We start from the raw sequence: 57,671 nt of genomic DNA, 5'->3' as shown, positions 1-57,671 counted from the left end.
CAAGATTATCCTTTAGTAATTGGAGGCGAGCGTGTTACGACTGATGAAAAAATCGTATCCGTGAACCCAGCGAATAAAGAAGAGGTTATTGGTCGTGTATCAAAAGCGAACCAAGAGCTAGCTGAAAAAGCAATGCAAATTGCGGATGAAACATTTAACACTTGGCGTAAAACAAAGCCGGAAATGAGAGCTGATATCTTATTCCGCGCAGCAGCGATCATTCGTCGTCGTAAGGATGAATTCTCTGCTCTTTTAACAAAAGAAGCAGGTAAACCTTGGAATGAAGCAGATGCAGATACTGCAGAAGCTATCGATTTCTTAGAGTTTTATGCTCGTCAAATGTTAAAAATTAAAGATGGTGTTCCAGTAGAAAGCCGTCCTGGTGAATACAACCGTTACGGATATGTTCCACTAGGTGTTGGCGTAATCATTTCTCCTTGGAACTTCCCATTCGCGATCATGGCTGGTACAGCAGTAGCAGCAATCGTAACAGGTAACACTGTATTATTAAAACCAGCTTCTACAACTCCAATTGTAGCAGCTAAATTCGTAGAAGTGATGGAAGAAGCAGGATTACCTGCAGGTGTACTAAACTTCATCCCAGGTAGTGGAGCAGAAGTTGGGGACTACTTAGTAGACCACCCACGTACTCGTTTTATCTCTTTCACAGGATCTCGTGATGTTGGATTACGTATTTATGAGCGTGCTTCTAAAGTAAACCCTGGCCAAATTTGGTTAAAGCGTGTAATCGCTGAAATGGGCGGAAAAGACACTATCGTAGTAGATAAAGAGGGCGATTTAGAATTAGCTGCTCAATCTATCGTAAAATCTGCGTTCGGTTTCTCTGGACAAAAATGTTCTGCATGTTCTCGTGCGGTAATCGTAGAAGATGTATATGATCAAGTATTAGCTCGTGCTGTTGAGTTAACAAAAGAATTAGTAGTTGGCGATCCAACAGACCCTACGAACTACATGGGCCCTGTAATTGACCAAGCTGCATTCGATAAAATTATGAGCTATGTAGAAATCGGAAAAGAAGAAGGCCGCTTAATGGCTGGTGGAGAAGGAGATAGCTCTAAAGGCTTCTTCGTTCAACCAACTATCATTGCGGATGTAGAGCCGAAAGCTCGCTTAATGCAAGAAGAAATCTTCGGACCTGTTGTAGCATTCTCTAAAGCAAAAGACTTTGATCATGCTTTAGAAATCGCAAACAACACTGAGTATGGATTAACTGGTGCTGTTATCACGAACAACCGTGACCATATTGAACAAGCTCGCGAAGACTTCCACGTAGGTAACCTTTACTTCAACCGTGGTTGTACAGGTGCAATCGTTGGATACCAACCATTTGGTGGATTCAACATGTCTGGTACTGACTCTAAAGCTGGTGGCCCGGACTACCTATTATTACACATGCAAGCTAAAACAACTTCAGAGACGTTATAATATAATGAAGCCCATTACCTTATTTGGAGGTAGTGGGCTTTTATTATGGTCGGAGAGTGAAATTGAAACACAAGTCAGCAGGATTGAAACACAACCAGTAGAAATTGAAACAGAAAGTGATCAAATTGAAACACAAACAAGTGTCAGATGAAGGATTGAAACAAAAGGAGCAAAGATTGAAACACAACCACTTAAAATTGAAACACAAAGCCAGTGGATTGAAACATAAAGTCCAAAATAACAAAAAAGGTTATGCCAAGGCACTGCTCAGCATAACCTTTTTTACTTATTTTGTTTCCTCTTCTAACGTATCTTCCATCTCTTTAAAGCCTTCACGTACTTTTTTACGTGGGAAGTTTGTTAAATAAGACACAACAATTACTGCAATGGTTGCAAGGACAAAACCGGGAACCATTTCGTACATCCAACCACTTAATGATTGTCCATCTATTTCAATTGGAGCGTAAATCCAGAATAGTACCGTTAACGCACCTGTTAACATACCAGCTAAAGCACCCCAGCGATTCATTCGCTTCCAGTACAAGCTTAAAATGATAACTGGTCCAAATGCAGCACCAAATCCAGCCCACGCATTACCAACAAGGTTTAAGATAGTGTCGTTTGGTGTATAAGATAACATAATCGCAACTAAAGCGACGATCAATACCGAAATACGACCTGCTAAAACTAACTCTTTATCCGTTGCTTCTTTTCTTAAAAATGTTTTATAAAAATCTTCTGTAAGGGCACTTGATGTAACTAGTAATTGAGAAGAAATTGTACTCATGATTGCTGCTAAAATGGCTGCAAGTAAAAACCCTCCAATTATGGGATCAAACAAGATTTGCGATAACACAATAAAGATTGTTTCCGCATCATCATTGGAAAAGCTTACCCCAGTTTGGGATACATAAGCAATACCGACAAGACCAGTAGCCATCGCACCAATGATAGAAACCGTCATCCAGCTAATACCGATACGTCGTGCAGCTTTTAAGTCTTTCACATTTTTTATTGCCATAAATCGAACAATAATATGTGGCTGACCGAAGTAACCTAAGCCCCATGCTAATAAAGAAATAATTCCTAAAACAGTCATTCCCGAAAATAAATTCAGGTACGAAGGATCAATTGCACGGATTTCATCAAATGTTTGTGCAGGACCACCAAGGTGTGTAAAAGCTACGATTGGGACTAGTACGAGTGCTAAGAACATAATACACCCTTGAACAAAGTCTGTTAAACTAACAGCTAAAAATCCACCAAATAAAGTATAGGCAACAACTACACCTGCAGTTACAAATAAGCCTACTTTATAGTCCATATTAAATGCACTATTAAACAATGTCCCGCCTGCTACTAAACCCGAAGATGTGTATAAAGTAAAGAAAATAATAATAACGACCGCAGATACGAAACGTAGTAATCGAGTACCGTCAAAGAAACGGTTTTCAAAGAAATCTGGGATTGTAATGGAATCGTTCGCTACTTCTGTGTAAGTACGAAGACGTGGGGCAACGATAATATAGTTCAAATACGCACCGATTGTTAAACCGATTGCAATCCAAATGCTTGATATACCAGAAACATACATCGCACCTGGAAGACCCATTAACATCCAACCACTCATGTCAGATGCTCCAGCCGATAATGCTGTAACCCCTGGACCAAGACGGCGTCCACCAAGCATATAACCGGACAGGTCACTTGTAGATTTTTTATACGCGTATAATCCAATCCCTAACATGGCAATGAAGTATAACGCTAATGAAATAAAGGTACCAGTATCCATAAAACCAACTCCCTATTATCTATCTATTTTGCGACATTTCCTTGCGTTCGAAATATCGCTAACTGGCTACGGTTATATAACCTAACAAAGTTTTCCCTTTTATTCAAGTGATTAAACCGTTTCCTTCGTTCAAGATTTCCCAGTTCATCCGTTGCTACTATAGGCATAAAGCACTCTTGAAAAATAATAAAAGTAAAACTATTCTGAATATTATAACGAACTTTTTCGTTCAAATATTCTACTATTTATATAGAAGAAATACGAATCTTTTTTGAGTGGAATTCCGTCTGCGTTGCTAGTTGCATGAAAAGTTTAGTATTATTAGTATATTATTCATATCTGAACATACCGAGGTGAAAAGGATGTCCCGTATTTCTAAAGATCAAGTAAATCATGTTGCTAATTTAGCGCGACTTGCCATCTCAGAAGAAGAGGCAGAAATGTTTACAAAGCAATTAGATGCCATCATTACTTTCGCTGAAAAGTTGAATGAATTAGATACAGAAGATGTACAACCAACATCACACGTATTACATATGAAAAATGTAATGAGAGAAGATGTTGTAAGTAGCGGCTTACAAATTAAAGAAGTGTTAAAAAATGCCCCTGACCATAAAGATGGGCAAATTCGCGTTCCAACAATCATTGAGCAGTAAGGAGGGGTAGTAGTGTCATTATTTGATAAAAAAATATCTGAACTACATAGTTTAATTCATAAAAAAGAAATCTCTATTACAGACTTAGTAGACGAGTCTTATAAAAGAATTCAGGAAGTCGATGGTAAAGTACAAGCATTCCTATCATTAGATGAAGAGAATGCTAGAAGTTATGCGAAAGCTTTAGATGAAACGATTGGTCTAGATAAAGAACATGGCTTACTGTTCGGACTACCAATCGGTATTAAGGACAATATTGTTACAAAAGGAATTCGTACTACTTGTGCGAGTAAAATATTAGCAGACTTCGATCCAGTCTACGATGCGACAGTTGTAGAGAAATTAAAAGCAGCCCAAACCATTACAATCGGGAAAATCAATATGGATGAATTTGGTATGGGGTCTTCGAATGAAAATTCTGCATTTGCTACAACGCGCAACCCATGGGATTTAGACAGAGTTCCAGGGGGATCTAGTGGTGGTTCTGCTGCCGCAGTTGCAGCTGGGGAAGTGTTTTTCTCACTTGGAACTGATACGGGTGGCTCTATCCGTCAGCCAGCGGCATTTTGTGGGGTGGTTGGTTTAAAACCTACTTATGGACGTGTATCTCGCTATGGCTTAGTAGCTTTTGCGTCAAGTTTAGACCAAATTGGCCCAATAACAAGAACTGTGGAAGATAATGCATACTTGCTTCAAGCGATATCTGGAATAGACCCGATGGATTCGACGTCTGCTAATGCAGATGTGCCGGATTTTCTATCAGGCTTAACTGGTGATGTGAGTGGGTTGAAAATCGCCGTTCCGAAAGAGTATTTAGGAGAAGGTGTAACAGAAGAGGTTCGTCAGTCTGTATTAGATGCGTTAAAAGTGTTAGAAGGTCTTGGAGCAACGTGGGAAGAGGTTTCGTTGCCACATTCCAAATATGCTTTAGCGACGTATTATTTATTGTCATCTTCGGAGGCTTCTGCGAACTTAGCTCGCTTTGACGGTGTTCGATACGGATACCGAACCGACAATGCGAAAAACTTACTAGAAATGTATAAGAACACTCGTAGCGAAGGCTTTGGACCGGAAGTAAAGCGTCGTATTATGTTAGGTACATACGCTTTAAGTGCTGGGCACTATGATGCTTACTATATAAAAGCGCAAAAAGTGCGTACGTTAATAAAGCAAGACTTTGAAGAAGTTTTTGAGAAATACGATGTGATTGTTGGACCTACTACGCCTACACCTGCTTTTAAGGTTGGAGAGAAGATGGACGATCCAATGACAATGTATGCAAACGATATTTTAACCATTCCAGTGAACTTAGCAGGAGTGCCAGGAATTTCAGTACCGGCTGGATTCGTGGATGGGATGCCTGTTGGTCTACAAATTATCGGAAAGCATTTTGATGAGGCAATCATTTATCAGGTAGCACATGCTTTTGAGCAAGCAACAGATTATCATAAACAAAAGCCAAACTTGTAAGGGGTGAGAAATGTGGGTTTTGAAACAATTATTGGATTGGAAGTTCATGTAGAGCTTAAAACACGTTCGAAAATATTTTCAGCAAGTCCAAATGAATTCGGGGCTGAGCCAAACACGAATACAAGTGTTGTAGAATTAGGATATCCAGGTGTTTTACCTGTTTTAAATAAGCAAGCGGTGGAATTTGCGATGAAAGCCGCAATGGCACTAAACTGTGAAGTTGCAACAGATACGAAGTTTGACCGTAAAAATTACTTTTATCCAGATAACCCGAAAGCATACCAAATATCTCAGTTTGATAAGCCAATCGGAGAAAATGGCTGGATTGATATTGAAGTAAATGGAGAGAAAAAACGAATTGGCATTACTCGTCTTCATTTAGAAGAAGATGCAGGAAAATTAACACATACAAATGAAGGATATTCATTAGTCGATTTTAACCGTCAAGGTACGCCGTTAGTGGAAATTGTATCAGAGCCGGATATTCGTACACCTGAAGAAGCATATGCTTATTTAGAAAAATTAAAGTCCATTATCCAATATACAGGTGTATCAGATTGTAAGATGGAAGAAGGATCATTACGCTGTGATGCGAACATCTCACTACGTCCTGTTGGGCAAAAAGAGTTTGGGACGAAAACGGAATTGAAGAATTTAAACAGCTTTGCATTCGTTCAAAAAGGATTAGAGTTCGAAGAAAAGCGTCAAGCAGAAGTATTGAATGCAGGTCGAGAAATTCGCCAAGAAACTCGCCGTTATGACGAGGCAACGAAAACGACTATTTTAATGCGTGTAAAAGAAGGTTCGGACGACTATCGTTATTTCCCAGAACCGGATTTATTAGCGTTACATATTGATGATGAGTGGAAAGAAAGAGTGCGAAAGTCGATTCCCGTATTACCTGATGCTCGTAAAAAGAGATATATCGACGAGCTCGGCTTGCCAGCTTATGATGCCCAAGTATTAACGGTAACGAAAGAAATGGCAGATTTCTTTGAGGAAACGGTTGACAGTGGGGCAGATCCAAAACTTTCATCTAACTGGTTAATGGGAGAGGTTTCTGCGTATTTGAACTCCGAGGGCAAAGATCTTGAAGATACTTCGCTAACTCCTAGTGGATTAGCTGGTATGATTAAGCTGCTAGAAAAAGGTACTATTTCGTCTAAAATAGCGAAAAAGGTATTTAAAGAGTTAATTGAAAATGGTGGAGAGGCTGAAGAGATTGTAAAAGCAAAAGGCTTAGTCCAGATCTCGGATGAAGGTGCACTTCGTCAAATGGTTACGGACGCCCTTGATGCGAATCCGCAATCTGTGGAAGATTTTAAGGCGGGTAAAGAGAGAGCAATCGGCTTTTTAGTTGGTCAAATTATGAAAGCTTCAAAAGGTCAAGCGAACCCGCAGATGGTAAATGGGATTTTGTTAGAGGAAATGAAGAAGAGGTAAAAATATATACTAAGTTAGTTCGGTGTCCCTGCTCTCGATTGGAGCGGGGATTTTTAGTTTTAAGGAAATTATAGAATTTTTTCGGACGAGAAAAAAAGAGGAAGATGACCTTCATAAGTCGTATGAAGTTCACTTTGGCCAAGAAAACAATAGAAAATAAACTTGATAAGGCTGATGAAGTTCACTTTGGCAAATACCTGACCACTTTTAGCCAAGCATCTAACAACCCCTAATCCCTAAAACTAAATCTCCCCAATCCCATTCATATACTCTTCCAAAGTAAGTCCACTATTAAACACTTCTGTTGCTAATTCCACACCAATATATCGAAAATGCCATGGTTCAAAAGCGTAGCCTGTTATATCGGTTTTTCCTTTAGGATAACGTAAAATAAAACCATATTCGTGTGCATGGCTAGCCAACCATTTACCTTCCTCAGTCTTCTCAAATTTTTCGGTTAACTGCAAGTTAACACTCTTAGCTGTTATATCCATTGCTAGTCCAGTCTGATGTTCGCTTGTACCAGGCCTAGCGACATATAACACCGCTTTTTCATAACCATAATTCTTAATTTCTTGATCAAATAACCATGATTGTGTTTCGTAAGATCTATAACCTGACCTAGCATAAAAAATAATATTCTCTGCTTCAGCACTATGGAACATTTTTTCTAATGCCTTAGATGCTTCTTTACGAAGTAGTGCATTTTCTACTTTTTTATCGCCGAAAGAAAACCGCACATTCGGACGTACAAGGTCATTAGGACGGTGATTTTTAGGTAATGCTCGTTGTTTATTTACGACAACTGCTACTGCAGTAGGATTAGATACTACAGGGATCGCTTCTTCCTTTGGTACGTCTTTCTTTTTAGGTTTTTCCTCTTGCTTCGGTTTCTCTTCTTCCTTAGGCTTATCTGCTGGAGTTGGCTTTACTTCGACAACTGGAGGAGATTCTACTATTTCACTCTCTAATTCCTCTTCCACTTTTACAACGAGAAATCCGTTCAGGTCATATCTTTTTGCATTTAACTCAATCGTTTTTTGTACGTGTTTCTCTACTAATAATTGCTCCTTTATTTCTACAGAATATAAATTTGAACATCCAGTTACAATTAGACATATTACAATAGATAAACCGAAATGATGAATTTTCAAAATGGCTCTCCTTTAAACTTATTCTTCCTTGTAATTTCATTATAAAATAATTTCCTAAATTTGAAACTTTTAAATTAATATTTCGTAATAAAGTAGAAAGGTTTTTACAATACTTTGTATAATTAGTAAAGGTAGGGAAATTTTTTTGAGTTTCGTTTAGTGAAAAACGAAATTATTACTTTCCAATTAAGTAGCATGTTTGTAATTTTGTTACTTACTGATTGATAAAAATTAGTTTCAACTCGTTTTTCGTAAAGTAATAGTACATTATGAAACTCTCTCAGGTAGGGAAAAATGCAATGAAAACATAAGTAGGAGAAGATGCGTATGACGTTGTTTGGCATGGACATGGTGAGCATTTATTTATGGTCATTAGTTATATTTGGGTGTTTTACATTGCTTTACATTTTACTAGGAGATATTCTTGATGGAATTTTTGGTGCAGTGGAGGCTGGTCCTTTTAATCCATCCGTTATTTTATCATTTTTTACGATCTTTTCTGCATCAGGATACATTTTAGAAAAGTTTATAGGAGTAAGTAGTGGTGTCACACTAATCATTTCTTCTATCATTTCACTATTTCTAGTAACGTTACTCTATCTTTTTGTTTTCATCCCACTTAAGTCAGCAGAAACGTCACTTGGATATTCAGATGAAGATTTAAAAGGGAAAGTAGGAAAAGTAATCATATCTATACCGGAAGATGGTTTTGGGGAAGTAGTTATGTCCATTGGTGGTAGTACGGTGAATCGATCGGCGCAAAGTTTTAACAATGTAGCGATTCCTTACGATACAGAAGTATTAATCATCGATGTTCAAAAAGGGGTAATTTTCGTTACTCCATATAATGAGTTTTTAGAGACAAATCAATAGGAGGGAAACACAATGGAAGCAGAAATTTTAATCATTATTGGTATTGTAGTCTTTTTACTTCTTGCACTAATTGGTGTATTTGTAGCAAGGTATAAGACAGTTGGTCCAGACGAAGCGTTAATCATAACAGGTAGCTACTTAGGTGGGAAAAATGTTCATGTAGACGAATCGGGAAATAAAATTAAAATCGTCCGAGGTGGCGGTGCATTTATCGTTCCAGTATTCCAACAAGCAGAACCACTAAGCTTACTATCTATTAAATTAGACGTAAGAACACCAGAGGTATATACAGAACAAGGTGTTCCAGTAATGGCAGACGGTACAGCGATTATTAAAATCGGTAACTCCATCGGTGACATTGCTACAGCTGCGGAGCAATTTTTAGGAAAAAGAAAAGAAGATTTAGAGAATGAAGCACGTGAAGTATTAGAAGGTCACTTACGTTCTATTCTTGGATCGATGACAGTAGAAGAAATCTACAAAAATCGTGAAAAATTCTCTCAAGAAGTTCAACGTGTTGCTTCACAAGACTTAGCAAAAATGGGTCTAATTATTGTATCTTTTACCATCCGTGATATTCGCGATAACAATGGATACTTAGAATCTCTTGGACGTCCACGTATTGCCCAAGTAAAACGTGACGCAGATATTGCAACAGCTGAAGCGGATAAAGAAACACGTATTAAACGTGCGGAAGCATCAAAGGATGCGCAACGTGCTGAGTTAGAACGTGCAACTGAAATTGCAGAAGCAGAGAAAATTAATCAGCTAAAAGTAGCAGAATATAGAAGAGAGCAAGACAGTGCCAAAGCACGTGCTGACCAAGCGTACCATTTAGAAGAAGCGCGTTCGAAGCAAGAAGTTACAGAGCAACAAATGCAAGTTCAAATTATTGAGCGACAAAAACAAATTGAACTAGAAGAAAAAGAGATTCTTCGCCGTGAGCGTCAATATGATTCTGAAGTAAAGAAGAAAGCAGATGCGGATCGTTACGCTGTAGAGCAAGCAGCTGCGGCAGATAAAGCTCGTCAAATGGCAGAAGCCGATGCTCAAAAATACCGTATTGAAGCAATGGCAAAAGCAGAAGCAGAAAAAGTACGTATCGACGGTATCGCAAAAGCAGATGCAGAACGTGCGCAAGGGGAAACGCAAGCGGAGATTATCCGACTAAAAGGTTTAGCAGAAGCAGAAGCGAAAGAAAAGATTGCAGAAGCATTCGAGCAGTTCGGTCAAGCCGCAATTCTAGATATGATTTTAAAAATGCTTCCTGAATATGCAAAACAAGTTGCAAGCCCACTTAGCAACATCGACAAAATTACAGTTGTCGATACTGGTGGAAACGGTGAGAACAGCGGTGCTAACAAAATTACTGGTTACGCAACAAACTTAATGTCCACACTACAAGAATCATTAAAAGCTTCTTCTGGCATTGATGTAAAAGAGTTAATCGAAAACTTCTCTGGAAAAGCAAACGTGCGTGGCAGCATCGACTCGTTAACAAACGAAATCGCAGCCAAAAATGCAGTAAAACAAAACAGCACAGAGCCAACTGGCCAAGATAAGCAACAAGACTAATCAAATGCATAAGGCCACCAACGAACATCTTCTCGCTGGTGGCTTTAATTTTTAAATGGGAGATTTTCCCCCGACGAATTTCATCACTTTGCTACGAATACTATACTGTTTTCAGACATAATAATTGCTTTATACAGGCTATTTGAGCTAATATGTAATCTAGCGGATATTTATTCCCTTTATTTGGTATGAGGATGAGAAGACTGTATGATAAGCCGAAATTAAAAAATAGGATGATGAATACATGAAACGAGCACGAATTATATATAATCCTACATCTGGAAGAGAATTGTTTAAGAAGCATTTACCTGAAGTGTTGGCGATAATGGAACAAGCAGGCTACGAGACTTCTTGTCATGCGACAACGTGCTCAGGTGATGCGATTAGTGCAGCGAGAGTAGCAGTCGAGCGTAAGTATGACTTAGTAATCGCTGCAGGTGGAGACGGTACGATTAATGAAGTAATAAACGGTCTTGCAGAACAAGAATATCGACCAAAGATCGGAGTAATCCCTGTTGGTACGACTAACGACTTTGGACGTGCTCTTGGCTTGCCTCGTGAAGATATTTTAGAAGCTGCTAGATTGATTGCAAACGGGGTACCAATGCCCGTTGATATTGGAAAAGTGGTACAAGGTGATAGTCAGCAGTATTTTATTAACATTGCAGGTGGCGGAAAATTGACGGAACTAACATACGATGTACCAAGTAAGCTAAAAACAGCCATTGGTCAATTAGCATACTACTTAAAAGGTATCGAGATGTTACCTTCTATTAGGCCGTCAGATGTTTATATTGAATACGATGGAAAAGTGTACGAAGGGGAAATTATGTTATTTCTTGTATCACTAACCAATTCAGTAGGCGGTTTTGAAAAACTAGCACCAGATTCTTGTTTGAACGATGGAATGTTTGACCTTATTATCTTAAAAAAGGCGAACATCGCCGACTTTATTAAAGTAGCAACATTAGCTCTTCGTGGAGAGCATATTAAAGATTCACATATCATCTACACAAAAGCAAACCGTATCAAAATACAAACAAAAGAAAAAATGCAACTTAACTTAGATGGCGAATTCGGTGGCTTATTGCCAGGAGAATTCGAAAACCTATACAGACATGTAGAATTTATCGTATCGAAAGAAAGAGCAGAAAAATAAGAAATTGGGGACGGGGTTAGATTTCACATTCCAATGTGAAATCTAACCCCGTCCCCAATTTTCATCTTAGATTAGTCCTCACTCACATACGTTCCTCCAATAAAATCATGAATTGCTCTTTTATCATCGCGGAATATAACCATGAAGATACTAATGATAATACTTATGCCGAATGTAAGAAAAGTAAGGAGAAATCGGCCGACAAATTCACGTAAAATCATATTTGGAAATGTAACAAATTCATTGTCCTTATATCTACGTATTCTAATTTTGCAAATCCTTTTACCAATATCATAACCATGCCATAAAGAGGGCACAAGCGTTGAGTATGCGGTGTAAAGTAGTTGTACCATTAACCCTCTTAATAAATCACTTAACTGGTCGCTTGCCACAAAAGTAATAAATGTCAAAACAACACCAGTAACAATAAGTGAATCAAGCAAACTTGCTAAAAACCTAGCAGAAAAACGAGCGGGTCTTCTAATCTCCAAAAAGCTCACCTCCATGATAATCCGGTACGGGGTTTATTTCTCATTTATAAAGGAATGTGAAATCAAACCCCGTCCCCAGTTTACATCTACACACATCATGATAACATAAAAAAAGAGACGGAATTGATTTCACATAGACGAAACCGACCGTCATAACATATCTCTCAACCCTTCATCCATTTCGCAACGTCTTTTGCTTGATCAGTACCGACCTTTTGCAACTCATTCACTACTCGACCTTGCCTTTCAACGGAATGATTTTGACTTAACTTTGCAGTGGCTTCCACTCTGCTAATAGGAAGTTTAAAACAAACCAGTCCGTTATATAAGCCATCTAAGTAACTCGCAGATACATTTTCGAGCTTATAAGAGCTGTCCACTCCTTCATACTTATCAACCATTTTAGAAAGCAGTGCTTTAACCTCTTCAGCATCTTCTACTATCTCTACTTTTCCATAAACATGAACAGCTACGTAATTCCAAGTAGGTACCGCATCGGTTGTTTCATACCAAGATGGAGAAATATAACTATGTGGTCCATGAAAAATAGCTAACACTTCTTGTCCATCCAATTCTCTCCACTGTTTATTAGCACGTGCAAAATGACCAGATAAATAATTCTCTTCCCTATGTACCAGCAATGGTATGTGAGTTGCGGTTGGCACGCCATCTTTATAAGAAACTACAGTAGCAAACGAATTTTCCTCTATAACTTGAAACACGTTATCCTCATTTTCCAACCTATAATACTTCGGTGTATACATAATAATCATCCGCCAATCTTTAAAGTGTGAAATGGGGACGGGGTTTATTTCACATTATCGAATAACCTTCGTTAACTAATGTGTTTAGTTAAATGTGAAACGAACCCCGTCCCCATTTCACACCGAATTTTATTTTTAATATAATACGAAATTTAGAAACTTTTACATTATTATAACGTAAATATGACATAAGGTATCTTACAAAATAAAAGGAAGTGGCCGCGATGGATATTGCGTTATTGGCACTTGTTTTTCCGATTGTTTGGCTGTTATGTTTAATCGCCTTTTTATGGGTGTTTTTTGATGCACAAAAGAAACAAGGTACCAATATTGGTTGTATATGGGCATTAGTTGTACTAATTTTAGGACCGATTGGGCTTTTAGCATATTTGATTGTTAGAAACTTAGATATATAGGGGGATTTCAAATGGAAATATTTTTTCTATTATGGTGGGTTATCGGAATTGTAGCTTTATTTTGGGTTTACAATGATGCTGCCGATAAACGTGGCACAAACATTGGATGTTTATGGGCACTAATCGTCTTTATCCTTGGCCCTTTAGGTTTTATTGCGTATTTATTTGTTCGAAACGCAGATTAAATCATTTAGTGAACTGGAATGAACAGAGTGGAATATGGTACAATCGGATAAGCATTTTAACGTGAAGGAAGATCTGATATGAATACAACCATACCTCCAGTTCAGAAAAACGAATACTATCATGTGACATTTGAAGATTTGACACATGACGGAGCTGGGGTAGCTAAGATAGATGGCTATCCTATTTTTGTGTCTGGTGCTTTACCTGAAGAGGAAGCAAACATTAAAGTTATAAAAGTGAAAAAAGGATATGCCATTGGCCGCCTGATAGAAACATATAAAGAGAGTCCGTACCGTGTCGAAGCACCATGTCCAATCTATAAACAATGTGGCGGATGTCAGCTTCAACACTTAAGCTATGAAGGTCAATTAATAGCGAAAAGAAAGCAAGTACAAGACGTACTTGAGCGAATTGGTGGATTAAAAGATGTCCCAGTTCACCCTGTACTTGGCATGAGCGAACCGTGGCGTTACCGTAACAAGGCGCAAGTGCCTATTGGCGAGCGGGAAGGTGGTCTCGTGGCAGGATTTTACCAACAGCGTACCCACGAAATCATTGAAATGAAAGAATGTTTAATCCAACAAGAAAAAAACGATGAAGTCGTCCAAACAGTTAAAGCAATTTGCGAAAAATATGGTGTGAGAGCGTATGACGAACCAAAGCACAAAGGTGTACTGCGTCATATTATGGCACGTTACGGTCTAGTAACAGGAGAAGTAATGGTTGTCCTGGTAACGAAAACGGCTGAATTACCTAATAAAAACCAGATTATTGCAGAAATCGCAGAGCAGGTACCTAACGTAAAATCTATCGTTCAAAACGTTAACTCCAAAAAGACGAACGTCATTTTTGGCGATGAAACAAACGTACTTTGGGGAGAAGAATATATTTATGACTTCATTGGTGATATAAAATTCGCCATTTCAGCACGCTCGTTCTATCAAGTCAACCCAGAGCAAACGAAAGTGTTATATGGGAAGGCTTTGGAATACGCTCAGCTTACGGGAGAAGAAAATGTCATTGATGCATATTGTGGCATTGGCACCATTTCGTTATTTTTAGCGCAAAAAGCAAAAAAAGTGTACGGAGTAGAAATAGTACCTGAGGCAATTGAAGATGCGAAGCGAAACGCTACTTTAAATGAAATAAACAACGTAGAATTTGCCGTTGGGGAAGCAGAAGTAGTCATTCCGAACTGGTATAAACAAGGTATAAAAGCAGACACCCTTGTCGTCGATCCACCAAGAAAAGGCTGTGACGACGCACTTTTACAAACCATTATTGAAATGAAGCCTAAGAGAGTAGTCTACGTTTCTTGTAATCCAGCGACATTAGCTCGTGACCTGAAAGTGCTAGAAGGCGGCGGATACAAGACGGTTGAAGTACAGCCAGTTGATATGTTCCCACAGACAACGCATTGTGAAGCCGTTGCGCTTATTGAGTTAAAATAGTGAGGAAGATTTAGTTCGTAGCATAACTTGAGTAAAGATTGTTTTACGTTTCCTCGGACTAATGGTCTGAGGTTTTTTTAGAACGCTACAGACTAAAGATACACGTATGTTCCGTAAGATGGTGAATGCAGTAGTTATACCGTATTGGCACAATGCTCTATTTTAATGAGAAATTATCCCCGTCCCGGTTTCTCACTATATTGAAAAAGTACATGATATGTAAGGTGATAAAATGATACATACTTATTCAGGAGAAACAATTCATTTTGAGGTAAAGTACAAAAATCGCACATCGATTGGGATACGTATAGACGGTTATGGAAATGTGGAGGTCCAAGCTCCTAAAGGTACGCCAGATGAAAAAGTGATTCAATTGTTAGAAGAAAAATGGGATCTGATTCAGCAAAAATCAAAGGAAATGAAGGATAGACTGCTTGGGCAGCAGGAGAAGGCCTATAATCAAGAGGAAAGTGTTCTTTTTTTAGGGAAAACGTTTCCTGTAAAAATTATTCAAGATACTACCATTCAACAAGACTATGCCATGTTTGACGAAAAACATATTAATGTATATGTGAAACAGGCGGAGGACGAAAAGATAAAACAAGCCTTGAAGCGGTTCTATTATCAAGAATGTAAGGCTTTAGTAGAGAAAAGTATAAAACACTATCAAAATAACTTTAAAGTAAAACCTCGCTCTATCCGTATTTCTGATAGTAAAACTACGTGGGGAACTTGTGATTCCCAATTAAAGTTAACGTTTAATTGGAGGCTGGCAATGGCCCCGATTAAAGTGATTGATTATGTAGTTGTCCATGAAATGTGTCATATGGTGCATCTGAATCACGACCGTTCCTTCTGGCGCCTTGTCGGAAAAATATCACCAGACTATAAAGAACAGGAAAGTTGGTTAGCGCAGTCAAGTTGGAAAATGACTGTTTAATGGGTTTTAGGGATCAGGAGTAGTTGCCCTGCCCCCTAAAATCCACCATATCCTCACTACATATTCTTACTTTGCTGAAGAAGTTTCGATTCTCCTGTTTGTTCCCAGCGTTCAACTGTTTCGTATGCTTCTTCTGGGGAGTAGCCCTTGCCTACTAGAACGCCCATTAGAATAAATTCTTGAAGAATGTGCGTAGCATTTATTCCTCTTTGCACATCCTCTAACCCTTCTTCTACCAAAAACTCTGTGTACTTCACCCATTCTTCTGGAGTTTTGCCAAAAACAACGGTATTCCCATTTGTATGGTCATGTTCTTCCGCAGCCTCGGCATCAGCTTTCGTTGCGTGAACCGTACCGAACGGGTGATTCGGCGGTGCGTAGATGGAATAAAGTTTCAGTGGCGTACTACCTGTATTCGTTAGATTGTGCCAAGCTCCGGCAGGGATAACGATGGAATAATCATCATAAACTTCTTGCTGTAGCGTTAAGTTATCTGCTCTATTCCCCATCCGAACAATTCCTTCTCCTTGTTCAATTCGTAAAAATTGATCAACATCTGGATGCATTTCTAATCCAATGTCTTCGCCAACATTAAGGCTCATCAATGTAATTTGAAATTGTGATCCTGTCCATAAAGCTGTACGGAAAGTATCATTTTGAAGCGTTGCTTTATTGATATCCACAACAAACGGATTTGGGCCGTAATCTTGTAATGCTATACCTCCATTTTCGTTCGAATAACGGTGGCAATAGTATTGGTGATAAGAGTTGTTTACATAAGGGTGAGTCCAGTGGCCTAACTGTCTTTCATAGTTAGGAACATTCACATAATAGGGATGTTGAGACGGTTGAGACGAGTAAAAACTTTGATACGGATACAAATAATGAGAGTGGTGCATTTTTCCTCCATCCTTTCACATTTCATAAAACTATCCTATGCGTTTGTGGAAGGAATGAGCATGGTCATCGGATTTCAGTGCCAGGCCCCAAGCTTTTGGTGGGAATTAAGAAAAATAAAAAGCAACTATTAGAGTAATAGTTGCTTCTGTAACGATTGTCTATTAAAGTGGTGGTTACTAATCTTTATGAGAATCAAACCCCGTCCCCGTTTCTCATCAAACTTCCGGAGTTACTACCTTAGGTTTCCTAACGAAACACATGATTCCTGCAATCAAGAAAAGTAAACCAGGTAAGAACCCAAATCCAACTGTTCCAACTGTTATGACAACTGCTGCAAGAATAAGAGCGATACCTGCAAGAATAGGTTTTTTATTACCTTTTATCGCCCAAGTACCAACTAATCCTAAAATAAGTGACACAATTCCAACAATAATAAGCGTAGGCCCTACAGACTCAATCATGCCGAAGAAACCTTCTAAATCTTCTGCTGCTAAAGCAGGATCAGCTGCTAGTTCATCCTTCATTGAATCTTGAAAGTCTGAGTTTGTTGCAAGGCTATTTACCAAAAATCCAATCATGGATAAAAGCCCACTCAAGACAATACCAATAACTGCCAAAATCATTTCTGTTGAACGCTTCAAAGTACTTTCCCACTATATGTATTGCTCCAATTTAAAATTAGAAGCTTATAACTATTATAGTTTCATATACAAAAAAATACATCCTAAAATTGTAAATAAAACAAATTTTTTACTCAATATATTTTATACTTTTATAAAGTACTTATTTACTACATAATAAAACATATATAGGGGGAAAAAGATGAAAAAGAAACTAATTATATACTCGTCTATTGTTCTAGTAATTTTACTCGTTGCATACGGTGCTATCGGAAACTATTTTTACAATTATGCTTTAAATGCCCAAGACGAAAAAGAGTTTATGGAAGACAATCCACATTTACAAGAAAGTGTGGCGGTTATGGCTGACGTTGCGGAGGTAGCAGAGCAAGCAGATAATCAATTTAAATTAGACCACCCACCAACAGAAACATCCATCATCTCTAACGACAAAAAACAGTTAAAACTTCAAGGTTACATCTACGAAAATGAAGAAGCCAACTCAAAATGGGCAATTGTTGCACATGGATATACGAGTAGAGCATCCAGCATGACAAGATACACCCGCAATTTCCATGAACAAGGCTATAATGTGTTAGCTCCAGATCTCAGAGGTCACGGCAACAGTGAAGGGAACTATATCGGAATGGGCTGGCATGACAGGTTGGACATGCTACAATGGATTGACGAAATCATTCAAAAAGACCCAAATGCCGAAATTGTGTTATTCGGAGTTTCAATGGGTGGAGCTACAGTCATGATGGCATCCGGAGAAGAGCTACCTTCCAACGTTAAAGTAATTGTACAAGACTGTGGTTACTCTTCTGTTAGCGATGTATTCACCTACCAACTCGATGACCTATTCGGACTACCGCCATTTCCGGTACTGAACGCAGCCAATACTGTAACAAATATACGTGCAGGATATGACCTTTTCGAAGCGTCTGCCGTCAACCAAGTGGCAAAAAGCAAAACACCAATCCTCTTCATCCACGGAGATGAAGACACGTTCGTTCCATATGAAATGTTATACGAAGTGTATGAAGCGGCAACAGTAGAAAAAGAAAAACTTATCATTAAAGGCGCAGGCCACGGGGATGCAGAAAAAGTAGACCCAGAAACATATTGGAACACAGTATGGAGCTTTATAGGGAAATTCATGTAATAACAAAGGAGTGAGACAGCCATCTCACTCCTTCTTCACTATCTCCAATACGTCCATGCTGAATTTTTTGTAAAGCGAAGGCGGTATCGACTTGAAATTCTCAACAGAATTTTCTGCTAATCTAACAGCCTCTAATGTTTCTCCAAATTCATACTTTATCAACGCCTTATAGCAATCAATCACATAAAAGAAGGATAAATCAATCGGATGATGAATATCTGGTGGCACGACTTTTTCAAAAGCTTCTAACGCCTCTTCATATCTACCTAGATAAAATAATGCTTTTCCACGCTCTAGTACAAAATAAGGTTCATACAAGACTGGAATAGCAGCTAATGAATTATCCGCGACTTGTAAAGCTTTTTCATACTCCTTCTTTTCTGAAATTAAAGTCATTATATTTAACAAATGATAAAACAGTATGCTAGAAGCATGGTCAGCAAATTCTCCATATTGTCTTAATTTTTTTAAATAATATTCTCGCTTCTCATGATTTTCTGCAACCATTGAATACGCTGCAGCTAATCTGTATAAATCATCCACTAAGTAAAAGATTCGCTTTTCTCTTGAGAATTGAATTGCTCGCTCCATCACTTCCGTAGCATTCTCTTCTTTTCCTACCGCAAAAAGTAGTCCAGCCTCATGATAATCGAGCTCTAACTTTGTTAATGGTTCCAAGTGTAAATGCTTCGCTTCCAGTTCTTCTCTTTCTTTTACAAAAATGTCCAATGCACCTTGGTAGTCATGCTCCACAAATTTTGTTGTCGCCCGGAAAATACCTATAGAAGCCCGGTTGGAAGAAATATTAAGCTCATCAAAGAGCTTTGCTGCTTGATCCAAATAAGGCTGCCACCCTTCTTTTTTTTCCCAATACATAGCGTAACTATATAATTCAAGCAACCGCGCCGCTTCATAACCTTGTGAGAGGTCTTCTACTGAAATAAGATCCAATAATTTTTTATACTTCACCTCTTTATCTTCACTACTAAACAGCTTTTCCGCCTGATCTAACATATCTTGTACATGTTCTGTATTGGCCCCACCGACTAACTCAGCTATATCCACTTCCAGCTGCTCCGCAATATAAGTCAAACTTTCCATCGATGGCTGTGCTTTATTATTTTCAATAAGGCTTAGCATACCTTTCGTTAATTTTTTTCCTGCTAGCCCCTCTAATGTAAGCTTTTTCTGCTTTCTCAATTTTCTTATCCGTTCACCAAGCATGTAACGACAACTCCTTATAATGCCTATTTGTTTAATTATATTAAACTTTTTGTTGAAATGGAAGTAAAGAGTATGGTATGATTTGTTTAATTAAATTAAACATTTAAATAACGGGGTGTTTTCATGAGTGAAGAAATGAAGATTAGAAGAGCCACGTATCACCTTTATACATTTATGATTAGTAAGTTAACATCAACTTTTGGTGCGCAAGTGTATACATTCGCGATTAGCTTCTACATCTTACAACTAACAGGATCAGCAGCGAGTTTTGCCATAAATTTAATTTGCGGTATTTTACCACGTACGATTGTTGGCCCATTCGCAGGGGCCATCATTGACCGCTACTCCAAAAAGATGATTGTCATCATCGCCCAAATAGCAACCACCTTAACAATTGCCGGACTTCTTATCGTGACCTTAACACAAGGTTTATCCTTAATATCAATCTATGTTACTACGAGTATTCTATCTCTTACGTCCACGTTTTCTGGAATTGCCTTTACATCTTCTATTACAGCTTTAATTGATAAAGGAAGAATTCAGAGAGCAATGTCTTTAAACCAAATGGCGGTATCATTTGCCTCAATAGGGAGTCCTGCAGTAGGTGGGATGTTATACGGTACGGTTTCTATCCCAGTTTTCCTAATCATTTATATTGTTGCCTCTACCATTGCAGTAATTCTCGAATCCACTATGGATTTCAAACTTTTTGCATCAGTGAAAGATAACATTCACGACAAAAAAGAAACAATGTGGCAAAGCATGAAGGCGGGGTTAGGATATTTGAAATTGCAACCAATCATTTTAGTTATCATGTGGCTAGGGCTAATGGTTAACTTCTTGTTTGGTGCATTTGAAGTAGGATACTCGTTCATTCTTATTGAAAAGTTAAAGATAGAAGCGCAACATTTCGGATTTACACAAGGAGCTTTTTCGTTAGGAATGATTCTAATGTCCATATACTTCTCGATTAGAAAAGAAATCCGTTTTCCGATGCTAGTATCAAAGTGGGGTATCGTCTCAATAGGATTCATTATCGCATCGGTATCCATCCCATTAGTTCTAGATTTAAGCTATGGTCTTATCGTTGGCTTTTATATGATTCTTATGTTTACTTTTGGCTCGTGCATAATGTTAATAAACACACCGTTGCAAGTGATGCTGCAAAAAACAATCGATGATGACTACAAAGGCCGTGTATTCTCCATCATTGAAACAATGTCAATGGCCTTAATGCCACTCGGAATGGTGTTATACGGATTCCTTTACGATATCCTCCCAGCTCAATGGGTACTTATCGTATCAGCAGTTCTTCTTATCACCCTTACACTTATCCTAGCAAGGCCATCTGTTGTACGCACTTTGCACCCTGAACTAGAGCAGGAAACTAAGCAAGTGTTGAAGAGTGTTGGATGAAGGTTCAAAAAACCAGTACCTCCTCCGTGTCAAGGAGTAGGTGCTGTTTTTTTTATGTGCAGATAAGCTTCATCTCCTATATGAAGACCACCTTGCACGAAATATTTGCCCGAGATGAACTTCAGTTCCTTTATATAATTCATTTTGCTTAATAATCTTCCCTACTAGTGTAAATACTAATACCAATGTTATTTACTAGGAAGGTGAAACAATGAACAAGAATGAGATCAACTTAACCGCAACGGAAATGAGTTATTTATGGTCAGCATATCAAAGTCAAAGTTTAAATAGATGCTTATTGAAGTATTTTGATGAAATAGTAGAAGACGAAGAAATAAAGAAAGTTAATACACAATCGTTACAACATTGTGTGTCCTATTTAGAAGAGATACGAACCATCTTTGATGCGGAAAACTTTCCAATCCCGATTGGTTTTTCAGTTGAAGAAGATGTTCATCTTAACGCGACAAGGCTTTATACCGACCCGTTTATTCTTTATTTTCAATGGTTCTTTGGTAAAGGCAACTTAACATTTGGTTCCGTTGCTCTAAACACATTAGCTCGGGAAGATGCTTTCACTTTCTTTGAAAGGTTTATTCGAGAAGGTGTACAAACGTTAAGGTCATCAAGAGAACTACTGTTAAATAAAGGCCTATGGATACGCTCACCATACATACCTGTTCCAGAAAACGTCGATACCGTGAAACGAGAAAGTTTTTTCGATGGCTGGATCGGGGAGCAACGACCACTTGTAGGTGTGGAAATAGCGAATCTTTTCTACAATATCCTTACAAACTCTATTGGAGTCGCATTAATGAATAGCTTTATCCAAACAACAAAAAACAAAGAGTTAAAAGCGTACTTACTTAGAGGAAAAGAGATTGCCTTAAAACATATTGACGTTCTATCAACTTCCCTACAAAAAGAAGAATTGCCTGTGCCGTCTGCTTGGAATGCAGGTATTACTGATTCTAACGAGGCGCCTTTTTCTGATAAACTTATTTTAAACTTAGTTTGTTTATTAAATGCCCAAGGTGTAGCAAATTACGGTGTTGCGATATCTACAACGATGAGACGGGATTTAGGTCTTAATTTTAATCGTTTGTCAGAAGAAGTATTGAAATATGCAGAAGACGGAACCGAGATACTAATTAAATATGAGTGGTTGGAAAGTCCCCCACAAGCCCCTAGATATAATGGAAAGTAAATGGGTGAGTCTTTCAGAAAGTTTTTAGCCTTTCTGAGAGACTTGCCCTTTGCTAATTCAATTAATGTTAAATATTAACAATTTCACCATTATTTTTCCCCGTATTTTTCCACGATAGATTGGCTTAAGTTTCCCTGATATGATACGTTTCTCTAGAAGTTTATTTTTTGTATTTATACTGGAGTGTTTTATATGTATGAAGCTATACAATCGATCCTGACCAACATAGCAATTATTTTTGTTATGCACCTATTTATTAATCTATTAATTGTAAATAGAGAGAATTTAACACGTCCTATTCTATTTCCTGTCGGTATGATTTCTATTACAAGCTTAGCCGTCATAAGCATTATGTACTTTCCCATTCATTTCGGAGAATTTCGCTTTGATTTGCGATTAATCCCCCTTGTTATTCTAGGTTTTAAATGGGGATGGAAATATGCTATATCAACGTTAATCATTACGGGCCTTTGGCGTTTAAATATAGGAGGAGAAGGTGCCATTCTTGGAGTGATTTTCGGGATGACGTTGCCTATTCTTGTTTCCTTACTATTTCATAGATGGAAGAAAGCTCAATTAAGTATAGCTACAGTTCTTTATATAGTTACATTCGCGTGGCTTGTGTCAGATGTGCCAATGATTTTTATTTTGCCGGATGGATTTACTTTTTTTACAGAATATGCATTTTATCGATATGTTTCCTTGTTATTAACAACACTTGCTCTTGCATTTTTTATTAAAAGCGCAGAAAAAGAAATAGATCTTAAGGAACAACTTAAATTCTACGCAGAACATGATTCTTTAACAGGATTATATAATGTTAGACGTTTTGAAAAAATGGTGCAATTGACACCTAAAAGTAAGAAAGAAGAAAGAGAATACATCGCAATGTTGGACATTGACCATTTCAAGAAAATAAATGACACGTTCGGGCATATTAGTGGAGATATAATATTAAGAAGATTTTCAGAAATTATTTTAGAGCATACGCTTGAAAAAAATAAACATTCAATTGTCGGAAGATATGGTGGAGAAGAATTCATTATCCATGTTAAAGGGGAAAATGAAGAAGAAATCCGAAATTTTGCCGAGTCATTAATAAAAAAAGTTGAAAATAGTGAATTTCTAACGAAGGACTCTACCGTCATACGAGTCACTGTTTCTATCGGATTGGCAGAGTTAGACAAAGAAGATAATTTATATAAAACAATTGCCCTAGCTGATAGAGCGTTATATGAAGCGAAAAATAAAGGGCGTAACCAATACATAATTTGGAATAATTAATTGATGGAAAAGTTAGAGGAACAGTACACTAAACACTGTTCCTCTTGTTTTTTATAAGTTTAGTTCAATTGATCCGCAGGACCAAAAAATTCAAAATGAACTTTCTCAGTCGGTATTCCTAAACTTCTCAATGACTGATTAACAGATTTCATAAACGGCACAGGGCCACAGAAGTAGAAAGTGCCATCGATGTTTTCACCAACTACCGATTTCAACCACTCTTTGTCTACAAAACTTTCTTTATCAAATTCACCTTTTAAACGGTCTTCTTCTGTCGGCTTTTCATAGCAAACAAAATAGTTAACATTTTCATTTGCACCAGCTACCTCTTTTACATGCTCATGCATCGCGTGCGTGTTACCGTTTATTGCTGCATGTATGAATGTAACTTTACGCTCAGGTTGTTTTTCCGCGATCATATTCAGCATACTAATCATCGGTGTTAATCCAACCCCGCCACTAATTAATACAACAGGCTCGTTACTATTAACGTCTAGCACAAAATCTCCAGCTGGTGCAGTTACCTCAATAACATCTCCAACCTGAATGTGTTCATGTAAGAAGTTAGACGCAACACCACCAGGAATGTGTTCCGCACCTTCTTCACGTTTTACACTAATGCGGTAGTAGTCTTTTCCAGGTGCATCCGATAAGCTGTATTGGCGGATATGTGTGTACTGTTCACCTTCGATTTTGCAACGAACGCTAATATATTGACCAGGTACGAAAGAGGAAATAGCTTCCCCATCTTTAGCTTTTAAGTAGAAAGAAGTAATAACATCGCTTTCTATTACTTTCTTATCAATAACAAATTCTCTAAAGCCATTCCAGCCACCATTTAGTGCTGCAGCTTCTTCATACATTTCTTTTTCCACTTGAATAAATACATCTGCAATCACTCCGTACGCTTTACCCCAAGCATCAATAATTTCATCAGTAGCAGCCTCACCTAATACATCTTTTATCGCTAAAAGAAGGTGTTTTCCCACAATCGGGTATTGTTCTGCTTTAATTTCTAAACTTCTATGTTTATGTGCAATCTGTTTTACAACAGGAATAATTGCTTCTAAGTTCTCAATGTATTGTGCAGCCGCATATACCGTATTCGCAAGTGCTCGTGGTTGCTTCCCTTGCTTTTGGTTCGCGTGGTTAAACACATTTAGTAATTCCGGGTGGTTCATAAACATCATTTCGTAAAAGCGTTTTGTAATTGCTTCCCCGTGTTCTGCTAAAACAGGTACAGTCGACTTTACAATTTCAATTGTTCTTGCATCTAAAGCTGTTGTAGAAGTTGTCATTCAATTACCCCTTTTCTAATAAATAAAATTCATATATGAAAACATTTATATTAAATACATCTTTAATTCTAATACTTAAACATTTAAAAGCAATATATAAAATACATCTTTCGAAAAGTGTTCACAATTGTAATTGGTAAATGTAGTTGAATATGTAGTGGAAAATGTTGCTATAATAAGGGTTTTTGATCTTCTATACCTCCTCTCCAATAAACAGAAAAGTGTGATTAAATTCACTTAATTGAAAGGGGTTCTCAGTTAAGATGAAGTTGACTAAGAGATTAGGAGGTTGATTAGGATGGAGATGCCAAAGGTTGACCGCGAAACGAAAATAGTCCAAGAAAATGAAAGAATAGGTACGTGGTTTTCAGTTGGGGTAGTGGCTACCGTTATTTTACTCACTTATGTTGGAATATTCTGGCTTTACATGGAAAGAGTTTAAGGGAGGTCAAAGTCATGAAAATGCGTCGCGATGAAGTAGTGTGGTTAGTGGTAAGTTTCGGAATTTTAATTGGAGCAATGTTCATAACTGGTTACCAAACGTTTGCATTAGGAATGGGGCCGCCGAGTGGAATGGAAACGATTGATCCACAAAAAGTGGACGAAACAGCACCGTTCGATAATCCTGGACTAAAGCAAATTGGTGACAACGAATATGAATTAGTCATGACATTACAAATTTTTAGTTTTACCCCTAATAACATTGAAATTCCAGCCGGTGCAACCGTTCATTTTATTATGACTTCTAAAGATGTTATTCACGGTATTCAAGTGGCAGGTACAAATATGAATGCGATGGTAACACCGGGACATATCCAAAGAATCACGCAAAAATTCGACACTCCTGGTGAATATTTAGTTTTATGCAATGAATATTGCGGTGTTGGTCATCAACTGATGGCAACAACCATCACGGTGAAATAGGAGGCGATCATCATGGAACCAGTCATATCTTCAAATATAAATACGAATTGGAAAACGACGTTACAAATACCTCTTGAAGATGCAAAGATAACCAAGTCGTTTTTGAGTGTAGCTTTTATTGCATTGTTAATCGGAGGTATTCTTGGATTAGTACAAGGACTGAATCGCGCGGGCCTTTTAGAAATGCCAACATGGTTTAGTTATTATCAAGTGTTAACCGCACACGGTGTTTTGCTAGTTTTAGTGTTAACCGCATTTTTTACAATCGGTTACTTTTATACAGCGATTTCTCACACATTAGGTGGACTTATTCCTAAAGTAAGAAAAATGGCTTGGATTGGTTTTTGGATGCAAATGGTCGGACTGGTCATGGCTGTTATACCAATTTTGTTAAACAAAGCAACCGTACTATTTACCTTTTATCCACCAATGGCGGCATCTCCATACTTTTATATAGGATTAGTGTTCATAGTACTCGGCATTTGGATGTGTGCTTTCGGTGTTTTTCTAAATGTTGCCCATTGGCGTAAACAAAATAAAGGCAAACACTTGCCGATTCTTTCTTACTTTGCAACAGGTGTTTTTGTCCTATTATTTTTCAGCAGTGTTCCAGTTGCGTTAGAAGTTTTCATGATCATCCCATGGGCTTTCGGTTGGGTCGAAACCATTAACGTTATGTTAAGTAGAACGCTATTTTGGGCGTTTGGTCATACACTCGTAAATATATGGTATTTAACAGCAGTTTCTGCTTGGTATGTAATCGTACCAAGAGTAATCGGTGGAAGAAGATTCAGTGACACACTAACTCGTGTTGTTATCATTCTATTAGTAGTAATGAATATTCCAGGTGGTTTCCACCATCAAATCATTGACCCTGGTATTACAGAATCAATTAAATTTATGCACGTATTCATGAGTTTAGCGATTGCCTTCCCATCGTTAATGACAGCATACGCAATGTTTTCTGTTTTTGAAAAAACAGCTCGAAGAAAAGGTGGTAGAGGAATCGTATCTTGGTATAAGAAGTTACCTTGGGGTGACGTCCGCTTCCTGGCTCCGATGATCGGTATGATCGCATTCATCCCAGGCGGCGCAGGTGGTATCGTCCAATCTACTAATCAATTAAACCAAGTAGTTCATAACACACTATGGGTAGTTGGACATTTTCACCTAACAGTAGGAACGACAGTCATATTAACTTTCTTCGGTATTAGCTACTGGTTAATTCCGTTCGTTTCAGGTCGTGTATTAACACCTAAGATTAATAGACTTGGAGTAATTCAAACGTGGATTTGGACAGTTGGTATGGTGTTCATGTCTGGGGCTATGCATTGGGTTGGTTTATTAGGGGCACCTAGAAGAACTTCCTATACAACTTACTTCGAAAATAGTACGGCATTGAGTTGGGATCCATATTTATTCTTCCTTGCAATCGGTGGAACGTTACTATTTATCGGGGTTGTGCTTCAAGTGTATAACGTATTCCATTTAATGTTCTTTGCTCCAAAAGGAAACACAGAATTCCCAATTGCAGAACCGGAAGAAAATAGTGCGAAAACGCCATATTGGACAGAGCGTTGGGGGAATTGGGTTATTATTCTATTATTCCTTGTGGCGATGGGCTACGTCATACCGTTAGTAGAGTTTATCCAAAATGCACCGCCTGGTTCTCCACCATTTAAAACGTGGTGATCCTCAAGATCGATTTGACCAGTTCGAGAAAGAAAAACGGTCATGAAAAGAGTCCTCAAGACCGATTAGACCAGTTCGAGAAAGAAAAACGGTCATGAGAAAGGTCCTCAAGACCGGTTTGACCAGTTCGAGAAAGAAAAACGGTCATGAGAAAGGTCCTCAAGACCGGTTTGACCAGTTCGAGAAAGAAAAACGGTCATGAGAAGGGTCCTCAAGACCGGTTTGACCAGTTCGAGAAAGAAAAACGGTCATGAAAAGAGTCCTCAAGACCGATTAGACCAGTTCGAGAAAGAAAAACGGTCATGAGAAAGGTCCTCAAGACCGGTTTGACCAGTTCGAGAAAGAAAAACGGTCATGAGAAGGGTCCTCAAGACCGATTAGACCAGTTTGAGAAAGAAAAACGGTCATGAAAAGAGTCCTCAAGACCGATTAGACCAGTTCGAGAAAGAAAAACGGTCATGAAAAGAGTCCTCAAGACCGATTAGACCAGTTCGAGAAAGAAAAACGGTCATGAGAAAGGTCCTCAAGACCGGTTTGACCAGTTCGAGAAAGAAAAACGGTCATGAGAAGGGTCCTCAAGACCGATTAGACCAGTTCGAGAAAGAAAAACGGTCATGACCAGGACTATAACTGTAAGTGTCATCATTACTAGCATTCCAATTAGCGATAATTTGCTTGTTATTAAAAGGAAGTGAAGTCATCATGTACAACGACAAATATACAAGAAAAGCTATTATTCTAATACTCTTATTTGGATTAGCCTTGTTTTATTTCGGCACAGACGGCTTCACGGCCTTTACGGCAGAAAAAGCGAGGGTCAATGGCTTGCTTTTGGATAAACCGAAGTTTCCGGAAGTAGTATTGGAGGACAGTAAAGCAAGGGTGTATCCATTTTCACACTTCGAAGGGAAATATGTGTTCATCACCTTTTTTTACACGTACTGCCAGACGGTTTGTGTGGAGCTTGAGATGAATATGGGAGAAGTGTATAGGCTGTTGCCAGAAGAGCTCCTTGGTGAAGATGTTGTATTTTTAAGTATTAGTTTTGATCCGATAAGGGATGAGCCTCCGATTCTTGCGAGATATAGCGGTTATGTGAAAAGTGACGAGGAAACGTGGAGAATGGCAAGGATTAACGATGAAGCTGAGTTGAATGAATTGTTGAAAAGGTTTGGTGTCATTGTCATACCTGATGATTACGGGAACTTTGCTCATAACTCGGCGTTTTATGTTGTAGATCGAAACGGATATTTAGTGGATGTATTAGATTATAAGAAGCCGGTGGAAGCAGCGAGCAGAGTGATGTCTCTTTTAGGCGAGGAGGGGACGAATAGATGATGGCTTTCTTTGGATTATTGTTATTCATCTTGCTTATCTTTCCTCCAGTCGCGGAATTAATGGAGTCCATCATGATTGTTCATATGCATATGCAGATGCCTTTGCTAGTAATTGCTGGTTTTTTAATGGGCTCGTTTTTTCAAAAGAGGTTTCCTTCTTTATTTGCAAAATGGAATGAGGATGGTACTCCAGGCATTTTGTTGTTTTCTATTGTGATGGCGTACTGGCTTTTACCACGGACGATGGATGATGCTTTAACGTCGTGGGCCGTTCAATGGTTTAAATATATTGGTCTTCCATTATTAGCTGGTGTGCCGTTACGAGATAGTTGGCTAAAGTTGAGTAGGAGAGTTAAAAACGTTGTGTGGACTGGGTTTTCCGTAACTTTCAGTGGGATGGGGATGTTATATACATTATCCCCTGTGCAGTTATGTAATAACTACTTATTGTCTGAACAAATAACCCTCGGTTGGGGCTTTATTACGATGGCAATTTGCATGGTTATTTATTTAGCATATGTGCTTTTTGTAGATGCGAGTGATTATGAGTAAGCCTTCCTTTTGCAGGGAGGTTTTTTTATATATAACAATAGAGTATAAGTTCTAATGACAGACTAGCTGTTGATTGGACCGCATATCGTAGACACCTGCGGGAGAAGCGGGGAGCGGGAGACCCCACAGACGCGAATGCGTCGAGGAGGCTCCCGGCCCGCCCGCGGAAAGCGAAGATATGCGCGGAAATCAAAAGCGGTGTTTAACAGAGTGTTTGTAAAAAAACTTTGTTAATTCTTCTCCTTTCCCGCTAGAAAATGGTAGAATGAATACAATTAGTTATGAAAAATGTACAAGAGAAAACTTCATATTTATGATTTCAAAAATAACGATGAAATTTATTCATATAAAGGAAGGTACTTATGTCTGAAGAAAATATCACTCGGTTACATGTAAATGGCAAAGAGATTATTTTAATCGGTACCGCACACGTTTCGAAAAAAAGTGCAGAGCAAGTAAAAGAGGTTATAGAAGCAGAACAGCCAGATTCCGTTTGTGTAGAGTTAGATGAGCAAAGATATCAATCTATTATGGACGGCAACAAATGGAAAGAGATGGATATATTTAAAGTTATAAAAGAAAAGAAGGCAACGTTATTACTAATGAACCTTGCTATATCTTCGTTTCAAAAGCGAATGGCGAAACAAGTTGGTATTAAACCTGGACAAGAAATGATACAAGGTATTGAGTCTGCCAAAGAAATTGGTGCAGAGCTTGTGTTAGCAGATCGAAATATTCAAGTGACGTTTTCTCGTATTTGGAATGGAATTGGCTTGTTCGGAAAAGCGAAGCTAATGTTACAAATTTTTTATAGCATTTTTAGTAATGAGACAGTTTCAGAAGAAGAACTGGAGAAGCTGAAATCGAAAGATATGCTAAATGCGATGCTAAATGAGTTTACGGTTGCTTTTCCAAGATTGAAAACACCTTTAATTGATGAGCGTGACCAATATTTAGCGGAGAAAATTAGAAATGCACCAGGAGAAAAAGTAGTAGCTGTTTTAGGTGCAGCGCACGTACCTGGTATTACGCAAGAGATACATAAAGAACATGATTTGAGAAAGTTAACAGCGGTACCACCGAAATCACCGGCACCGAAAATCATCGCGTGGATGATTCCAATCTTGATACTATCTGTTATTGCTTATACGTTTTACGCGAATCCTTCAGCAGGAATGCAACAAACGATTAGTTGGGTATTATGGAACGGTTCCTTTTCAGCATTAGGGGCGGCAATTGCGATGGGACATCCTCTTGCTGTATTAACGGCGTTTGTGGCAGCGCCAATTACATCGTTAAACCCGCTTCTAGCTGCCGGGTGGTTAGCAGGGCTAGTACAAGCATTTATTAGACGACCAAATGTAGCGGATTTTGAGACGTTGGCGGAAGATGTGTACAGTGTAAAAGGGTTTTGGAATAATAAAGTCACACGCATCTTGCTTATTGTTGTATTGGCGAACTTAGGAAGCACGCTAGGTACAATTATTGGTGGAGCGGATGTAATAAGGTTGTTTTTAGAGAATTTGTAGGTTTTGTTGAACTTTTAACCTAAGTGAACTACTTGTTTTATAAGGTGAGCCATTTCCTCTGCTGATGCAGTGAGGAGACTGGCTTATTTTTTGTGAGTAGAGTGATTAATCAGATTCGAATAAATTGGTGGGAAGTGGCTCGATTGACTTTTGAGAGGAGGGCAAAGTGACCGAAGCAGAGGCAAAGTGACCGAAGCGAGAGTGGAAGTGACCGATTCAAAAGCCAAAACACCAAACCACTCCCCATTTCACCCTTTTGTAACAACTGCCATTCCATAACTAGACACCTTTTATGGTATCATTTAGCTATCATTTAAAAGAAAACCTAAGCAGAGGTGTAAATATAATGAAGACAGTATTAGTTATAGGCGGAGGAATAACTGGTTTATCAGCACTTTATGAATTACAAAAATGGAAACTGGAAAAGAATGAAGACGTGGAGCTAATATTAGCAGAAGCGAGCGACACATTAGGTGGGAAAATTCGCACCGTCAAAACAGATGGATTTGCAATGGAAGTTGGAGCAGACTCTATCGTTGCGAGAAAAGCCATCTCCATGCCATTCATAAAAGAACTAGGCTTAGAAAGCGATATCGTTTACAACGCAACAGGCGTATCTTTCTTATATACGGAAGGTGAACTCAAACCCATCCCAGCAGACACCATCTTCGGAATCCCTATGAGTGTCGAATCTTTACGCAACTCTACCCTTATCTCAGCAGAAGGTAAGGAAGAAGCATTAAATGACCTCCACACAAAAAACGAAACGTTTACGAAAAATGATTCGGTTGGCGATTTTCTAGAGCACTTTTTCGGTAAAGAATTAGTTGAAAAACAAATCGGGCCAGTTTTATCAGGTGTGTACTCTGGCACACTAAAAGACCTAACCATCGCAGCGACTCTTCCGTTTTTAATTGATTACAAAAACGAATACGGCAGTATCATTAAAGGGTTAGAAGCCAACAAGGAAAAGTTCCAAAGTAAAAAAGGGAAGTTCATTTCCTTCCAAGACGGGATGAGTGCCCTCATTGATGCATACGAAAGAAAACTAGAAACAGTCAACATCCATAAAAACCATAAAGCGGTTCAAATAGAAAAGCAGTCTAACCAATATAAAGTGACTTTTGAAAACGACACCCACATAGTAGCGGATCATGTTGTCTTAAGTATCCCACATACAGCTGCTGTGCCATTACTAAAAAATCAAGATTTAAAAGAGGCATTCGCAAGCTTCAAAAACAGTTCGTTAATAAGTGTATATTTAGGCTTCAATGTTCCAGACAGTATTTTACCTGAAGATGGCACAGGTTTTATTTCAACAAACTCAGATAATGTCTTATGCAATGCTTGTACATGGACAAGTAGAAAGTGGGAGCATACATCAGACAAAGGAAATCTGCTTGTACGTTTATTCTATAAGAGCTCAATTCCATCCTTCCCAGCTTTAAAGCAAATGAACAAGTCAGAAATACTACAAGTTGCTTTAAAAGATATAGAGAAGAGCCTTGGAATAGAAGCACAACCAGTTGTAAGCGAAGTAACGGATTGGGTAGAAAATATGCCAACCTACCAAATTGCACATCCGAAAGATGTAGCAACGCTTGAAGAAAGACTAAACCAAGAATACCCAGGGGTAATACTAGCAGGCTGCTCCTACTACGGTGTAGGAATTGCTGACTGCATTGAAAACGGAGAACAAACAGCAAACAAGATCGTTTCTAAGTGGAGGGAAGAGTATAAAGAATGTATTTAACAATAAAAGAAACAGCCGAATACTTAAATTTCCCTGAATACTATATTGAAGAATTGATCCAACATAAAAAAATTCGAGCAGTCTTTGATGGAGAACAATACTTAATCAACAATTCTCAATTCAAACTGCATAAAGAACAAGTAGAAAAAGGCAAGCGAATATTAGAAGAATACATGAACGAACCAATTCCAGAAGATATAGATGTAAAAGACGAAGATTAAAATAAATAAAAACAGAAGCCACCAGTGAAGGATGCTACTCTACTCATTGGTGGCTTCTTTTCATTTTAGGTTAATATCATAATCTCGTTTCGTTTAGTGAAAAACGTGATTATGTATAGTTGATATTGTGGTATGTTCTAAAAAAAGATAAAAACCTTACAAATACTAGTCCTTACTCGTTTATCAGCTAGTATTCAGTATTCATACATTAAATAGATACTCTTAAAAAATATCGAAAATTGTAGCAATATGCCACAAGTATTAGGTACAATGAAACTAGTATATACAAACACTAGTAAGAGGAGTGGAAAGTCTATGCCTCAACAAAATAAACAACTTAGATGGATATCCATTTTTACATTCCTTATACTTTCAGCACTCATGCTATCAATCATCATAAAAGTGAACAATATATTGACCGATAAGACGGCAACGAAACCAACCACACATGTATCCATCCTTACGTCAGACGTAATAGCAGACCAAAGTTGGGGGAGCCTTGCCTACAAAGGTCAGTTAAAGATATTAGAACGCTTTCCAGTTACTATCAGCTTATATGCCGAATTAAATTCCACGGTGAAAATAGAAGAAAAAGTAAAAGAATCGATTGAGAACGATGTGAAATTGATCATAGGTCAAGGAAGAGAGTTTTCGCCTATTTTTGAAAGATTCGCTTCCTTGCACCCAGACACTCATTTCGTCACGATTCATGGAACAGCAACGCAACCTAACCAAACAGTATACACCTTTAATCATGGTCACTTAGAATATTTTGCTGGAACAACAGCAGCGATGAAAACATCGACCAATAAAGTTGCAATGCTCGATCCTATTGATCTAAGTAATATGCCGAACTATTTCGAACAGGGGGCAAAATCCATTAACGAAAATATAGAATTTCGTTATGAAGTCATTCATACACGAGATGATGGAAAAAAAGCAATTGCTTCCATGCAAAAATTAATAGAGGATGGCTATGATGTTTTCTTTTCAAAAGGAAATGCATTAAATCGTGATGTTATTGACTATGCAAAAGATAAAAATGTTTACGTAATCGGTTATATTGAAGACCAACGTCATTTAGGACCAGAAGTAGTTCTTACAAGTATCGTAAATGATATTCCGGGCGTGTACGAAAAAATAGTAGAGGACTTCTTAAGTGATGAAGGCATCCCGCAAGGTCGGGTCATGTTAACCGAAAATGACAACATCTTTTATTTGGCACCATTTGGACCAATGTTTTCAGAAGAAGAATTAGAAAAAATTGAGCATGAAATTCAGAAGTATTATGAAACAGGTTGGCAACTATAGAAGATGCAATAAGACGGGGGAAAAGGAATGATGAGAGGAATAACCAACGGAATATCGCTTAGAAGTAAAATATTAATAACTCTCCTAAGCATAACGCTTTTGCTTTCCACCTTCTCTTTAATTTTTGTTTATTTCATAGAAAAAATAAATGATATTACGAACGAAATGGATGAAAAAAGTATTCCCGAGTTGATTTGGATCAAACATTGGGAAGAAGAAATGTACGTAAAGAAGTTTTTAGCAGAAAGTTATGTGAACGGTGCCTATTGTTGTAATTTTATGGAATCGTATAAACTTATTGATGAAGATGTCGTGGACTCCATTAAAAAAGAATATGAATCCCCCCCATCCACTTTAACTCCATTACAAATGAGAGTTAATCTTATTAACTTCATGATTACTAATGAAGTGGAAAACCTACTATTATATGAGAACGAGGTCGGGGCAAAAGCATTTTTACAAAATACATATATTCCTGAAGTAATTTTACTAATGGATGAGTTACAAGAATCAAAAGTACACACATTCCAATCTTTACAAACGAAAACATCTAACATCCCAGTTATTATAAAAAACTCTTTATGGATATTAGTATTCATTACTATTATAAGTATTATTTTATCTGTATACGCTTCTTATCGTATAAGTGCTAGTTTGACAAGGCCTGTAGAAAAGCTGGTGGATAAAGTAGACCAAATTTCTAACGGTCAATACGGTTTAACCGTCCCAAGAGTAAAGCAAATTGAATTGCAAAATTTGTCTAACTCTATTAATCAAATGTCTTATAGTTTAAAAGAATCATTCCAAGCTATATTAGATGAAAAAATGTATCATGAGCAAGTTCTAAACTCTCTACCTGTAGGTATCGTCTCTATTGACAATAAGAATACAACGTACACATTAAATACGACAGCTAAATCTTTGTTAAATATAGACAAAACAAAAGTGGAGAAGCTTGTCCGTAAAGATGCTACGAAAAACGCAATGTTTTGGGAGATGATTGTTTCAGATCACGAATGTCAAAATAAAAAGGTAACGTATGAAACAGAAGATAAGACTTACAATTTATTAATGTCCCATTCCAAACTATTAAACCAATTTAATCAAGAGATTGGTAGAATTGCCTATTTCGTTGATATTACAGAGATAGAAAAGCTAGAAAGAAGAATACAGCAATCCGATAAACTTGCATTAGTTGGAGAGTTAGCAGCAGGGGCGGCTCATGAAATTCGTAATCCACTTGCTGTTATACATGGTTTTATTTCGTTAATGAATCAATCTTTCAAAGAAGAGGAAAATGCACAATACCATATCCCTTTATTGCTAGGCGAACTAAATCGAATTAATGCCATTATCGAGGAGATGTTAATGCTTTCCAAGCCAGGTGCACCAATAGTGAAAACGAAAAAATTGGCATCTATTTTAGAAGAGATTTTACCTCTAATAAATGAGTCTGCAGAAAACGAATTGAATATTACATTGCATTTAAGTGAAGAGCCATTTCAAGTGGATCCGAAACAGATGAAACAAGTATTATATAATCTCATTCGTAATAGTAGTGAAGCGATGGAAGGTAAAGGTATGATTACGATCGAATCCTATGCGCATGAAGATAATTATGAGATTCTGTTTACAGATGAGGGACCAGGTATTCCTGAGAAAATAAAAGCAAACATTTTCGATCCGTTTTTAAGTTCAAAAGAATCAGGTACTGGGTTAGGTTTAACAATTGTTCAAAGAATTATAGAAAATCATAACGGTAGCATTGAGTTGCTATCGTCGTCCGAGTCAGGGACGACTTTCCGGATTATATTGCCTCTAACATAACAAAGGACTTACCCTGAATGGATGGGTAAGTCCTTTGTAAGTTCAATAAAGAGTCTAAAAAAGATTGTATGTGATATACCATTTACTTCCTATCTTATAGGGGATAAATGGTGTGGATAAACCTAGCTGTGTCACCGAAGAAAAAGCGTTTATTATAGTTCTGAAAAGTAGCGATAGAACTCAAAAAAGTATCGATGGAAAATAAAAGTATAGATAGAGGCCTTAAAAAGTAGCGATAGAACATTAAAAAGTACATATAGAATTGCATAAAGTACCAAAAAGACAAGAAAGTCATACAAAAATGGCATCCAAAATTAATCTTCAACGCCAAACTTGCTAAACTCCCCAATGAAGCTTACCATTTTATTTATACGTAGAAAGGACTGATCGCCCTAATGAACCCATTAATCGGAAAATCAATCAGCCAACTAGACACTCCGTCATTACTAGTCGACCTAAAAAAGCTAAAAAAAAATATCCAAAATACAGCAACATTTGCCCAACATCATAACATCCAATTAAGACCTCACATTAAAACACATAAATCCATCGAAATCGCAAAGCTTCAACTAGAAGCAGGTGCAGTTGGCATCACAACAGCTAAAATTGCCGAAGCCGAAATTATGGCAAAAGCGGGGATAAAGGATATTCTCATCGCTTATCCGATCTCAAGTCCTACTAAAATAGAACGATTAATAAACCTCCTCGCAACAGTGTCACAACTCAAAGTTTCTGTAGATAGCTTGGAACAGATAAAATTATTACAAAAACATCTAGAGAAAACGCCAAATACAATAGAAGTTTGGATAAAAGTGAACAGTGGACTGAACCGTTGTGGTGTTAAGCCTGGTAAACAAGCACTTGAATTAGCTCAAGCGATACTTCTGCTATCAAAGCTAACTCTTGGCGGCATCTTTACACATGCGGGACATTCGTATGCTGCCACTTCCCAACAAGAAATAGAAAAAATTGCTCTAGCAGAAGCAGAGGCGGTGTTAACTAGCGCGGCTGTATGCGAAAAAGCGGGGATAAAAATCAAAACGAGGAGTGTTGGCTCCACCCCTACTTATAAAATGGCTGGGGCAGTAAATGGCATTACAGAGGTAAGACCAGGCAACAGCGTTTTTTTCGATGAAATTCAAGTAGGCTTAGGTGTGACCGAAAGAAAAAATTGTGCGCTGACGGTGCTTGCGTCTGTTGTCGGAACGTATAAAGAGGAAGGTAGAATCATATTAGATGCTGGAAGCAAAACACTGTGCCTTGATAAAGGTGCACATGGAAACGCTTCTGTAAAAGGGCATGGGCACATCAATGGTCACTCAAACATAACAATCGAGCGGCTTTCCGAAGAACATGGTGTAGCAACGTTCAAAGAAGATACGGCTTTAACTTTAAACGACAAAGTCCAAATTATTCCTAATCATGCTTGTACGGTTGTGAACCAATTCAATGAGTTTTACGTACATGAAGATGGAGTAATTAAAGACTGTTGGAAAGTAGATGCAAGAGGAGCATCACAATAACATCACAATAACATCATAATACTAGCTTAAATTCTTTAGAGTGATATAATAATACTGTTTCAAAAAGAGAATACTAAACATGTAGGGGGGCTAGGTAGGCTAGCTGAGATTGTGTCCGAAGGCACTGACCCTTGAACCTGATCTGGCTCATACCAGCGTAGGAAACATATAATCTACTCTAAATATGTTAAAACTATGCCTAGGTAAAGCAGTCCTAGGCTTTTTGTATGAGATGGAAAAGAAACGATACATACGTTTAGTACCTCAAACCAACATTGGAGGAATACAGAATGAAAAAATGGATCGCAATTTTAATGGCGTCAGTTTTGCTTGTAGGTTGTGGAAACGTGAACAACAACACAGCGCCTGCAGATAAGAACCGAGCGGAAGGGTTAAAGGAAGTTTCCGTTGTGTTAGATTGGACTCCGAACACGAACCATACGGGTCTTTATGTAGCAAAAGAAAAAGGTTATTTTGAAGAAGAAGGTTTGCAAGTGGAAATATTACTTCCTGGAGAAGCAGGGGCTGACCAATTAGTTGCAGCGGGCCGTGCGGACTTTGGTGTAAGCTATCAGGAAGCCATTACAGAAGCTAGAGTGCAAGGCATTCCAATCGTTTCGATTGCAGCAATAATCCAACACAATACATCTGGATTTGCTTCACCTGCAGAAAAAAACATTACATCACCGAAAGATTTTGAAGGAAAATCTTATGGTGGGTGGGGAGCTCCCGTTGAAAAATCCGTTATCGCATCCATAATGAAAAATGATGGAGATGCAGATGTGGAACAAGTACGATTTATTAACATGGGAGATGCAGACTTTTTCACGGCTGTTCGTCGTGACATTGACTTTGCTTGGATTTATTACGGATGGACAGGTGTAGAGGCAGAGTTGCGCGGGGAAGAAATTAATATGGTGTATTTAACAGACTATTCCGATGCACTTGATTACTACACACCCGTACTTTCTACCAATGAAAAAATGATAGATGAACAAAGCGATGTAGTTAGAGCGTTTATAAAGGCGGCTTCTCGTGGATATGAATTTGCAATCGAAAACCCAGAAGAAGCGGCAGAAATACTAATTGCTGCCGTACCTGATTTAGATGCGGAATTAGTAACAGCGAGCCAAAAGTGGTTAGCAGACAAATATAAAAATGACGCACCACGTTGGGGAGAACAAAAATTAGAAGTTTGGGAGAACTATGCACAGTGGATGATAGAAAACGATCTACTAGAAGGTGAATTAGATGCGGAAGCAGCGTTCACTAATGAGTTTCTTCCAGAGTAAGTAGGAGGAGAAAATAAAAATGGCAAATGCATTAGTAAGCATTCAAATCATTCCGAAAACAAAAAAAGGGGAAAACGTTATCCCTTATGTAGATGAAGCTATTAAAATTATTGAAGACTCAGGTGTGGCATATCGCGTAGGGCCGTTAGAAACAACAATGGAAGGCGATATGGCACAGTTATTTTCTATTATTGAAAAAATGAACGTGCGAATGATAGAGCTAGGAAGTAGCAACGTAATCTCTCAAGTAAAAGTCTTGTATCAGCCAACAGGCATCACAATAGGACAATTAACGGAGAAGTATGACGGATGATGAAAAATATTTTTACAAAAAGTTGGAGGCCATTTTTGGTTCTCCTTCTTTTGTTCATTTTATGGGAACTGGCTGTTACTTTTTTTGAAGTTCCAAAATGGTTATTACCAGCGCCATCGTTAATTTTTGCGGAAGCTTGGAACGGGTGGGTAAATTTTCAACCACATGTGTTATCGACCGTCCAAATAACAGTGTTAGGCTTTGCGATTGGAGCAAGCATCGGGATTATAACAGCAATCATTTTACATTTAATACCTATCGTTCGTGAATCCGTATACCCGTTGCTTATCCTTTCGCAAAATGTGCCAATCATTGTTTTAGCACCACTTTTAGTCATATGGTTTGGATTTGGGCTTTTGCCAAAAATGATTGTCATCACGCTCGTATGCTTCTTTCCCATTACAATCGCGGCACTAGATGGTTTTCGTCAAACAGCACCTGAACTAAAACATTACATGAAAATGGCTGGTGCATCGAATCGGCAACTATTTTGGAAAGTAGAATTACCGTACTCCTTACCTTCTATTCTTTCGGGCATGAAAATCTCCGCAACCTATAGCGTAATGGGTGCTGTTATTTCAGAATGGCTCGGTGCGCAGCGTGGGATTGGCGTTTACATGACACTAGCCTCTTCTTCATTCCGAACAGATCGCGTGTTTGTGGCCATTTTTACGATTATGATTATTAGCTTATTGTTTTTTGCGATAATTTTCTTGTTGGAGAAATGGTTCGTACGTTGGAAAGAAAAAGGTGGGGGTGAAAGATGAGTCATCTAGTCATGAGAGATATTACAAAATCGTTTGGAGAAAATAAAGTCATTTCTTCCTTGAATTTCACCATTGAAAAAGAACAGTTCGTCTCGATTCTTGGCCCTTCAGGTAGTGGGAAAAGTACCATTTTTCATCTTATTGGTGGAATACTATCACCAGATGAAGGTGCCATTTTTTTAAGTGGGAAAAACATTACAAACAAAAGAGGAATGATAAGCTACATGCCGCAATCCCCGGCTTTACTGCCATGGAGAACAGTGCTACAAAATGTGGTGTTAGGACAAGAAATCGTTGGTAAAGTAGATAAGGAAAAGGCTGAAGAGATGATTAAGAAGGCAGGTCTAGGTGATTATTTGCACGCCTATCCTCACGAATTATCAGGTGGAATGAAACAACGAGTTGCTTTTATTCGAGCACTTCTAAGCCCCCAACCGGTTATTTGTTTAGATGAGCCTTTCTCGGCACTTGATGAGCTAACTCGACTTGATATGCAAAAGTGGCTCATGAACATTTGGGAAAGCAATAGAAAAACCATTTTGTTTGTGACTCATAACATTGAAGAAGCATTGTTTTTATCCGATAGAATAATCGTTTTGTCTAACAAACCTGCGACCGTCAAAGCGGATATAGAAGTCCCTTTTCCTAGACCTCGTAATGAAGAATTACTCTTGGAGCCTACTTTTTTAGATTGGAAAAGGAAGATTTATAATTCGTTAAAAGGTGAATAATAAAAAGTGGAAAGATAGTGTAGAGTCCTCTGTGCTATCTTTTTTAATTCGCCCCACGAAATATTTTTCCACAAAAAGTAATCAAACTATTTAAAAAATAATAAAAAAGGAGTATCATAGTTGTATATTAATTCGAGATTTTCGTATATCAAAACATCTTGCTACTAACTATAGTTGTGACTTTTAATATGGATATGTTAAAGATTAGTGTTGATTTTAAATACAAATACCTGTTGATTTCCGTGCAAGGCTGAGACTCATCGAAAATGCATACGCATTTCCTTCGTGCGATGTATCGCTGCCGTAGCCTTCCTTGTCCTGCGGGAAAAGCGGGGAGCGGGAGACCCCACAGTCGCGAATGCGGCGAGGAGTAGGTTTTTTCACGACAGTGAAAATAACCTTCCTTTTTACCGCCCGCGGAAAGCGAAGCCTTGCACGGAAATCAACAGCGAACTTTAACTAAGCCTTTAATGTAAAAGCTAACACCTAACACCTAAAATGGGGGATTTTACATCATGGTTAAAATTTTATCTTTTTTAAAGCCATATCGGATAGCTGTGGCAATTGCTCTATTTTTAATGTTTGTGGAATTATTTGTAGAGCTATTTCATCCATTGCTAATGGCGAAAATAATCGATGACGGAATTATGCAAGGCGATATGTCGGTCGTAATGTATTGGGGAGGCATTATGGTTGGGCTTTCATTTGTTGCCTTTGCTGCTGGTATTATAAATTCATTTTTTGCAGCACACGTAAGTCAAAGTTTTGGATTTGACGTGCGAAATGCACTTTATAAAAAAATACAGTCATTCTCTTTCTCTAACTTTAACTTCTTCCCAACATCATCACTCATTACAAGGATGACAAATGATGTGACGCAAATACAAAACACTGTATTCATGAGTTTGCGAATTATGTTGAGAGCACCATTAATTATTATTGGTGGAGTAATCATGGCGCTCATTGTAAATGCAAAGCTTGCTTTCTTTTTAGTGATAACTGTCCCGATTCTATTTTTATTTTTATTTTGGGTATTCAGAAAAGGATCAGTATTATTCAAAAGCGTGCAAGAAAAGCTAGATTCAGTAAATAACGTAATGCGAGAAAATTTAGCAGGCATTAGACTTGTTCGAGCTTTTATACGCAAAAATCACGAAGGAAAACGATTCACAAAGTCTAGTGCAAGCTTGCAAAATGATACCGTAAAAGCTCTACGTTTAATGGAAATTACGATGCCGATTTTACTTTTGCTAATGAACTTAACGATTCTTGCTGTGCTTTGGTACGGGAATATTGGCGTTCAAAATGACCAAGCACGAGTTGGAGAAATTGTTGCCATCATTAACTATACAACTAGAATAACGGGTGCGCTGTCCATTTTCTCTTTTATTATCATGGCATTTTCTCGTGCTAAAGCATCTTCGCACCGTATTGTGGATGTTTTAGATGAAAACATAGATATTGTCGATGCAGAAAAAACAGATAAGACAACTGGCGGATTAACTGACATGACCATTAAGTTTGATGATGTTTCTTTCACGTATCCAGGGAGCGAGAGTCTTGTGTTAGAAAACATTTCATTTGAAGCAAAAAACGGGGAAACTGTGGCAGTTTTAGGCGCAACAGGCTCTGGTAAAACGTCACTGTTTCAATTGCTACCTAGGCTTTACGAAGCAAATAATGGAACGATTAAGATTGGTAAACATGACATTCAACATTTAAAGCTTGATACTTTAAGAAGATTAATCGGTTATGTTCCTCAAGAATCATTGTTGTTTACAGGTTCCGTGAAGGAAAACGTTGCTTGGGGGAAAGAAGACGCAACGATGGAAGAAATCATCGAAGCAACAAAAGCGGCACAGATTCATGAAACGATCTCTAAGTTACCGAAAGGCTATGATACGAAGTTAGGTCAAAAAGGAGTTAACTTATCTGGAGGACAAAAACAACGTCTTTCCATTGCAAGAGCGCTAGTTAGAAAGCCAAGAATTTTAATGCTAGATGACAGCACAAGCGCGCTAGATTTAAAAACAGAAGGAAAACTGTTAAGGGCTTTAAAGGATTACCGTTGCACAACTCTAATCATTACCCAAAAAGTGACAACAGCGATGGAAGCAGACTTAGTTTTACTTATGGATGATGGTCAGTTAATTGCAAAAGGAAACCACGAAACGTTAATGAAAAATTCCTCCCTATATCAAAAAATCGTCGAGTCACAGTTTGGAGAGGAGGATGCACATGTCAAAGCATTACAGTAAACCACCGGAAAAGAAAAAAGAAGTGCGCAACTGGTTTGGAACGTTAAAAAGATTATGGCGTTATTTATCAGCACGAAAAGGATTATTGACGCTCGTTCTGTTTATGGTAGTGATAAGCTCTGCTCTTGGGTTACTCGGCCCGTTTATTGTTGGAACTTCTATTGATAAGTATATAGTGAACCAAGATACCGCTACATTTGTGAAGGCACTTGTTGCGTTATTGTTCATTTACATTTTTTACTCGTTATCCTCATGGTTGCAAAACTATTGGATGATTGGGGTCGCTCAAGATACAGTGTTTGAAATGAGAACATCACTTTTTCACCATTTGCAAAAGCTTCCGATTCCTTACTTTGACAAACGTCAACATGGGGAATTAATGAGCCGTGTGACGAACGATATGGAAAATGTCAGTTCTACTTTAAACAGTTCGTTTATACAAGTTGTTTCTAGTATATTGACGATAGTAGGTACTGTTTCTGTTATGTTGTATCTAAGTCCTTTGCTAACGGTTATCACACTTACGATTGTACCTGTTATGTTTTTTGGGTTGAAATGGATTACGAATCGAACAGGGAAATTGTTTAAAGAAACACAAAAAAATCTCGGCGAGTTAAATGGTTACATTGAGGAGACCATTTCTGGCCAACGAATCGTTAAGTCTTTTTCTCAAGAAGAACGAGTGATGCGAGAGTTTCGAGAAAAAAGTACTAAATTGAAGAAGACAGCATATTGGGCACAAACGTTTTCAGGATTTATCCCGAAACTAATGAACGTATTAAATAACTTAAGTTTTGCTATTATTGCATTTGTTGGTGGGATCTTCGCCTTAAATGGTACAGCTGGAATTACTATCGGGGTGATTGTTATTTTCGCCGAGTACTCTCGTCAATTTACACGCCCGTTAAATGATTTAGCAAACCAGTTTAATACACTACTATCTGCAGTAGCAGGAGCAGAGCGAGTATTCGATGTGTTAGATGAAACAGAAGAAGCGGAAGATGAAAAAGATGCGATTAGCCTGCGTTCTGTTAAAGGAGATGTAACGTTTAACAACGCGACTTTCTCTTATGAAGAAGATGAGCAAACAATTCGCAATGTTTCATTTCGTGTATCTGCAGGTGAAACAGTTGCTTTCGTTGGTCCAACTGGAGCTGGAAAAACGACGATGATTAATTTGCTTTCAAGGTTCTATCAATTGGATAGTGGCGAAATTTATATTGATGGTCATGAAATTAAGTCGATTAAGCGAGAAAGTTTAAGAAGCCATATGGCGTTTGTGTTGCAAGATTCGTTTTTATTTGAAGGGACGATTCGTGAGAATATCCGCTATGGAAAATTAAATGCAACGGACGAAGAAGTGGAAGAAGCAGCAAAATCAGCCAACGCCCACTCGTTTATTCGGAAATTGCCAAAAGGCTATGATACAGTGCTAAAACAAGATGGAAGTGGAATTAGCCAAGGGCAAAAACAGTTATTGTCGATTGCAAGAGCCTTGTTGGCGGACCCGTCTATTTTGGTTTTGGATGAGGCAACTAGTAGTATTGATACGATTACCGAAGTGAAGATTCAAGAAGCGTTGCAACGTTTAATGAAAGGTCGAACTAGTTTTGTCATCGCCCATCGCTTAAATACAATCCAAAAAGCGGATCAAATTTTAGTGTTGAAGGATGGAGAGTTAATTGAGAAGGGATCGCATGACGAGTTGCTAGATTATGGCGGGTTTTATCATGATTTGTTTACGAGTCAGTTGAGAGAGATTGTTGGATAATGATAGTTTAAGTAAAGAAGATAGGCAATTCAGTTCCTGACTAGGCTGGATTGCTTTTTTCTGTTTAGATACATTAAAAAAGTTGCGTGATTGGGATTGAAACGCAAGAAGGTGAAATTGTAACAGAAACATAGTGGATTGAAACACAAGAAGCGAGGATTGAAACACAAGGAGCAAGGATTGAAACACAACCAGTGTAGATTGAAACACAAGTTGGACGTGCGAAAGAAATTGAAACAGAAACCATTAGGATTGAAACACAAGGAGCAAGGATTGAAACACAACCAGTGTAGATTGAAACACAAGTTGGACGTGCGATAGAAATTGAAACAGAAACCCCCATGATTGAAACACAAGTAGAAAAAATTGAAACACAAACTAAGCAGATTGAAACACAAAGCAGATATCTCCTCGCATCGAAAGCAAATAAATCAACTGTAGTAATAAACTCCCCTACTCTCCAATCTTGTCGAAAACTTTTTCCTCTTAATTTGTCCTAATTAATACTTTTTCGCTTGCCTAGTTTGTATATATAAACTATAATCTCTAGAGAATATGTAATATTCTGAAAAATAAAACTATTAAAAGTGTGGGGGGATTGGATGGAAGCATTTATTAATCTTTTAAATGATGTTCTATGGAGTACACCGATGATTGTTTTCTGTTTAGGGGTTGGATTACTGTTCACCATTTGGACTAGGTTTGTGCAAGTACGTCTTTTCAAAGACATGCTAACACACACGTTCAAAGGGAAAAGTTCAAGTGCTGGGGTTTCATCATTCCAAGCATTAGCCATCTCGCTTTCTGGACGCGTAGGTACTGGTAACATCGCAGGTACGGCTACTGCAATCGCTTTCGGTGGACCGGGGGCCGTTTTTTGGATGTGGACGATCGCGTTTATCGGTGCATCTAGTGCCTTTATCGAATCAACACTTGCACAAGTTTATAAAGAAAAACAAGAAGGGCAATACCGTGGAGGCCCTGCTTACTATATTGAAAAAGGTATCGGCTGGAAATGGTATGCTGTATTATTTGCTGGAGCAGCCATCCTAGCAACAAGTTTCTTAATGCCAGGAATACAAGCGAACGCAATTGGTGAAGGATTAAACAATGCGTTCAACGCAGATAAAACTTGGGTAGCAATCGCATTAGTTATTGTTATCGGACTTATCATTTTTGGTGGAGTAAAACGTATTGCTTCGGTTGCACAAATTGTAGTTCCATTCATGGCAGTAGCTTACGTATTTTTAGCAATCATTATTATTTCAATGAATATTACGGAATTACCTGGAGTTATCGGACTAATTTTCAGTAGTGCATTTGGTTTCGATTCTGCATTCGGTGGAGTGGTAGGTGCAGCAATTGCTTGGGGTGTAAAACGTGGTATTTACTCGAACGAAGCTGGTCAAGGTACTGGACCACATGCAGCAGCAGCGGCGGAAGTTTCTCACCCTGCTAAGCAAGGTTTAGTTCAAGCATTCTCTGTATATATTGATACATTACTTGTATGTTCTGCAACGGCGTTTATGATTCTTTTCACAGGGATGTATAACGTTCATGGTGCAGAAGAAGGACAATTCTTAAAAGTAGGTATCGGTGAAATGATCGTGGCTGGACCTGCATATACGCAAGGTGCCATTGAGTCTGTATTACCAGGTTTCGGAGCTGGGTTCGTAGGAATTGCATTACTATTCTTCGCATTCACAACAATCATGGCTTACTACTACATTGCAGAAACAAACATAGCTTACTTATTCAAAAAGGGTAAGTGGAAAAATGTTGGAATGTTCTTATTAAAAGTTGTCCTTTTACTTGCTGTATTCTTCGGGGTTACTAGAGAAGCAGGAGCAGCATGGGTACTTGGGGACATTGGACTTGGGCTCATGGTTTGGATCAACTTAATTGCAATCTTAGTTCTGGCAAAACCTGCAATAGCAGTTTTAAGAGATTATGATGAGCAAAAGAAAGCTGGGCTTGATCCAACATTCGACCCTGAAAAGCTAGGCATTAAAAATGCAGATTTCTGGGTAAAAGAATACAAAAAAGAAGACGACAAAGCTTCATAATAAAAAAGTGCGGACGCCATTTTAATAGGCAACCGCACTTTTTTTATACATAAAATCAAATCGTCAAATCTTCTTCTTTCATCGGTTCCTCCGAAGGCTTACCAATATAATATCCTTGTGCATAATGGATGCCCAATTCTCTACAAAACACTAACTCTTCTTTTCTCTCAATTCCTTCAGCTAACACTTTTAAATTTAATCTTCGAGAAATACCCATTACATTTTGCAGGAACATTTGCTTCTCGACATCCTTATCACAAAAAGAAATATAGTCTCTATCAATTTTCACATAGTCTGGCCTCAATGCCTCTAATACTTCCAATGTTGAATAACCAGCACCAACATCGTCAAGGGCAACTTTCATGCCCGAATTTTTATAAGTTCGGAATATATTTTGTAGATGTCCTAAATCTTTAATTTTCTCAGACTCTACTACTTCAAACACTAAGTTCTCTGGTGAAACATTATATTTCTTCACAATTTGAAAAGTATGACGCAAACAAAATTCAGGATTATAAATGGACGAAGGTAAGAAATTAATAAATACCTTCACATCTTCATTAAGCTTTTGGCTACTTGAAATAATAGAACTTTCACGGGCCTTTTGATCTAAAAAATTGTGTAGATTGGCGTTTCTAGCAAATTCAAATAACGGATATGGTGGCAAAAACTCTCCACCTTTAATCGGTCTTAATAAACATTCATAGGCAAAAATAGCGTTCTTTTCTGACTGTAAATCAACGATTGGTTGGAAAAATGTCTTAAAGGAGCCATCTCTCATAATTCGAATCAAGTCCTGGTTAGCCAACAATTCATGAAATATATGTACCTCTTCATAGGATGGCATATCCAAAGTTTTAACTAATAGTTTTTCTGAATCAGTTTCGGGTAACGTAGCTACGAGCTCTTCAATGAAATTAGTTAGTTCGTTTAATGAGTGATATGTGTATTCACTATGTGGGATACGAGCTGTCTCCATATTATCCTTTTTCTCAAATATTACAAAAAGAGTACCATGTGTTTCTATTAAATTAGGAACCCCACAATCTATACAGTTCATATTAGAAACCTCCAACTTCATTTTAAATGTATATTCGACAAAAATAGACAAACATCCTCGTCTATTAGCATAAAAATTGTAGGAAGTAAATAAAGGTTTTTTTCTATTTATGTCGAAAAGATATAAAAACTTTCACAAGTAGGATGGAGAATGTTAATGCTAGCAGAGAAATTACTATTACATGTGTTAATTATATTAGCTCCAGTACTTATATACTATATTGTTTCAGATAATAACCGTTTTGGGAAGTCTCCTTTTTTCATTGGTACGTTACAAGGGATAGCGGCCAGTCTATGTCTACTTTTTGCACATCACGAGTACGGACTTTATTGGGACCTTCGTTATATCCCGCTAGTTTTGGCCATTTTATATGGAGGGCCAAAAGCAGGGCTGATGGTTCTAGGTAGCATTTTAGCCACACGTACATATCTTGGTGGAGAGGCGCTTGCGTTTGGTTACATCAGTGGAATATTAGCGGCTTCGGTACCGTTTTTATTTGTCGGGATATTCCAAAAAATACAATCAAAGAAAAAAAGAATAGAAGCAGCAGTACTTTTTGGACTTTGGCCAAATCTGATTATGCTTTCCGTATTAATCGTATATTTACTTTCTCACGACATTTATGAAATGAAGCTAGATGGAAATATTGAGGTGTTAATATACATTATCTCTTTCGGTGTCATTCAAGTGATAGGTGTTGGCTTTGCCTCCATGCTCTTAGAAAGTGCGATTGAACGGGAGAAAATGAAAGAAGAAATTAGAAGAGCAGAAAAATTAAACACATTAGGCGAATTAGCAGCATCCATTGCTCACGAAGTGCGTAATCCGTTAACCGTTGTAAAAGGTTTCCTGCAATTAATGCAAAAACAAGAAAAAGGCCAAAACTTTCAATACCTCTCTTTAGTTTTAACGGAACTAGGAAGAGCCGAAGCGATTATCAATGACTATTTAAACTTTGCTAAACCTGAGTTTAAAAAGATTGAAAAATTTTATCTTTACGAACTAATAACGGACGTTTTACTATTGATCAACCCATTAGCGATGACAAAAGGGGTTCAAATTGATCAATATTTAGAAAAAAATATTATCATTGAAACCGATAAAAATCAGTTAAAACAAGCTCTTGTTAATATTGTGAAAAATGCGATTGAAGCCACTCCACAGGATGGTAGAGTTAGCGTCAACCTGCATTTACGTGATAATCAAGTTTGCCTGACGATTAAAGATACCGGTAAAGGAATGACAAGTGAACAATTATCCCGCATCGGATCGTTATTTTATTCAACAAAAGAAAAAGGAACAGGCCTTGGAACAATGGTGTCCATTCGGATCATTGAAACAATGAATGGAAAAATAAACTATGCTAGTAAAATAGATGAAGGAACTGAAGTAACGATCCTTTTGCCCGTAGCAAAATTAGATAGCCAATTGGAAGAAGAGAAACAAGTAGGATAATGGAAAAAGCAAGTGTACTCATATGTCTGGAGTCACTTGCTTTTTCATTTTTTATTTCAATCAATTTCATAATTACGGTTCGTTTATTGAAACTCACTCATTTAGTCAGCATTTAATTGCTTCAACGGCTTGTCAGCAGGACCTTCTAACACCTCACCATGTATCGAAAAACGCGAGCCATGACATGGGCAATCCCACGTTCTCTCTCCGTCATTCCATTCGACTTCACAACCTAAATGCGTACATGTCGTATCTACGCAGTGCACGACTCCATGCTCATCTTTATACGCTCCCGCACGCTCTCCGTGAATAGAAACTACTGCACCTTCATCCAGTTCTAGTTCTTCTACCTGCTTTGTAGGTCTGTCTAATTTTCCCTCCATCAAATGCCCCGCAACATCAAAGTTAGTAGAAATGAATTTCTTCAAACTAGGGTCTGCTACAAATCTAGAAGGAGAAAATAAATCTAAATAAGGATTTTCTTTTTCCATAATAAAGTCTTGCATCATTAAAGCAGCAGCTGTCCCATTTGTCATGCCCCATTTTCTAAAGCCTGTTGCAATAAGAATACGCGGATTTCCTTGTGTGATTGGTCCTACATAAGGTATTTTGTCTAATGTATATAAGTCTTGAGCAGACCATCGATACGGAATTTGCTTTATGCCTAACACTTCTTCTCCGAATTGTTTTAATGCTTTGTAATGCTCCAGTGTACTTTTTCCTTGTCCCGTTTTATGACCTTCTCCACCAATCAACACTAATTTTTCGTCACCATCTGTAGTGAAACGTAACGATCTTGTTGGCTGGTCGGCACTATAGTACATTCCATCCGGATACTCTTTCTCCGTTTTAGCTGCGACAATGTAAGACCTTTCAGCATACATTCTTGTGAAAAAGAAACCTTTGCCATCGTAAAAAGGAAAGTGGGAACAAGCTAATATCGTTTTGCAATGAATTTTGTTGCCGGTCTTTGTTTTCACTATTAGCTGAGGTGACTCTTCCACATCAACAGCAACAGTACCTTCATAGATTTCTCCGCCCTTTTCAGTAAACTCCTCAACTAGACGTTTTAAATACTTTAATGGATGAAATTGAGCTTGCTCTTTCATCACCGCAACAGATAAGGCGGAAATGTTAAAAGGAACTTCCGATCTATGTTCACTTTGAATACCTAATTTGCGATATGCATCCAACTCCTTTTGAACTTTTTGTTCTCCTTGTTCACCTGTTGCATATATACAGGCATCTTGCAGGGAAAAATCACATTCTATTCGTTTTTGATCTACTAAATTTTTTATATAATGTAGGGCATTATTATTTGCTTCGTAGTACAACTTCGTTTTTTCTTTTCCAAAATGATTTAGTAACTCGTCATAAATCACACCGTGTTGGGCAGTAACCTTAGCCGTTGTATGGCCAGTTGTTCCATTTAAGATCTTTCCAGCATCAATGATGGTAACCTTAAACCCTTCTTGTATAAGTTGATACCCTGCTGTAATACCGGTAATACCAGCCCCAACAATACATATGTCTGTATGTAAATCATGTTCTAATTTAGGATAACTAGATAACTCCGTAGATCGAAGCCAAAAAGGCTCAGGCGCTTTCGGTAAACCATCCGTATAATTCTCTGCTTCCATTTTAGTAATCCTCCTTAAGTAGTCAGTGTACTTAATTTTTCCAATTAAAGAAGAATCATGTATGCAAGTCGAAGTTTGGGATTATTAGATTAAAAAGGTGGGAAAATAAACGATAGTTGGATTATGAGCAGAAAAAGAGTAGAATGAATGGATAAAGCACGCAAAGGAGCAAGTTATGACAACACCTATTATTTCATCTTTACAACCATTTTTACAACAAGTTTGGGAAAAGTCAGAGTTTGAAACTGCAACACCTGTTCAAGAACTAGCCATTCCAAAAATTTTAACCGGAGATGACTTACTTATCGAATCTCCAACAGGTACGGGTAAAACATTAGCTTATTTAATTCCAATCATCGAAAAAATAAATAAAGAAAAACAGCATCCTCAAGCAATTATCCTAGCACCATCAAAAGAGTTAGCAATGCAGATTCTTGGTGAACTTCAAAAGTGGACGAAAGGTAGCGATATTGTTACAACTTCCATTATTGGAGGCGTGAACATTAAACGCCAATTGGAAAAGTTAAAAGATCGCCCACAAATCATTGTCGGAACGCCAGGTCGTCTAATCGAACTAGTACAGATGAAAAAGATAAAAATGCATGAAGTAAAAACAGTCGTCTTAGATGAAGGTGATCAATTATTAACTTCGGAACATTTACCATCGATTAAAAATATAGTAAAAGCAACGTTAGCAGATAGACAGGTTTTACTTATTTCTGCAACAGTTAATGACGCGGCTATTTCTATTGCAAAAGAACTAATGAAAGAACCAGAGTTAGTAAAAGTAGAAACCGATGCAAAAAGCAAAGCGAAAGTAGAACATTTTTATGTTGTAAGTGAGCAACGTGACAAGGTAAACATTTTGGCAAACGTTGTACGTGAATCTAAAATAAAAGCGTTAGCCTTTGTGCGAGACATCGGGAATTTATCTGTTGTGGCAGAAAAACTAGCGTTCAAACAGTTAGACGTAGGGGTACTACACAGTGATTCTAGCAAAAAAGATCGTGAAACAGCATTAAAAGAGTTCCGAAATGCTGAATATCCGATTCTTTTAGCAACAGATATTGCTGCGCGTGGATTAGATATTAAAGAATTAACACACGTTATTCAATACGACATTCCGCAAGATGCGTCGAGTTATACACACCGATCAGGACGAACAGGCCGACAAGGAGCAACTGGTACGGTTATTTCTATCGTAACACCAAGAGAAGAACGTACATTAAAGCAAATTGCGAAAGAAATCGGTATCACTTTGCAAAAACGTGAAGTGTTCGGAGGTAACCTAGTAGAAGAAAAACCACAAAGACCTCAAAGAACATTTAAACCGAAAAAAAAGAACGCACCAACTCGCAACAAAAAACATACTAAATAATACCAACAAAGGCCATCTCTAGCACGAGATGGCCTTTATTACAAAAGTGTATCAGGTGCCAGTAGTTGACCCCCTTATAATAGAGTTATAAAGTAGTTACAAATAGTTACGACTTTTACTGTTATAAGGGGGTAAAAACAATGGAGAAGAAACCATCGGTTAATTTGAGTGGAAAAGTTAAAATAGAGGCTGTAGAAAAAGTATTGAATGGAATGTCTGTAAGAGTTGTCGCAGATGAATTTAACGTAACTCGTCAAACAGTAAATAGGTGGGTTAATACGTATAAACACAGTGGTCCTATTGCGTTTAAAGTAGCTACTAATAAGCATGTAAACTCTTTTGATTCAGTGAATTTAGATGATAAAAAACGTATTCAACAATTAGAGAAATTATTAAAAGAAAAGGAAATGGAGAACGAAATTCTAAAAAAGTTCCAAACCTTTCTCAAAGAGAAAAAGTAAGTAAGAAATATGAGTGTATCAACGCTTTGAGAAAGGAATATCCAGTGTTTATATTATGTCGTGTATTAGAGGTATCTGTAAGTGGTTATTATGCATATCTTAAACGGCCTAAGAAGAAGGTTTCACATGGAGATAAAGAGCTATTTAAAAAGATTAGCAATGTCTTTAAGAAGCACAAGGGAACCTTCGGTGCAAAAAGGATTGCTGGGTACATGAAAAATAAGATGAGTATCATAGTAAATCATAAAAAAGTAGCTCGTCTTATGAAGGAAGCAAATATGAAAGCCACTGTTAGACAAAAAAACACTACGAAAACAGAGAAACAAAAAGCTGCTGGATATGTGTACAATAACCTTCTAGAACGGGATTTTAATGCAGAGTTCCCAAACCAAAAATGGGTTACGGACATGACTGAAATTAAAGTGTTTAATACGAAATTTTATATTTCAGCGTTAATGGATCTTTTTAATAGAGAAGTTATTGCCTTTGAGATTAGTTTCAGCCCTGACACTGAGCTTATTAAGCGTACGATCGAAGCCGGTCAAAAACAGCGTCAGCTAAAGGATTTAGAAGGGGTTACAATTCATAGTGATCAAGGAAGCGTGTACCGTTCTTTTGAACATAATAAATTGTCGAGAACACTTAAGTTTACCCCAAGTATGTCTAGGAAAGGAAACTGTTGGGATAATGCCGTGATTGAAAGTTTCTTTTCTCAATTAAAAGTTGAATTTCCATGTTTCTATCCAAACACTAAAAAGGCTATATTTGAGAAAGATTTAAAGAAATATATCATGTATTATAATGAAGAACGAATCCAAAAAGGCCTGGGTTATGACTCACCAAAAGAGTACTATAAAGAGTTTATAAAGGTAGCGTAATATATACAAAAATGATCCCAGTCATTTGGTGTGGAATTGTGAAATTCCTCACCAAATGACTGGGCCACCAAGCGTAAGCGCGGTAGTTATAAGAGAACGTAACTAATTATTTTTTCGACTCTATTTTTTGGGGGCTTGACCACAGGCACTTGTAACACTACTGTAATGAAAAATGCCATATAATATGACGAGTGTCAGGCACCTGTAAGGAGTTTGTAAAATTTAAACCAGTATTTCCCAAATTTGAAAACTGTTTTTATGAGGCAATATTTCCCCGTTAAGCTTGGAATTATTGTAAAATGGTAGAAAGAGAGAAAAGTGATGGAGGCTATTATATAATGTTTTGTCACCAGTGTGGAGCGAAAGTTAACCAAGAGGCTAATTATTGCTCCAATTGTGGAGCCAATTTAAAAGAAGAAGATATGTCGGGGGAGAATGTGGAACAGGAAGCGTTGCTAGATAGAAGCTCTCGCGCGAAACAGAGTAAATTTAGACACTATTTGCCTGTCATCCTTCCAATTGCTAGTTTACTAGTGCTTGCCACCATAATTAGTAGCTATTATTTTCACGAACAAAATATGAATACAAAAGTAATCGCTATGCAAAGTGAAGCAGAAGAATTTGCATTAGAAGGCGAGTATGATAAAGCAAAAGAAATTTTACAAGCAGCAAGCGATATTCGACCAAACTATCATATTGTGAAAAATAACATTGAAGTTATTAAATTGATGCAAGACTTTCAAACATCCTTACAACTTCTTGATGAAAAAATACTAGAAAAAGAGTATGCAGAAGCGGAAAAGTTGATCATCCAACTTAAAGAAAGTTTACCAAGAATAGATGGTCCACTAATAAAACAATTACGATCAGAAATTGAAAACAAGGAAGCTACGATTAAAGTAAGTAAAATTGTAGAAGAATTAGAAGGTTTAACGACGGTTTCCGAACTAGCTCGAAAGCTTCAAGTATTGTCCTCTGTACCATCAGAAGATGGGGCGGCAGTAAAAGAACAAGTGATAAATCGAATTGTGCAACTTACAGTGGAAGAAGCGGAACTGGAGATAGAAAATAAACAATTTACCCGTGCTCGTTCTGTTATCGACCGTGGGCTACAATATGCTGTAAATGACGACCGCCTATTAGCGTTAAGAGATAGAGTGCAATCAGAACAAGAAGCGTTTGAATTAGCTGAGCAAGAAAGACTAGATAAAGCGATTGAAGCAGCAGAAAAAGAGGATTTGCAAAATAAAACAGCTGCTGTAGAAGTCATTCATTTAGAAGCAGAACTAGATGACTTTGGGGGACTTTCCGTAACAGGCCAAATTCATAATATCGCAACAACGGGAATTTACTCTGTAACGATTACTTACAATATTTTAGATAAAGAAGGCGTTATAATCGACACACGCCAAACAACCGCTTATCCGTACCATATCCCGCAAAGTCAATATGGAAAATTCGAAGATTACTACTTCGGTATATTTGAAGAAGTGAAAGTAGAGATTGAAAATATTACGTGGTACTTAGATTGATTTGTTACATGATACGTTTAAAGAATCACTCACTTAGATTAAAAAGGTGTGAATGCAATGAAAGCAAAATGGATCTTTAGTATCCTAACAACTATTATAATTGTTGTAGCCGGCGTTTACTCTTACCAATGGATTAAAAAAAACGTGCCAAAACAGCTTGCATTGCCTTCTAGCTTATATGTACCAATAGAAGACAGAAGTAATGAAACGGTGCCTCAACAATTAAAAGAAATAATATATGAATCTCAAAAACTTGTAGTAAAAATAGAACTACCTGATGGCTCATACGGCTCTGGTTTTTTATATAACGACAAAGGGGATATCATTACGAATGCCCACGTCGTTCCGAATGTAAAAGAAGTGAAAGTGAATACGGCAGATTCAAGAGAATTAACAGGTGAAGTAATTGGTATTAGCGTCGATACAGATGTGGCAGTAGTTCGCGTTCCAGAATTAGAAGGAATAGTACCGATGAGAATCGCTAAATCAAGAAAAGCAGAACTTGGAGACGAAGTAATTGCACTTGGAAGTCCGCTAGGTTTACAAAATACGGTGACAACCGGCATCGTAAGTGGACTTGGACGCTCGTTTAATATTGATGCCTTTCGTTATGACGACATGTATCAAATCTCAGCACCAATCGCTCCTGGTAATAGTGGCGGTCCACTAATTGATAGTAGAACCGGAGAAGTAATAGGTATTAACTCCGCTATTTTAGAACAAGGTGTAATCGGATTTAGTATTCCTATTATAAATGTCTTACCACTTGTTGACACATGGATTCAAACACCGATGAAGTCCTTACCTCGTATTGGAGTGAATATGCCTGGCAACAACTCAGGAAGCAGTACGACGAACGAGGACATTGCAACATATATCGTTCATTATTTTTTCGAAAGTATTAATTATCGAGACTATGTGACAGCATATTCTTTACTCGGTAGTGACCTACAATCTTCCAAATCATATGAAGACTTACGTAAAGAATATATAGACTTAGTAAATATTGAAGTCAACGCTATGTTCCCAGAAACAAAAGGGAGAAACGTTGAAGTGATAGCGACAACGACTGTCGGGCAACGAGATGAAGGTGGGCTATCGACAAGGCAATACAAAGTCACTTTTGAGCTCGGTCAAGAAAACGACCAAACAAAAATACTTTCTATGAAACAAGAAAGAATAGATTAATAGTTGAATCAATTTCATAATTACTGTTCGTTTAGTGAAAAACGAATGTTCCGTTTTTATAATTAAATAGCCTTCGATATAAAACGTAAATTATATTAAGTAATAGGTTTAATATTCGTTTTTCGTTTAGTAATTGTACATTATGAAACTCACTCAGTTATGTGGAAGTCAGGGTCTTCAAACACCCTGGCTTTTTCATGTGCTTAAACTACCCTCCTTACTCCAATTAAAACCCCTCTCCAATACGGATCTAGACTTGCAATAGAAACTTTTTTTTCTATTCTAGAAGTATGAAGTATCCTATCATTCCCTATATAGATAGCAACGTGCCCAACTCTACTTAGCCCTTTATTTTTCTTACGCTTAGGGGTAGTGAAAAACAGTAAGTCTCCTGGTCGCATTTCTTCAACCGGCACACGTTGACCTATTAAAGCTTGTTGACGAGAAGTCCTCGGCAGTGTAACACCATGCAATCCATATATATAGTGAACAAAGGAACTGCAGTCAAACGTCGTTACTTGAAAAGAAGGGGCGCCAAATTGATAAGGTGTCCCTAAAAACTTCATTCCAGTTTGAAATATTTTATTTACCTTTACCTTTACTTCCGTCTTCATCAGAAAACTCCTTCTCACTTGTCATTGTGCTTCTATATTTAATGCCACTTATTGGAAAGTGGATTGGACAAGTAACTAGGAAAAGAGCCTTATTTATGTTTAAGTATGGAAATGGATTGGAGGAGGGAAGAAAAAGAATGAGGACCAACTTGGATCGAGAAATCAAGCGAGATGGTCGTCATCACCGAGATGAAGACCAACTTGGATCGAAAAAGCAAGCGAGATGGTCGTCATCGACGGAATGAGGACCATCTTGGATCCAGAAAGCAAGAGAGATGGTCGTCATCACCGAGATGAGGACCAACTTGGATCGAGAAAAAAGGAGAAATGGTCCTCATACCTAATTGAATTACCTAAAATCACAACAAACCATCACGCCTTTCTTCTCCCTAAAATCGTTATGATAAAAATAACCGCAGCTAATGCATACGCAACGTACGCCACGCTTGCATATGCTTCCATGTTTTTCACACCGATTGCAAAAAATGCCCAAACGAACACAAGCGGATAAACCCAATCAGCATGTTCAACTCGAAACACAATCGCCAGGATCGTAGCTACAACTAACATAATAACCGTCCATGTTGGAGCAGAAATACCCCAACCGTCCCAACCGATAAAAACAAGATAGTAACTAATGTTTACAATCGTTGCAACGCTAATCCAGC

At 37.8% G+C, this 57,671-nt stretch carries 51 protein-coding genes, 1 pseudogene and 1 riboswitch (2 of these 53 cut by a window edge); of the genes and pseudogenes, 40 read left to right on the top strand and 12 right to left on the bottom strand.

Annotation, left to right across the window (positions count from 1 at the left end):
- On the top strand, window positions 1-1,446 hold the 3' portion of the coding sequence (pruA, locus tag CDZ92_RS13925; protein ID WP_096155799.1) for an L-glutamate gamma-semialdehyde dehydrogenase. It extends 102 nt beyond the left edge of the window; only the last 1,446 of its 1,548 coding nucleotides appear in the window; its start codon lies off the left edge, out of view; it ends in the stop codon at window positions 1,444-1,446.
- Window positions 1,447-1,450: 4 nt separating this feature from the next.
- Complete coding sequence (locus CDZ92_RS20085; protein ID WP_157842797.1) at window positions 1,451-1,597, top strand: hypothetical protein; 147 nt, start codon at window positions 1,451-1,453, stop codon at window positions 1,595-1,597.
- Between the two features lie 135 nt (window positions 1,598-1,732).
- Here CDZ92_RS20085 and putP read toward each other — a convergent pair whose 3' ends face one another.
- Window positions 1,733-3,238 carry a sodium/proline symporter PutP gene (putP, locus tag CDZ92_RS13920; RefSeq protein ID WP_096155798.1) on the bottom strand — a complete coding sequence of 502 codons (1,506 nt, stop codon included), beginning with the start codon at window positions 3,236-3,238 and terminating at the stop codon, window positions 1,733-1,735.
- Window positions 3,239-3,600: 362 nt separating this feature from the next.
- Here putP and gatC point away from each other — a divergent pair, with 362 nt between their 5' ends.
- Genes gatC through gatB form a run of 3 tightly spaced genes read left to right on the top strand, consistent with a single transcriptional unit; the run spans window position 3,601 to window position 6,807 of the window.
- On the top strand, window positions 3,601-3,894 hold the full coding sequence (gene gatC / locus CDZ92_RS13915; RefSeq protein WP_096155797.1) for an Asp-tRNA(Asn)/Glu-tRNA(Gln) amidotransferase subunit GatC: 294 nt from the start codon (window positions 3,601-3,603) through the stop codon (window positions 3,892-3,894).
- 12 nt (window positions 3,895-3,906) lie between these two features.
- Entirely contained in the window at window positions 3,907-5,364 is a 1,458-nt protein-coding gene (gene gatA, locus CDZ92_RS13910; RefSeq protein ID WP_096155796.1) for an Asp-tRNA(Asn)/Glu-tRNA(Gln) amidotransferase subunit GatA, read from the top strand.
- Window positions 5,365-5,376: 12 nt separating this feature from the next.
- The gene (gene gatB, locus CDZ92_RS13905; protein ID WP_096155795.1) at window positions 5,377-6,807 is read left to right on the top strand and encodes an Asp-tRNA(Asn)/Glu-tRNA(Gln) amidotransferase subunit GatB; all 1,431 of its coding nucleotides are present in this window, start codon (window positions 5,377-5,379) and stop codon (window positions 6,805-6,807) included.
- A gap of 242 nt (window positions 6,808-7,049) precedes the next feature.
- Here the strand turns inward: gatB and CDZ92_RS13900 are convergent, their stop codons facing one another.
- Complete coding sequence (locus CDZ92_RS13900; RefSeq protein ID WP_227521556.1) at window positions 7,050-7,961, bottom strand: M15 family metallopeptidase; 912 nt, start codon at window positions 7,959-7,961, stop codon at window positions 7,050-7,052.
- A gap of 327 nt (window positions 7,962-8,288) precedes the next feature.
- On the opposite strand from CDZ92_RS13900, the gene CDZ92_RS13895 reads away from it, so the two are divergent.
- The 3 genes from CDZ92_RS13895 to CDZ92_RS13885 all read left to right on the top strand — a co-directional run bounded on the left by CDZ92_RS13895 (window position 8,289) and on the right by CDZ92_RS13885 (window position 11,568).
- Entirely contained in the window at window positions 8,289-8,834 is a 546-nt protein-coding gene (locus tag CDZ92_RS13895) for an NfeD family protein (protein WP_096155794.1), read from the top strand.
- Between the two features lie 12 nt (window positions 8,835-8,846).
- On the top strand, window positions 8,847-10,409 hold the full coding sequence (locus CDZ92_RS13890) for a flotillin family protein (RefSeq protein ID WP_227521555.1): 1,563 nt from the start codon (window positions 8,847-8,849) through the stop codon (window positions 10,407-10,409).
- A gap of 244 nt (window positions 10,410-10,653) precedes the next feature.
- A complete protein-coding gene (locus tag CDZ92_RS13885; protein WP_096155793.1) occupies window positions 10,654-11,568 on the top strand; it encodes a diacylglycerol kinase in 915 nt (304 codons plus the stop codon).
- Window positions 11,569-11,639: 71 nt separating this feature from the next.
- Here the strand turns inward: CDZ92_RS13885 and CDZ92_RS13880 are convergent, their stop codons facing one another.
- Both CDZ92_RS13880 and CDZ92_RS13875 read right to left on the bottom strand, forming a co-directional pair.
- Window positions 11,640-12,059, bottom strand: a complete 420-nt coding sequence (locus CDZ92_RS13880) for an RDD family protein (RefSeq protein ID WP_227521554.1) — start codon at window positions 12,057-12,059, stop codon at window positions 11,640-11,642.
- A 164-nt stretch (window positions 12,060-12,223) separates the two neighbouring features.
- Window positions 12,224-12,823, bottom strand: coding sequence for an FMN-binding negative transcriptional regulator (locus CDZ92_RS13875; RefSeq protein WP_096155791.1), 600 nt, complete (start codon window positions 12,821-12,823; stop codon window positions 12,224-12,226).
- A gap of 224 nt (window positions 12,824-13,047) precedes the next feature.
- On the opposite strand from CDZ92_RS13875, the gene CDZ92_RS13870 reads away from it, so the two are divergent.
- The 4 genes from CDZ92_RS13870 to CDZ92_RS13860 all read left to right on the top strand — a co-directional run bounded on the left by CDZ92_RS13870 (window position 13,048) and on the right by CDZ92_RS13860 (window position 15,816).
- Entirely contained in the window at window positions 13,048-13,239 is a 192-nt protein-coding gene (locus CDZ92_RS13870) for a hypothetical protein (protein WP_096155790.1), read from the top strand.
- 11 nt (window positions 13,240-13,250) lie between these two features.
- A complete protein-coding gene (locus CDZ92_RS19685; RefSeq protein WP_227521553.1) occupies window positions 13,251-13,424 on the top strand; it encodes a hypothetical protein in 174 nt (57 codons plus the stop codon).
- A 78-nt stretch (window positions 13,425-13,502) separates the two neighbouring features.
- Window positions 13,503-14,876, top strand: coding sequence for a 23S rRNA (uracil(1939)-C(5))-methyltransferase RlmD (rlmD, locus tag CDZ92_RS13865; RefSeq protein ID WP_096155789.1), 1,374 nt, complete (start codon window positions 13,503-13,505; stop codon window positions 14,874-14,876).
- A gap of 232 nt (window positions 14,877-15,108) precedes the next feature.
- On the top strand, window positions 15,109-15,816 hold the full coding sequence (locus CDZ92_RS13860; protein WP_096155788.1) for a M48 family metallopeptidase: 708 nt from the start codon (window positions 15,109-15,111) through the stop codon (window positions 15,814-15,816).
- A gap of 311 nt (window positions 15,817-16,127) precedes the next feature.
- Here the strand turns inward: CDZ92_RS13860 and CDZ92_RS13855 are convergent.
- Both CDZ92_RS13855 and CDZ92_RS13850 read right to left on the bottom strand, forming a co-directional pair.
- Window positions 16,128-16,715 (bottom strand): annotated as a pseudogene (locus tag CDZ92_RS13855) (cupin domain-containing protein); the annotation flags it as partial.
- A gap of 216 nt (window positions 16,716-16,931) precedes the next feature.
- Window positions 16,932-17,357 (bottom strand): DUF4064 domain-containing protein, encoded by a 426-nt coding sequence (locus tag CDZ92_RS13850; protein ID WP_227521552.1) that lies wholly within the window; start codon window positions 17,355-17,357, stop codon window positions 16,932-16,934.
- 181 nt (window positions 17,358-17,538) lie between these two features.
- Between CDZ92_RS13850 and CDZ92_RS13845 the strand changes: the two genes are divergently transcribed.
- Window positions 17,539-18,501 carry an alpha/beta hydrolase gene (locus tag CDZ92_RS13845; protein ID WP_096155786.1) on the top strand — a complete coding sequence of 321 codons (963 nt, stop codon included), beginning with the start codon at window positions 17,539-17,541 and terminating at the stop codon, window positions 18,499-18,501.
- 24 nt (window positions 18,502-18,525) lie between these two features.
- Here the strand turns inward: CDZ92_RS13845 and CDZ92_RS13840 are convergent, their stop codons facing one another.
- Window positions 18,526-19,725: a helix-turn-helix domain-containing protein gene (locus CDZ92_RS13840; protein ID WP_096155785.1), complete on the bottom strand. Its 1,200-nt coding sequence runs from the start codon at window positions 19,723-19,725 to the stop codon at window positions 18,526-18,528.
- A gap of 123 nt (window positions 19,726-19,848) precedes the next feature.
- Here CDZ92_RS13840 and CDZ92_RS13835 point away from each other — a divergent pair, with 123 nt between their 5' ends.
- The 3 genes from CDZ92_RS13835 (at window position 19,849) to CDZ92_RS13825 (ending at window position 23,632) form a co-directional block, all read left to right on the top strand.
- The gene (locus CDZ92_RS13835; protein WP_096155784.1) at window positions 19,849-21,141 is read left to right on the top strand and encodes an MFS transporter; all 1,293 of its coding nucleotides are present in this window, start codon (window positions 19,849-19,851) and stop codon (window positions 21,139-21,141) included.
- Between the two features lie 211 nt (window positions 21,142-21,352).
- A complete protein-coding gene (locus tag CDZ92_RS13830) occupies window positions 21,353-22,348 on the top strand; it encodes a DUF3231 family protein (RefSeq protein ID WP_096155783.1) in 996 nt (331 codons plus the stop codon).
- A 192-nt stretch (window positions 22,349-22,540) separates the two neighbouring features.
- Window positions 22,541-23,632 carry a GGDEF domain-containing protein gene (locus CDZ92_RS13825; protein WP_096155782.1) on the top strand — a complete coding sequence of 364 codons (1,092 nt, stop codon included), beginning with the start codon at window positions 22,541-22,543 and terminating at the stop codon, window positions 23,630-23,632.
- A gap of 59 nt (window positions 23,633-23,691) precedes the next feature.
- Here CDZ92_RS13825 and hmpA read toward each other — a convergent pair whose 3' ends face one another.
- Window positions 23,692-24,930, bottom strand: coding sequence for an NO-inducible flavohemoprotein (gene hmpA, locus CDZ92_RS13820; protein ID WP_096155781.1), 1,239 nt, complete (start codon window positions 24,928-24,930; stop codon window positions 23,692-23,694).
- 298 nt (window positions 24,931-25,228) lie between these two features.
- Between hmpA and CDZ92_RS20080 the strand changes: the two genes are divergently transcribed.
- The 18 genes from CDZ92_RS20080 to CDZ92_RS13735 all read left to right on the top strand — a co-directional run bounded on the left by CDZ92_RS20080 (window position 25,229) and on the right by CDZ92_RS13735 (window position 46,797).
- Entirely contained in the window at window positions 25,229-25,372 is a 144-nt protein-coding gene (locus CDZ92_RS20080; protein WP_157842795.1) for a hypothetical protein, read from the top strand.
- A gap of 14 nt (window positions 25,373-25,386) precedes the next feature.
- Window positions 25,387-25,854, top strand: a complete 468-nt coding sequence (locus CDZ92_RS13815; protein ID WP_096155780.1) for a cytochrome c oxidase subunit II — start codon at window positions 25,387-25,389, stop codon at window positions 25,852-25,854.
- Window positions 25,855-25,866: 12 nt separating this feature from the next.
- Complete coding sequence (locus CDZ92_RS13810) at window positions 25,867-27,546, top strand: cbb3-type cytochrome c oxidase subunit I (RefSeq protein WP_096155779.1); 1,680 nt, start codon at window positions 25,867-25,869, stop codon at window positions 27,544-27,546.
- A gap of 636 nt (window positions 27,547-28,182) precedes the next feature.
- Complete coding sequence (locus tag CDZ92_RS13805; RefSeq protein WP_369679949.1) at window positions 28,183-28,884, top strand: SCO family protein; 702 nt, start codon at window positions 28,183-28,185, stop codon at window positions 28,882-28,884.
- Window positions 28,881-29,435 (top strand): hypothetical protein, encoded by a 555-nt coding sequence (locus tag CDZ92_RS13800; RefSeq protein ID WP_096155777.1) that lies wholly within the window; start codon window positions 28,881-28,883, stop codon window positions 29,433-29,435. The genes CDZ92_RS13805 and CDZ92_RS13800 overlap by 4 nt, the downstream gene beginning before the upstream one ends.
- Before the next feature lie 362 nt (window positions 29,436-29,797).
- On the top strand, window positions 29,798-30,964 hold the full coding sequence (locus CDZ92_RS13795) for a TraB/GumN family protein (RefSeq protein ID WP_096155776.1): 1,167 nt from the start codon (window positions 29,798-29,800) through the stop codon (window positions 30,962-30,964).
- A 346-nt stretch (window positions 30,965-31,310) separates the two neighbouring features.
- Window positions 31,311-32,717: a protoporphyrinogen oxidase gene (gene hemG, locus CDZ92_RS13790; protein WP_096155775.1), complete on the top strand. Its 1,407-nt coding sequence runs from the start codon at window positions 31,311-31,313 to the stop codon at window positions 32,715-32,717.
- Entirely contained in the window at window positions 32,708-32,938 is a 231-nt protein-coding gene (locus CDZ92_RS13785) for an excisionase family DNA-binding protein (RefSeq protein WP_096155774.1), read from the top strand. The genes hemG and CDZ92_RS13785 overlap by 10 nt, the downstream gene beginning before the upstream one ends.
- 315 nt (window positions 32,939-33,253) lie before the next feature.
- Window positions 33,254-34,249 carry a BMP family ABC transporter substrate-binding protein gene (locus CDZ92_RS13780; RefSeq protein WP_157842794.1) on the top strand — a complete coding sequence of 332 codons (996 nt, stop codon included), beginning with the start codon at window positions 33,254-33,256 and terminating at the stop codon, window positions 34,247-34,249.
- A 27-nt stretch (window positions 34,250-34,276) separates the two neighbouring features.
- Window positions 34,277-36,076 carry a sensor histidine kinase gene (locus tag CDZ92_RS13775; protein WP_096155772.1) on the top strand — a complete coding sequence of 600 codons (1,800 nt, stop codon included), beginning with the start codon at window positions 34,277-34,279 and terminating at the stop codon, window positions 36,074-36,076.
- A gap of 395 nt (window positions 36,077-36,471) precedes the next feature.
- The gene (locus tag CDZ92_RS13770) at window positions 36,472-37,599 is read left to right on the top strand and encodes a D-TA family PLP-dependent enzyme (protein WP_096155771.1); all 1,128 of its coding nucleotides are present in this window, start codon (window positions 36,472-36,474) and stop codon (window positions 37,597-37,599) included.
- A gap of 73 nt (window positions 37,600-37,672) precedes the next feature.
- A riboswitch (TPP riboswitch) is annotated at window positions 37,673-37,780 on the top strand.
- A gap of 109 nt (window positions 37,781-37,889) precedes the next feature.
- Entirely contained in the window at window positions 37,890-38,891 is a 1,002-nt protein-coding gene (locus tag CDZ92_RS13765) for an ABC transporter substrate-binding protein (RefSeq protein ID WP_096155770.1), read from the top strand.
- 19 nt (window positions 38,892-38,910) lie between these two features.
- Window positions 38,911-39,204 carry a thiamine-binding protein gene (locus CDZ92_RS13760; RefSeq protein ID WP_096155769.1) on the top strand — a complete coding sequence of 98 codons (294 nt, stop codon included), beginning with the start codon at window positions 38,911-38,913 and terminating at the stop codon, window positions 39,202-39,204.
- Window positions 39,204-39,971, top strand: coding sequence for an ABC transporter permease (locus CDZ92_RS13755; protein ID WP_096157012.1), 768 nt, complete (start codon window positions 39,204-39,206; stop codon window positions 39,969-39,971). Before CDZ92_RS13760 ends, CDZ92_RS13755 begins: the two co-directional genes overlap by 1 nt.
- Window positions 39,968-40,702 (top strand): ABC transporter ATP-binding protein, encoded by a 735-nt coding sequence (locus tag CDZ92_RS13750; protein WP_096155768.1) that lies wholly within the window; start codon window positions 39,968-39,970, stop codon window positions 40,700-40,702. Before CDZ92_RS13755 ends, CDZ92_RS13750 begins: the two co-directional genes overlap by 4 nt.
- Before the next feature lie 515 nt (window positions 40,703-41,217).
- A complete protein-coding gene (locus tag CDZ92_RS13745) occupies window positions 41,218-42,960 on the top strand; it encodes an ABC transporter ATP-binding protein (protein ID WP_096155767.1) in 1,743 nt (580 codons plus the stop codon).
- Window positions 42,941-44,731, top strand: a complete 1,791-nt coding sequence (locus tag CDZ92_RS13740) for an ABC transporter ATP-binding protein (RefSeq protein WP_096155766.1) — start codon at window positions 42,941-42,943, stop codon at window positions 44,729-44,731. Before CDZ92_RS13745 ends, CDZ92_RS13740 begins: the two co-directional genes overlap by 20 nt.
- A 602-nt stretch (window positions 44,732-45,333) precedes the next feature.
- Window positions 45,334-46,797 (top strand): alanine/glycine:cation symporter family protein, encoded by a 1,464-nt coding sequence (locus tag CDZ92_RS13735; RefSeq protein WP_096155765.1) that lies wholly within the window; start codon window positions 45,334-45,336, stop codon window positions 46,795-46,797.
- Between the two features lie 55 nt (window positions 46,798-46,852).
- On the opposite strand, the gene CDZ92_RS13730 is transcribed toward CDZ92_RS13735, so the two are convergent.
- Window positions 46,853-47,857, bottom strand: a complete 1,005-nt coding sequence (locus tag CDZ92_RS13730) for an EAL domain-containing protein (protein WP_096155764.1) — start codon at window positions 47,855-47,857, stop codon at window positions 46,853-46,855.
- A gap of 150 nt (window positions 47,858-48,007) precedes the next feature.
- Here CDZ92_RS13730 and CDZ92_RS13725 point away from each other — a divergent pair, with 150 nt between their 5' ends.
- Complete coding sequence (locus CDZ92_RS13725; protein WP_255249828.1) at window positions 48,008-49,312, top strand: ATP-binding protein; 1,305 nt, start codon at window positions 48,008-48,010, stop codon at window positions 49,310-49,312.
- 101 nt (window positions 49,313-49,413) lie between these two features.
- On the opposite strand, the gene CDZ92_RS13720 is transcribed toward CDZ92_RS13725, so the two are convergent.
- Window positions 49,414-50,952, bottom strand: coding sequence for an FAD-dependent oxidoreductase (locus CDZ92_RS13720; RefSeq protein ID WP_096155762.1), 1,539 nt, complete (start codon window positions 50,950-50,952; stop codon window positions 49,414-49,416).
- Window positions 50,953-51,127: 175 nt separating this feature from the next.
- On the opposite strand from CDZ92_RS13720, the gene CDZ92_RS13715 reads away from it, so the two are divergent.
- The 5 genes from CDZ92_RS13715 (at window position 51,128) to CDZ92_RS13695 (ending at window position 56,389) form a co-directional block, all read left to right on the top strand.
- On the top strand, window positions 51,128-52,330 hold the full coding sequence (locus tag CDZ92_RS13715; RefSeq protein WP_096155761.1) for a DEAD/DEAH box helicase: 1,203 nt from the start codon (window positions 51,128-51,130) through the stop codon (window positions 52,328-52,330).
- 140 nt (window positions 52,331-52,470) lie between these two features.
- On the top strand, window positions 52,471-52,791 hold the full coding sequence (locus tag CDZ92_RS13710) for a helix-turn-helix domain-containing protein (protein ID WP_096155760.1): 321 nt from the start codon (window positions 52,471-52,473) through the stop codon (window positions 52,789-52,791).
- A gap of 44 nt (window positions 52,792-52,835) precedes the next feature.
- Window positions 52,836-53,669 carry an IS3 family transposase gene (locus CDZ92_RS13705; RefSeq protein WP_255249827.1) on the top strand — a complete coding sequence of 278 codons (834 nt, stop codon included), beginning with the start codon at window positions 52,836-52,838 and terminating at the stop codon, window positions 53,667-53,669.
- Window positions 53,670-54,007: 338 nt separating this feature from the next.
- Complete coding sequence (locus tag CDZ92_RS13700; RefSeq protein WP_096155758.1) at window positions 54,008-55,201, top strand: zinc-ribbon domain-containing protein; 1,194 nt, start codon at window positions 54,008-54,010, stop codon at window positions 55,199-55,201.
- Window positions 55,202-55,258: 57 nt separating this feature from the next.
- Window positions 55,259-56,389, top strand: coding sequence for a S1C family serine protease (locus CDZ92_RS13695; protein ID WP_096155757.1), 1,131 nt, complete (start codon window positions 55,259-55,261; stop codon window positions 56,387-56,389).
- Window positions 56,390-56,592: 203 nt separating this feature from the next.
- On the opposite strand, the gene CDZ92_RS13690 is transcribed toward CDZ92_RS13695, so the two are convergent.
- The gene (locus tag CDZ92_RS13690) at window positions 56,593-57,003 is read right to left on the bottom strand and encodes a C40 family peptidase (protein ID WP_096155756.1); all 411 of its coding nucleotides are present in this window, start codon (window positions 57,001-57,003) and stop codon (window positions 56,593-56,595) included.
- Window positions 57,004-57,375: 372 nt separating this feature from the next.
- Window positions 57,376-57,671 carry the 3' portion of a TspO/MBR family protein gene (locus CDZ92_RS13685; protein ID WP_096155755.1) on the bottom strand. It continues 421 nt past the right edge of the window, so the window shows 296 of its 717 coding nt (coding positions 422-717); its start codon lies off the right edge, out of view; the stop codon is at window positions 57,376-57,378.

The sequence above is a fragment of the Bacillus sp. FJAT-45066 genome (assembly GCF_002335755.1).
GTDB lineage: Bacteria > Bacillota > Bacilli > Bacillales > Bacillaceae_I > Bacillus_CD > Bacillus_CD alkalisoli.
This window is presented reverse-complemented; position numbering and strand designations above follow the sequence as displayed.

What these genes read in the sequence shown, in the direction of transcription:
- CDZ92_RS13710 (WP_096155760.1), top strand. Translation starts at nt 52,471, where the DNA reads ATGGAGAAGAAACCATCGGTTAATTTGAGTGGAAAAGTTAAAATAGAG.
- CDZ92_RS13795 (WP_096155776.1), top strand. Translation starts at nt 29,798, where the DNA reads ATGTCTGAAGAAAATATCACTCGGTTACATGTAAATGGCAAAGAGATT.
- CDZ92_RS13740 (WP_096155766.1), top strand. Translation starts at nt 42,941, where the DNA reads ATGTCAAAGCATTACAGTAAACCACCGGAAAAGAAAAAAGAAGTGCGC.
- CDZ92_RS13725 (WP_255249828.1), top strand. Translation starts at nt 48,008, where the DNA reads ATGTTAATGCTAGCAGAGAAATTACTATTACATGTGTTAATTATATTA.
- CDZ92_RS13800 (WP_096155777.1), top strand. Translation starts at nt 28,881, where the DNA reads ATGATGGCTTTCTTTGGATTATTGTTATTCATCTTGCTTATCTTTCCT.
- CDZ92_RS13715 (WP_096155761.1), top strand. Translation starts at nt 51,128, where the DNA reads ATGACAACACCTATTATTTCATCTTTACAACCATTTTTACAACAAGTT.
- CDZ92_RS13770 (WP_096155771.1), top strand. Translation starts at nt 36,472, where the DNA reads ATGAACCCATTAATCGGAAAATCAATCAGCCAACTAGACACTCCGTCA.
- CDZ92_RS13765 (WP_096155770.1), top strand. Translation starts at nt 37,890, where the DNA reads ATGAAAAAATGGATCGCAATTTTAATGGCGTCAGTTTTGCTTGTAGGT.
- CDZ92_RS13750 (WP_096155768.1), top strand. Translation starts at nt 39,968, where the DNA reads ATGAGTCATCTAGTCATGAGAGATATTACAAAATCGTTTGGAGAAAAT.
- CDZ92_RS13730 (WP_096155764.1), bottom strand. Translation starts at nt 47,857, where the DNA reads ATGAACTGTATAGATTGTGGGGTTCCTAATTTAATAGAAACACATGGT.
- CDZ92_RS13885 (WP_096155793.1), top strand. Translation starts at nt 10,654, where the DNA reads ATGAAACGAGCACGAATTATATATAATCCTACATCTGGAAGAGAATTG.
- CDZ92_RS13775 (WP_096155772.1), top strand. Translation starts at nt 34,277, where the DNA reads ATGATGAGAGGAATAACCAACGGAATATCGCTTAGAAGTAAAATATTA.
- CDZ92_RS13785 (WP_096155774.1), top strand. Translation starts at nt 32,708, where the DNA reads ATGTATTTAACAATAAAAGAAACAGCCGAATACTTAAATTTCCCTGAA.
- CDZ92_RS20080 (WP_157842795.1), top strand. Translation starts at nt 25,229, where the DNA reads ATGGAGATGCCAAAGGTTGACCGCGAAACGAAAATAGTCCAAGAAAAT.
- CDZ92_RS13780 (WP_157842794.1), top strand. Translation starts at nt 33,254, where the DNA reads ATGCCTCAACAAAATAAACAACTTAGATGGATATCCATTTTTACATTC.
- hmpA (WP_096155781.1), bottom strand. Translation starts at nt 24,930, where the DNA reads ATGACAACTTCTACAACAGCTTTAGATGCAAGAACAATTGAAATTGTA.
- CDZ92_RS13700 (WP_096155758.1), top strand. Translation starts at nt 54,008, where the DNA reads ATGTTTTGTCACCAGTGTGGAGCGAAAGTTAACCAAGAGGCTAATTAT.
- CDZ92_RS13830 (WP_096155783.1), top strand. Translation starts at nt 21,353, where the DNA reads ATGAACAAGAATGAGATCAACTTAACCGCAACGGAAATGAGTTATTTA.
- CDZ92_RS13735 (WP_096155765.1), top strand. Translation starts at nt 45,334, where the DNA reads ATGGAAGCATTTATTAATCTTTTAAATGATGTTCTATGGAGTACACCG.
- CDZ92_RS13760 (WP_096155769.1), top strand. Translation starts at nt 38,911, where the DNA reads ATGGCAAATGCATTAGTAAGCATTCAAATCATTCCGAAAACAAAAAAA.
- CDZ92_RS13860 (WP_096155788.1), top strand. Translation starts at nt 15,109, where the DNA reads ATGATACATACTTATTCAGGAGAAACAATTCATTTTGAGGTAAAGTAC.
- hemG (WP_096155775.1), top strand. Translation starts at nt 31,311, where the DNA reads ATGAAGACAGTATTAGTTATAGGCGGAGGAATAACTGGTTTATCAGCA.
- CDZ92_RS19685 (WP_227521553.1), top strand. Translation starts at nt 13,251, where the DNA reads ATGGAAATATTTTTTCTATTATGGTGGGTTATCGGAATTGTAGCTTTA.
- gatC (WP_096155797.1), top strand. Translation starts at nt 3,601, where the DNA reads ATGTCCCGTATTTCTAAAGATCAAGTAAATCATGTTGCTAATTTAGCG.
- CDZ92_RS13825 (WP_096155782.1), top strand. Translation starts at nt 22,541, where the DNA reads ATGTATGAAGCTATACAATCGATCCTGACCAACATAGCAATTATTTTT.
- CDZ92_RS13720 (WP_096155762.1), bottom strand. Translation starts at nt 50,952, where the DNA reads ATGGAAGCAGAGAATTATACGGATGGTTTACCGAAAGCGCCTGAGCCT.
- rlmD (WP_096155789.1), top strand. Translation starts at nt 13,503, where the DNA reads ATGAATACAACCATACCTCCAGTTCAGAAAAACGAATACTATCATGTG.
- CDZ92_RS13815 (WP_096155780.1), top strand. Translation starts at nt 25,387, where the DNA reads ATGAAAATGCGTCGCGATGAAGTAGTGTGGTTAGTGGTAAGTTTCGGA.
- CDZ92_RS13835 (WP_096155784.1), top strand. Translation starts at nt 19,849, where the DNA reads ATGAGTGAAGAAATGAAGATTAGAAGAGCCACGTATCACCTTTATACA.
- CDZ92_RS13755 (WP_096157012.1), top strand. Translation starts at nt 39,204, where the DNA reads ATGAAAAATATTTTTACAAAAAGTTGGAGGCCATTTTTGGTTCTCCTT.
- CDZ92_RS13895 (WP_096155794.1), top strand. Translation starts at nt 8,289, where the DNA reads ATGACGTTGTTTGGCATGGACATGGTGAGCATTTATTTATGGTCATTA.
- CDZ92_RS13695 (WP_096155757.1), top strand. Translation starts at nt 55,259, where the DNA reads ATGAAAGCAAAATGGATCTTTAGTATCCTAACAACTATTATAATTGTT.
- CDZ92_RS13870 (WP_096155790.1), top strand. Translation starts at nt 13,048, where the DNA reads ATGGATATTGCGTTATTGGCACTTGTTTTTCCGATTGTTTGGCTGTTA.
- CDZ92_RS13845 (WP_096155786.1), top strand. Translation starts at nt 17,539, where the DNA reads ATGAAAAAGAAACTAATTATATACTCGTCTATTGTTCTAGTAATTTTA.
- CDZ92_RS13810 (WP_096155779.1), top strand. Translation starts at nt 25,867, where the DNA reads ATGGAACCAGTCATATCTTCAAATATAAATACGAATTGGAAAACGACG.
- CDZ92_RS20085 (WP_157842797.1), top strand. Translation starts at nt 1,451, where the DNA reads ATGAAGCCCATTACCTTATTTGGAGGTAGTGGGCTTTTATTATGGTCG.
- CDZ92_RS13890 (WP_227521555.1), top strand. Translation starts at nt 8,847, where the DNA reads ATGGAAGCAGAAATTTTAATCATTATTGGTATTGTAGTCTTTTTACTT.
- CDZ92_RS13690 (WP_096155756.1), bottom strand. Translation starts at nt 57,003, where the DNA reads ATGAAGACGGAAGTAAAGGTAAAGGTAAATAAAATATTTCAAACTGGA.
- CDZ92_RS13840 (WP_096155785.1), bottom strand. Translation starts at nt 19,725, where the DNA reads ATGCTTGGTGAACGGATAAGAAAATTGAGAAAGCAGAAAAAGCTTACA.
- CDZ92_RS13745 (WP_096155767.1), top strand. Translation starts at nt 41,218, where the DNA reads ATGGTTAAAATTTTATCTTTTTTAAAGCCATATCGGATAGCTGTGGCA.
- putP (WP_096155798.1), bottom strand. Translation starts at nt 3,238, where the DNA reads ATGGATACTGGTACCTTTATTTCATTAGCGTTATACTTCATTGCCATG.
- CDZ92_RS13875 (WP_096155791.1), bottom strand. Translation starts at nt 12,823, where the DNA reads ATGTATACACCGAAGTATTATAGGTTGGAAAATGAGGATAACGTGTTT.